44 protein-coding genes, 1 tRNA gene and 1 pseudogene are annotated in these 42,829 nt (G+C 67.9%); 13 read left to right on the forward strand and 33 right to left on the reverse strand.

Going from position 1 to position 42,829, the window contains the following annotated elements:
• Window positions 1-95: 95 nt before the first annotated feature.
• From VI480_RS05315 to VI480_RS05325, 3 genes are read right to left on the reverse strand one after another with little or no spacing between them, the layout of a single operon-like run.
• A complete protein-coding gene (locus VI480_RS05315) occupies window positions 96-551 on the reverse strand; it encodes a hypothetical protein (protein ID WP_323671783.1) in 456 nt (151 codons plus the stop codon).
• Window positions 548-1,645 carry a tRNA 2-thiouridine(34) synthase MnmA gene (mnmA, locus tag VI480_RS05320; protein WP_323671784.1) on the reverse strand — a complete coding sequence of 366 codons (1,098 nt, stop codon included), beginning with the start codon at window positions 1,643-1,645 and terminating at the stop codon, window positions 548-550. Before mnmA ends, VI480_RS05315 begins: the two co-directional genes overlap by 4 nt.
• A complete protein-coding gene (locus VI480_RS05325; RefSeq protein ID WP_323671785.1) occupies window positions 1,642-2,787 on the reverse strand; it encodes a cysteine desulfurase family protein in 1,146 nt (381 codons plus the stop codon). The genes mnmA and VI480_RS05325 overlap by 4 nt, the downstream gene beginning before the upstream one ends.
• A 182-nt stretch (window positions 2,788-2,969) precedes the next feature.
• Between VI480_RS05325 and VI480_RS05330 the strand changes: the two genes are divergently transcribed.
• Window positions 2,970-4,127 carry an SRPBCC family protein gene (locus VI480_RS05330; RefSeq protein ID WP_323671786.1) on the forward strand — a complete coding sequence of 386 codons (1,158 nt, stop codon included), beginning with the start codon at window positions 2,970-2,972 and terminating at the stop codon, window positions 4,125-4,127.
• 69 nt (window positions 4,128-4,196) lie between these two features.
• Here VI480_RS05330 and meaB read toward each other — a convergent pair whose 3' ends face one another.
• Both meaB and murA read right to left on the reverse strand, forming a co-directional pair.
• Window positions 4,197-5,162: a methylmalonyl Co-A mutase-associated GTPase MeaB gene (gene meaB, locus VI480_RS05335; RefSeq protein ID WP_323671787.1), complete on the reverse strand. Its 966-nt coding sequence runs from the start codon at window positions 5,160-5,162 to the stop codon at window positions 4,197-4,199.
• 42 nt (window positions 5,163-5,204) lie between these two features.
• Complete coding sequence (gene murA, locus VI480_RS05340) at window positions 5,205-6,485, reverse strand: UDP-N-acetylglucosamine 1-carboxyvinyltransferase (protein ID WP_323671788.1); 1,281 nt, start codon at window positions 6,483-6,485, stop codon at window positions 5,205-5,207.
• A 94-nt stretch (window positions 6,486-6,579) separates the two neighbouring features.
• Here murA and VI480_RS05345 point away from each other — a divergent pair, with 94 nt between their 5' ends.
• Window positions 6,580-8,166 carry an MFS transporter gene (locus tag VI480_RS05345; RefSeq protein WP_323671789.1) on the forward strand — a complete coding sequence of 529 codons (1,587 nt, stop codon included), beginning with the start codon at window positions 6,580-6,582 and terminating at the stop codon, window positions 8,164-8,166.
• 41 nt (window positions 8,167-8,207) lie between these two features.
• Window positions 8,208-8,786, forward strand: a complete 579-nt coding sequence (locus VI480_RS05350) for an alpha/beta family hydrolase (protein WP_323671790.1) — start codon at window positions 8,208-8,210, stop codon at window positions 8,784-8,786.
• Between the two features lie 25 nt (window positions 8,787-8,811).
• Here VI480_RS05350 and lhgO read toward each other — a convergent pair whose 3' ends face one another.
• Window positions 8,812-10,023: an L-2-hydroxyglutarate oxidase gene (gene lhgO, locus VI480_RS05355; protein ID WP_323671791.1), complete on the reverse strand. Its 1,212-nt coding sequence runs from the start codon at window positions 10,021-10,023 to the stop codon at window positions 8,812-8,814.
• 144 nt (window positions 10,024-10,167) lie between these two features.
• On the opposite strand from lhgO, the gene glpX reads away from it, so the two are divergent.
• Window positions 10,168-11,208, forward strand: a complete 1,041-nt coding sequence (gene glpX, locus VI480_RS05360; RefSeq protein WP_323671792.1) for a class II fructose-bisphosphatase — start codon at window positions 10,168-10,170, stop codon at window positions 11,206-11,208.
• 3 nt (window positions 11,209-11,211) lie between these two features.
• A complete protein-coding gene (locus VI480_RS05365; protein WP_323671793.1) occupies window positions 11,212-11,631 on the forward strand; it encodes a phosphoribosyl-AMP cyclohydrolase in 420 nt (139 codons plus the stop codon).
• 54 nt (window positions 11,632-11,685) lie between these two features.
• Here VI480_RS05365 and VI480_RS05370 read toward each other — a convergent pair whose 3' ends face one another.
• The 22 genes and pseudogenes from VI480_RS05370 to VI480_RS05475 all read right to left on the reverse strand — a co-directional run bounded on the left by VI480_RS05370 (window position 11,686) and on the right by VI480_RS05475 (window position 34,101).
• Entirely contained in the window at window positions 11,686-12,957 is a 1,272-nt protein-coding gene (locus VI480_RS05370) for a hypothetical protein (RefSeq protein WP_323671794.1), read from the reverse strand.
• A 138-nt stretch (window positions 12,958-13,095) separates the two neighbouring features.
• Complete coding sequence (gene atpC, locus VI480_RS05375; RefSeq protein WP_323671795.1) at window positions 13,096-13,479, reverse strand: ATP synthase F1 subunit epsilon; 384 nt, start codon at window positions 13,477-13,479, stop codon at window positions 13,096-13,098.
• 28 nt (window positions 13,480-13,507) lie between these two features.
• Window positions 13,508-14,734, reverse strand: a complete 1,227-nt coding sequence (locus VI480_RS05380) for a F0F1 ATP synthase subunit beta (protein WP_323671796.1) — start codon at window positions 14,732-14,734, stop codon at window positions 13,508-13,510.
• A gap of 46 nt (window positions 14,735-14,780) precedes the next feature.
• Window positions 14,781-15,749: a F0F1 ATP synthase subunit gamma gene (locus VI480_RS05385; protein ID WP_323671797.1), complete on the reverse strand. Its 969-nt coding sequence runs from the start codon at window positions 15,747-15,749 to the stop codon at window positions 14,781-14,783.
• A gap of 17 nt (window positions 15,750-15,766) precedes the next feature.
• A complete protein-coding gene (atpA, locus tag VI480_RS05390) occupies window positions 15,767-17,338 on the reverse strand; it encodes a F0F1 ATP synthase subunit alpha (protein WP_323671798.1) in 1,572 nt (523 codons plus the stop codon).
• A complete protein-coding gene (gene atpH / locus VI480_RS05395; RefSeq protein WP_323671799.1) occupies window positions 17,335-17,862 on the reverse strand; it encodes an ATP synthase F1 subunit delta in 528 nt (175 codons plus the stop codon). Before atpH ends, atpA begins: the two co-directional genes overlap by 4 nt.
• Before the next feature lie 102 nt (window positions 17,863-17,964).
• Window positions 17,965-18,498: a F0F1 ATP synthase subunit B gene (gene atpF / locus VI480_RS05400; RefSeq protein WP_323671800.1), complete on the reverse strand. Its 534-nt coding sequence runs from the start codon at window positions 18,496-18,498 to the stop codon at window positions 17,965-17,967.
• A 9-nt stretch (window positions 18,499-18,507) separates the two neighbouring features.
• A pseudogene (gene atpE, locus VI480_RS05405) lies at window positions 18,508-18,717 on the reverse strand (ATP synthase F0 subunit C); the annotation flags it as partial.
• A gap of 51 nt (window positions 18,718-18,768) precedes the next feature.
• Complete coding sequence (gene atpB, locus VI480_RS05410; RefSeq protein ID WP_323671801.1) at window positions 18,769-19,593, reverse strand: F0F1 ATP synthase subunit A; 825 nt, start codon at window positions 19,591-19,593, stop codon at window positions 18,769-18,771.
• On the reverse strand, window positions 19,590-19,913 hold the full coding sequence (locus VI480_RS05415) for a hypothetical protein (protein ID WP_323671802.1): 324 nt from the start codon (window positions 19,911-19,913) through the stop codon (window positions 19,590-19,592). Before VI480_RS05415 ends, atpB begins: the two co-directional genes overlap by 4 nt.
• Window positions 19,914-20,023: 110 nt before the next feature.
• Window positions 20,024-20,365 carry an AtpZ/AtpI family protein gene (locus VI480_RS05420; RefSeq protein ID WP_323671803.1) on the reverse strand — a complete coding sequence of 114 codons (342 nt, stop codon included), beginning with the start codon at window positions 20,363-20,365 and terminating at the stop codon, window positions 20,024-20,026.
• 18 nt (window positions 20,366-20,383) lie between these two features.
• Window positions 20,384-21,652, reverse strand: a complete 1,269-nt coding sequence (gene glyA, locus VI480_RS05425) for a serine hydroxymethyltransferase (RefSeq protein WP_323671804.1) — start codon at window positions 21,650-21,652, stop codon at window positions 20,384-20,386.
• Between the two features lie 73 nt (window positions 21,653-21,725).
• Window positions 21,726-22,199, reverse strand: a complete 474-nt coding sequence (gene rpiB / locus VI480_RS05430) for a ribose 5-phosphate isomerase B (RefSeq protein WP_323671805.1) — start codon at window positions 22,197-22,199, stop codon at window positions 21,726-21,728.
• 29 nt (window positions 22,200-22,228) lie between these two features.
• Window positions 22,229-23,827, reverse strand: a complete 1,599-nt coding sequence (prmC, locus tag VI480_RS05435; protein ID WP_323671806.1) for a peptide chain release factor N(5)-glutamine methyltransferase — start codon at window positions 23,825-23,827, stop codon at window positions 22,229-22,231.
• A 29-nt stretch (window positions 23,828-23,856) separates the two neighbouring features.
• Complete coding sequence (prfA, locus tag VI480_RS05440) at window positions 23,857-24,942, reverse strand: peptide chain release factor 1 (protein WP_416246643.1); 1,086 nt, start codon at window positions 24,940-24,942, stop codon at window positions 23,857-23,859.
• A 45-nt stretch (window positions 24,943-24,987) separates the two neighbouring features.
• Window positions 24,988-26,055 carry a hypothetical protein gene (locus tag VI480_RS05445; RefSeq protein ID WP_323671808.1) on the reverse strand — a complete coding sequence of 356 codons (1,068 nt, stop codon included), beginning with the start codon at window positions 26,053-26,055 and terminating at the stop codon, window positions 24,988-24,990.
• 93 nt (window positions 26,056-26,148) lie between these two features.
• Window positions 26,149-26,406, reverse strand: coding sequence for a type B 50S ribosomal protein L31 (locus VI480_RS05450; protein ID WP_323671809.1), 258 nt, complete (start codon window positions 26,404-26,406; stop codon window positions 26,149-26,151).
• Window positions 26,407-26,473: 67 nt separating this feature from the next.
• Window positions 26,474-27,898, reverse strand: a complete 1,425-nt coding sequence (locus VI480_RS05455) for a hypothetical protein (RefSeq protein WP_323671810.1) — start codon at window positions 27,896-27,898, stop codon at window positions 26,474-26,476.
• Between the two features lie 189 nt (window positions 27,899-28,087).
• The gene (gene thrC, locus VI480_RS05460) at window positions 28,088-29,485 is read right to left on the reverse strand and encodes a threonine synthase (RefSeq protein ID WP_323671811.1); all 1,398 of its coding nucleotides are present in this window, start codon (window positions 29,483-29,485) and stop codon (window positions 28,088-28,090) included.
• A 24-nt stretch (window positions 29,486-29,509) separates the two neighbouring features.
• On the reverse strand, window positions 29,510-30,853 hold the full coding sequence (locus tag VI480_RS05465) for a homoserine dehydrogenase (RefSeq protein ID WP_323671812.1): 1,344 nt from the start codon (window positions 30,851-30,853) through the stop codon (window positions 29,510-29,512).
• An 89-nt stretch (window positions 30,854-30,942) separates the two neighbouring features.
• Complete coding sequence (gene lysA / locus VI480_RS05470; protein ID WP_323671813.1) at window positions 30,943-32,340, reverse strand: diaminopimelate decarboxylase; 1,398 nt, start codon at window positions 32,338-32,340, stop codon at window positions 30,943-30,945.
• Between the two features lie 21 nt (window positions 32,341-32,361).
• Complete coding sequence (locus tag VI480_RS05475; RefSeq protein ID WP_323671814.1) at window positions 32,362-34,101, reverse strand: arginine--tRNA ligase; 1,740 nt, start codon at window positions 34,099-34,101, stop codon at window positions 32,362-32,364.
• Between the two features lie 155 nt (window positions 34,102-34,256).
• Between VI480_RS05475 and VI480_RS05480 the strand changes: the two genes are divergently transcribed.
• Window positions 34,257-34,328, forward strand: a tRNA-Arg gene (locus VI480_RS05480).
• Window positions 34,329-34,358: 30 nt separating this feature from the next.
• On the opposite strand, the gene VI480_RS05485 is transcribed toward VI480_RS05480, so the two are convergent.
• Complete coding sequence (locus VI480_RS05485; protein WP_323671815.1) at window positions 34,359-34,775, reverse strand: TIGR03668 family PPOX class F420-dependent oxidoreductase; 417 nt, start codon at window positions 34,773-34,775, stop codon at window positions 34,359-34,361.
• 118 nt (window positions 34,776-34,893) lie between these two features.
• On the opposite strand from VI480_RS05485, the gene VI480_RS05490 reads away from it, so the two are divergent.
• A complete protein-coding gene (locus VI480_RS05490) occupies window positions 34,894-36,078 on the forward strand; it encodes a Coenzyme F420 hydrogenase/dehydrogenase, beta subunit C-terminal domain (protein WP_323671816.1) in 1,185 nt (394 codons plus the stop codon).
• 3 nt (window positions 36,079-36,081) lie between these two features.
• Here VI480_RS05490 and VI480_RS05495 read toward each other — a convergent pair whose 3' ends face one another.
• Both VI480_RS05495 and VI480_RS05500 read right to left on the reverse strand, forming a co-directional pair.
• The gene (locus VI480_RS05495; RefSeq protein ID WP_323671817.1) at window positions 36,082-36,645 is read right to left on the reverse strand and encodes a hypothetical protein; all 564 of its coding nucleotides are present in this window, start codon (window positions 36,643-36,645) and stop codon (window positions 36,082-36,084) included.
• Between the two features lie 37 nt (window positions 36,646-36,682).
• A complete protein-coding gene (locus tag VI480_RS05500; RefSeq protein WP_323671818.1) occupies window positions 36,683-37,432 on the reverse strand; it encodes a uracil-DNA glycosylase in 750 nt (249 codons plus the stop codon).
• Between the two features lie 34 nt (window positions 37,433-37,466).
• Here VI480_RS05500 and VI480_RS05505 point away from each other — a divergent pair, with 34 nt between their 5' ends.
• The 3 genes from VI480_RS05505 to VI480_RS05515 are packed head-to-tail and all read left to right on the forward strand — an operon-like array spanning window position 37,467 to window position 39,443.
• Entirely contained in the window at window positions 37,467-38,105 is a 639-nt protein-coding gene (locus tag VI480_RS05505) for an MSMEG_4193 family putative phosphomutase (RefSeq protein ID WP_323671819.1), read from the forward strand.
• Window positions 38,102-38,611 (forward strand): DUF3090 family protein, encoded by a 510-nt coding sequence (locus tag VI480_RS05510; RefSeq protein WP_323671820.1) that lies wholly within the window; start codon window positions 38,102-38,104, stop codon window positions 38,609-38,611. The genes VI480_RS05505 and VI480_RS05510 overlap by 4 nt, the downstream gene beginning before the upstream one ends.
• 58 nt (window positions 38,612-38,669) lie before the next feature.
• A complete protein-coding gene (locus tag VI480_RS05515) occupies window positions 38,670-39,443 on the forward strand; it encodes an SCO1664 family protein (RefSeq protein ID WP_323671821.1) in 774 nt (257 codons plus the stop codon).
• A 30-nt stretch (window positions 39,444-39,473) separates the two neighbouring features.
• Here VI480_RS05515 and VI480_RS05520 read toward each other — a convergent pair whose 3' ends face one another.
• On the reverse strand, window positions 39,474-40,436 hold the full coding sequence (locus VI480_RS05520; RefSeq protein WP_323671822.1) for an electron transfer flavoprotein subunit alpha/FixB family protein: 963 nt from the start codon (window positions 40,434-40,436) through the stop codon (window positions 39,474-39,476).
• A 72-nt stretch (window positions 40,437-40,508) separates the two neighbouring features.
• A complete protein-coding gene (locus tag VI480_RS05525; protein ID WP_323671823.1) occupies window positions 40,509-41,288 on the reverse strand; it encodes an electron transfer flavoprotein subunit beta/FixA family protein in 780 nt (259 codons plus the stop codon).
• 117 nt (window positions 41,289-41,405) lie between these two features.
• On the opposite strand from VI480_RS05525, the gene VI480_RS05530 reads away from it, so the two are divergent.
• From VI480_RS05530 to VI480_RS05540, 3 genes are all read left to right on the forward strand, one after another.
• Window positions 41,406-42,344, forward strand: coding sequence for a diacylglycerol/lipid kinase family protein (locus tag VI480_RS05530; RefSeq protein ID WP_323671824.1), 939 nt, complete (start codon window positions 41,406-41,408; stop codon window positions 42,342-42,344).
• 43 nt (window positions 42,345-42,387) lie between these two features.
• Window positions 42,388-42,618 carry a DUF3107 domain-containing protein gene (locus VI480_RS05535; RefSeq protein WP_323671825.1) on the forward strand — a complete coding sequence of 77 codons (231 nt, stop codon included), beginning with the start codon at window positions 42,388-42,390 and terminating at the stop codon, window positions 42,616-42,618.
• A 7-nt stretch (window positions 42,619-42,625) separates the two neighbouring features.
• The coding region (locus tag VI480_RS05540) for a histidine kinase N-terminal domain-containing protein (protein WP_323671826.1) at window positions 42,626-42,829 on the forward strand (204 nt) is incomplete at its 3' end.

Raw genomic sequence — 42,829 nt, forward strand, 5'->3', positions numbered from 1 at the left:
AGATCGCCCTCGCTGTCACGCTCATCATCGTCATCAAACTCATCGACCACCGCGACCGCTGGCAACCCCAATGACCCACCTATCGGCGCTCGCTCTTAGAACGTGGTGAAGCACCATTCGTAGGTGAAGTCGGCCGCTTCGACGTCGATCGTGGGCGTGGCGACCAGACGGGCGCACGATCGCCCGGTGCGCAGTTTCTCGATGACTTTGCCGTCCCCCGGCGAGAAGAAGTGCTCGCCAAGCTGGATGGTGCCTGCGTCGAGCTGACCGGCGGGAATCGTGGTGCCGTTGATAGCCAGCGTCAGCGTCCAGCCGGGCTCAAGCCGGGCACCGACTGGGCTCTGGTGCGGCACCTGGGCACCGGGCACCGGCGTGACTGCCTGCAGGCCGCTCGGGTAGGCCGGTGCGGGCTCGCCGCCGCGGGTCAGCCACACCGCCAAGACGACGAGTGCAGCAGCAACGAGCGCACCGAGCGTGATCGCCGTGGAGACGCCCTTGCGCAGCGCCCAGGGCACATGCGGCTGGCCGTCAGCGGACTCGTCGCGGCTCATGCGAGATGTCCGGCGGCGGTCGCGCCGCCGAGCACCTCGTCACCTATGTAGAACACGACCGCCTGGCCGGCAGCGACGCGGCGCCGGGGCTCCGCCCACCGCAAGTGGCCCTCGGCATCGAGGCGCGCCGGCAAAGCCGGACCGTGGGCGCTCGTCTGAGCCAGAACATCGCCATGGATGGCAGCGCCGGCCCAGCGATGATCGACCAGCCGGACGCCTGGTGCCGCCAGCTCGGAGGCCCCGCCCACCGTGACACGGCGAGCGGCAGTGTCCACGTCAACCGCATAGCGCCGCTGCGGTGCGCCGCCGAGGTCAAGACCCCTGCGCTGGCCGACAGTCACGAGCTCCACCGCAGGAGCGGTGCCAACGCGTTGACCCGCCGCATCGACCAGCTCCGCCGGATGCAGGTCGATGCGCTCGGCCAAAAAGCGCTCCCTGCCGGCAGCCTCGGTAATGAAGCAGACATCCTGGCTCTCGGGCTTGTGAGCAGTTCGCAGACCGAGCTCTGCAGCGAGCGCTCGCAACCCGTCTTTGCGGTAGTCGCCGACCGGGAACCACAGGTCCGCCAAGTCGGCCTCGGACAGCATGTACAGCACGTACGACTGGTCTTTCGCGCTGTCGGCGCCACGCTGCAGCCGTCGCCTGCCGCCCTGGGTGCTGATGCGAACGTGATGGCCCGTGACCAGACGCTCGAAGCCTAGGCGGCGGGCACGGTCCAAGAGCATGTCGAACTTGACGTGCCGGTTGCAGGCAATGCACGGGTTGGGCGTACGGCCCCGCCGGTGTGCGTCGACGTACGGCTCGACGACATCGCGCTCGAACTCGGCCGCATAGTTGAAGACGAAATGGTCGATGCCGAGCTGCTGGCACACCCGGCGGGCATCGTCCACGTCGGAGACGGCGCAGCAGCCCTGGTCCTGCGGGCCGCCCCACAGCTTCAGGGTGACGCCGACCACGTCGTGCCCAGCGCGCAAGCACAGGGCCGCAGCGACCGAGCTGTCGACACCGCCCGACATCGCAACGAGCACCCTGCTCCCTGCAGCGGCACTGTGCAGATCGGAGCTGCCCGCAGCTCCGTGCCGCTCGGGAGTCATCGCAGCTGCTCCACGCAGTTGGGGATGGCGTCGATGGCTCGGTCGATCTCCCAGGGTTCGGTACACCAGCCGAGCGACAGGCGGAGCGAGCCGGCTGCGGTCTGCCGCTCGACTCCCATGGCGGCAAGAACATGGCTCGGCTCCATGGCACCCGACGCGCACGAGGCCGCCGCGGAGGCCATCACATCGAAGCGGTCGAGCAACACCAGCAGCGCCTCGGTCTCGATGCCGTCGATAAGCAGCTGGCAGATACCCGCGGCTCGCCGAGACCGCGCGACCGTCTCGGTGCACCCATCAATCGCCGCCAGCAGGCCATCGGCCAGCCGGTCCGCCAGTTCCCTGATCCGGCAGATGTCCTCGTCGCGCGTCTCGTTCAACTCGCCGAGCGCGGCACCGAGCGCGGCGATGCCCGCAGTGTTGTGCGTGCCGCTGCGCCGATCGGCCTCTTGGCCGCCTCCGAGCTGCTGCGCCGACAGCGTCACGCCGGGCCGGATGGCCAGCACGCCCACGCCCTTGGGCCCGCCGAACTTGTGGCCGCTCAACGACAGCAGATCTGCCGAGCGCGCCGCTGCAGCGATGTCGACCCAGTTGACTCCTTGCACCGCGTCAGTGTGCAACAGCGCCTCGGGGGCATGGCGCCCGATCACGTCGGCCACGGCATCAAGATCGGCAATGACGCCCGACTCGTTGTTGACCAGCATCACCGACACCAACCCCACGGGCGGGCCCGCATCGGGGGCCAACTGTGCGGCCAGGTGGTCGAGGTCGACATCGCCGCCGGCGTCGACCTGCACGTAGCGGCCGCCCACCGCTTCGACGGGGTGGAGCACCGCGTGGTGTTCGGTCGCCGGGCACAGCGCCGTCGTGCCTGTTGCGGAAGTCACGCCGTGCACAGCGAGATTGTCTGCTTCAGTCCCGCCGCTGGTGAACACGACGCCGTGCGGGTCGAATCCGAGCGCCTCGGCGACGACCTCGCGGGCATCGTCAATGGCTGCGCGCGACTTGCGGGCCATGCGGTGCGCTCCCGAAGGATTGGCGAACTGCTGCTCCAAGTACGGCGTCATGACCTCGATGGCGCACCGACGCATCGGCGTCGACGCAGCGCAGTCGAGGTACGCAGGGCGATTCCGATCAGCAGTCACACGCTGAGGTTACGAGCACAGCCCGAGGCGTCCTGCCGGGCGCTTCACGCAGTCGACAAGGCAGAATCCGCTGCTGCACCGGGCGCGGTGTGACAACGGCCGCAGGCGGTGCCACACTTGCCGGTCGCTGGAAACGAACGTCGGCGTGACGAAGCGCGCCAGCGATCCGAGACGCGATTCGCGTGCAGGCAGACATCGACAGGGCAATCACGGGCATGGGTATCGAGGTCTCCATCGACATTCCGGCAGCGCCGCAGGAAGTCTGGGATTACGTCGCAGATCTCGCGAGCAATGTCGAGTGGATGGCCGACGCTCAGTCGATCGACTTCACGTCTGCCCGGACTGAGGGCGTCGGCACAACGTTCGAGTGCGTCACCAAGATCGGACCGCTGAAGACCACGGACAAACTCGAGGTCACCGAGTGGGACCCGCCGAACACGCTCGGCATCACCCATCGGGGCGCGGTGACGGGCACTGGCCGTTTCGCGCTCCAGCCCATCGAAGACGGCACTCGCTTCACTTGGAGCGAAGATCTGACACTGCCGTGGTACTTCGGCTCGCGGGCCGGCCAGCAACCCGCCTCCCTGGTGCTTGAACGCGTCTGGCGCAAGAACCTGCGGAACCTGCGCGCGCGGATGCTCGAACGCCAGCAGGGGCCGACCGGCCATGAGCCGGGACCGCTGCTGGGGATGGGCCGCGACTCAGAGATGCGCGCCTACGGCCCGCACATCATTCGCATGAGCCTGCGCGGCCGGGATCTGAGTCACGAGGCCGCAGCAATGCGCCACGTGCGGGCCCACGGATTTCCTGCTCCGGAGGTCATCGAGCAGCCCGACAATCACTCGGTGGTGATGGCGCGTCTGACCGGCCCGACGATGCTCGACGAGCTCGCGGCCAAGCCGTGGCTCCTGACACGCCACGTCAAGGGTCTGGCGCGGCTGCACCGGCTGCTCGGCGACGTGCCTGCTCCAGGCAACTGGGCCAAGGTTTCGGGCGGCAGCTCGGTGGTGCATCTCGACCTGCAGCCTGACAACGTCAAGCTCACCCCCGACGGCCCCGTCGTCATCGATTGGTCGAACGCAGCAGCCGGCGACGCGGCCTTCGACGCTGCGTCCACCTATGTGCGGCTGCGCACCGCTGCGCCCGACAACCACGCTGCGGCCCGGGCAGTCATCAACGCTTTTCGTACCCGTTTTGCCCGTGCATTTCTCAAGGAGTTCGGTGCCGACGCGATCCTCTCGCACTTACGCGCGGCAGCCGACCTGCGGCTCCTCGACCGCAACCTGCATCCCAACGAGCGCGAGGCGGTTTTCGCGCTCGCCCGCGGCGAACTCGACTGACGAGTTCGCCTGAGTCGTCCTGACTTGCCGGAGTCAGGAAACCAGCTGCCGCAATCGGTCGACTGCGTATCAGCGGTCGTGGTCGAGGAGCATCTCGGCGGCTGCGTAGGGATCGAGCTCTCGGCGGGCCAGTTGCTGGCGCAGGCGCTTCGCAGCAGGCCCCTCGGCGAGGGTTGCCACGCGTTCGGCAATAGTGGCCCGCAGGACCTCATCAAGCTCGGTCTGCACCCTGGCCGCGCGGCGAGACTCAAGCTCACCCGAGACTGTGCAGTGGTCGCGGTGCGCACAGACGGCATCCCACAACTCCGCGGCGCCCTCGCCGGTGGTGCCCACCGAGGTCAGGATCGGGGGGTCCCAATCGCCGGGTGCAGACAGATCCAGCATCTGGCGGATGTCCCGGCACGTTTCCGATGTGCCCGGCCGATCGGCCTTGTTCACCACGAAGATGTCGGCGATCTCCATGAGACCGGCCTTGTTGGCCTGCACCGAGTCGCCCCAACCGGGGTTCACCACGACGACGGTGGTATCTGCCGCGCCCACGATCTCCGTCTCGATCTGGCCGACGCCGACCGTCTCGATCAGTACCCAAGGCCAACCCAGTGCGTCGAGCACCCGTACGGCCAGCGGTGTCGCCAATGTCAGGCCGCCGAGGTGGCCCCGGGTTGCCATCGACCGGATGTAGACGTCTTCGTCGAAGGTGTGGTCGGACATGCGCACGCGGTCGCCCAGGATTGCGCCGCCGCTGAACGGCGACGACGGGTCAATCGCCAGAACTGCCAGCCGCTCGCCCCGCTCGCGTGCCACGCCGACGACGGCTGAGTTGAGCGTCGACTTGCCGGCCCCGGGCGCACCGGTGATGCCAACCGTGTGCGCGCTGCCTGATTGGGCGAACGTGACTGCGCCCAGCGCGCGCGCCTGCGAGCCGCCGCGTTCGACCAACGACATCACCCGTGCCAGGGCGCGGCGCTGTCCGCTGCGCGCAGCTTCGAGGAGCCCCGCCACATCGGCCGTGAGCGAATCGTCGTGTGGTGTCATCGGCGCGCCGACGGTAGCGACATGCGCCGAGGGCGGCACATTTCAGCGACGCGTGATGCTGGCACCGAGACCGGCGAGTTTGCCGGCCAAGTCCTCATAACCACGGTCGATATGGACCGCGCCGGCAACCTCTGTCTCGCCCGTAGCGGCGAGGCCCGCCACCACCAGCGCTGCGCCGGCGCGGATGTCGTGCGCGCGCACCGGTGCTCCCGACAGCCGCTCCACCCCGCGCACAACGGCGTGGTGACCCTCAGTCCGGATGTCGGCACCCATCCGCCGCAGCTCGTCGATGTAGCGGAACCGACCCGTGAAGATGTTCTCGGTGACGATTCCCACGCCGGAAGCCGTCGTGAGCATCGACACGAGGAACGGCTTGTAGTCGGTCGCGAGACCCGGGAACGGCAAGGTGGAGATGTCGGCTGACGCCAGCCGCTGGGTCACGGTTGCCCGCAGTCCCGCTTCCTCGACCACGATGTGCATGCCCATCTCGGTGAGCTTGCGAATGAGCATTGCCATGTGCCCGGCCACCGCGTGACGCAGGAACACCGACCCGCCGCACATGCCGACCGCTGCGAGGAACGTGGCTGCTTCGATGCGGTCAGGAATCACCCGGTAACCGTCGCCGGATGGGGCAGGTGCCAATCGTTCTACCCCGTCGACCGTCAGACGATCCCCTGACCAGCCGACCCGCGCACCCATCTGGTTGAGGAACTCGATGAGATCGCCGATCTCGGGTTCTCGTGCCGGATTCACGATGCGTGTGCGGCCCTTGGCTCGCACTGCGGCCATCAGCACATTCTCGGTCGCCCCGACAGAGGGGTACTCGAGCACAACCTCCGCCCCCCTCAGCACTTCTGCGGTTGCCGAGATGTCGCCGTGCGCGGTGCTGAACGTCGCCCCCAGGCTCTCGAGCGCCTGCAAGTGCATGTCGATCGGTCGCGGTCCAAAGTCGTCGCCGCCCGGCAGGGCAACGCGGGCTGTTCCGAATCGTCCCAGCAGTGGGCCGAGCACGACGATCGACGCACGCATGCGCTCCACCAGGTGATACGGCGCCTCGGTGTTCAGCTCGGCGGGCACGTCGATCACCAGCCGGTGATCGGCACGCGTCACGGTCACGCCCATGGCCTCGAGCAGCTCGCACATGAGCGCTACGTCGGAGATATCGGGAACGTTGGCCAGGACGTGCTGCCCCTCTGCCAGCAGGCACGCCGCCATCAGCTTGAGCACGCTGTTCTTGGCGCCGCCGATGCTGACGTCGCCGTCGAGCGCGCGGCTGTGCTGCATAACAAACGTGTCGCGCTCGCCGCTGGTGGCAAAATCCACCGACATAGCGATACCACCATTGACGGCAGGATCGTGACGCGCAGCACCCTCGCGATGCAGATACGGGACCGATGCGTGTGCTAGGCCCGCCGCCGTGACCCGTCTCGTGCGCACACTCGTGGCCGATGCCGACGAGGTGGACGCCTTGCTGCGCCCCCGCAACGACATCGTGGCCGAGACGCCGGCCACCATGCTTGACGGCAGCCACCGCTTTGAGCTGGCGGAGGGGCCGTTCACCAGCTACTCGCGCCTGGTCGAGGTTTCGCCAGCCTCGGAACAGCGGACGGACCGGATGCAGAGCACGACGGCCGACGTCACAAATCGCTACGAGGTCACCGAGACGGTCGAGTGGCGCCTGGCGGTGCCGTGGTTCGGCCCGCTCTTCAACGTCGCGGTCCGGCGCGCGATGCGCACAGGACGCACCGGCGACGGCACCCAGCCCGTCTGGGCTCCTCCCCGGCGGTTCACCCCACGCGCGGCGACCGTCATGGCCATGCTGGCGGCGGCAGCCATGCTGAGCGGCTACCTGGCGAATGCACCCTCAGAGCTGCACACCTACGCCGCCGACGAATTCGGCGCCGATCAGGCCGCCCAAGGCGTGCTGGGCGCCGTCGTGCGTATCGGGACGCTGCTCGCGATCGGCGTGTCCGTGCTGGCCGACCGGCACGGTCGTCGACGCGTCGTAGCGGGCGCCATCGGCGTGGGCATCACTGCGGCCGCGCTCGCAGCGCTGGCGCCGAACGTGGTGTGGCTGGGCGCATTCCTGCTGATCGGACGCACGGCGAATGCGGCGCTCGGGGCCACGGTTGTCGTGATGGCGCTGGAAGAGATTCCCGCCGGCTGCAGGGCGTGGTGCCTGTCGGTGCTGGCCATGTCGGCTGCGCTCGGCGCGGGCGTGGTGGTGTGGCTGCAACCGGTCTCAGATCTTGCCCCATGGGCCTGGCGCATGCTGTTTGCATTCCCGCTCGTCGCGCTGGCGGCCGCCCGCCCGCTGCTGCGGCGGCTGCCGGAGAGCCGGAGGTTTGAGCGGCGGGGCCGGGATGTGACACTGCGCGGTTACTGGCGGCCGATTGCGCTGCTGGGTGCCATCTACCTGGCATTCGGCTTGTTCCTGGGCCCGATCGACTGGTTCCGCAACGAGTACCTGCGCGACGAACACGGTTTCAGCGCGGCCCTGGTGTCGCTGTTCGTGCTGGGTACTGCGACGCCCGCCGGCCTCGCCGTCTATGCCGCAGGCAGACTTGCCGACTCCCGTGGGCGCCGCATCATCCTCGCCGTCGCTTCAGTGCTCGGGCTTGGCTCTCTGGTGGCACTGTTCAATGTGTCCGGCGCCACGCTGTGGCTCGCGGGCCTCGTCGGAGCAATGCTGTCGGCCGGATTGTTGCCGGCGCTCGGCGTGTACCGCGGCGAGCTGTTCCCGACTGCCCTGCGAGCGCGCGCCGCAACCATCACGGGTGCCATGGGCGTCGTCGGCGCTGCCATCGGCGTGCTCGTCGCGGGCGCGCTGCGCACCGCTTGGGGCAGCTTCGGCGATGTGATCGCGCTGCTGTGGGTGGGGCCGCTGGTGGCCGCCGCCGCCGCCGTGCTGTGGCTGACCGAGCGCAGCGGGCAGGAACTCGAAGAGCTGCACCCCGCCGATGCCGCAGCAGATCCCGAGGGCCCAAGGCCGCATGACTTCTGAACGAGGCCGGCGAGACTGCGCCCGGTCATGATGGGGTTGCGATGCGCGCTGCCGAAGCACTCCTGCTGACGCCAGGCGCCGGGGGCGGCGCCGATCATCCCGCGCTCATCGACATCGAAGACGCGCTGTCTGGCCGCCTGCCGGTGCGCCGGCACGACTTTGCGTACCGGCGAGCCGGGAGGCGGGCACCGCCGCGCGCCCCCAGCGTCGCCGCCGAATTGGTGGGCGATCTGCCCCAGATTGCCGCCGAGTTGGGCGTGTCGCCGGATGGCCTGGTGATTGGCGGCCGGTCGTTCGGCGGCCGTGTCTGCTCGATGGCCGTGGCCGACGGTGCCCGCGCCGCGGGGCTCGTGCTGCTCAGCTACCCGCTGCACCCGCCCGAACGGCCCGAGCGCCTCCGCACCGAGCACTTCGCGCTGATCAGGGTGCCTTGCCTGTTCGTCTCGGGCACGCGTGACCCGTTCGCCACTCCCGACGAGCTGGGCGAGCACACCCGGGCCATCCAGGGTCCGGTCGCGCTCCGTTTCATCGACGGTGCCCGGCACGATCCCAACTCGGTCGCCGCGCGTCGGGCGGTCGTCGAACACGTCGGCAACTGGCTCGACACGCTCGGAAGCTGAGCACGGCGGCGAGCAGCGATTCGATTCAGCCGTCGATCCGATCGACGATCATCTTGGCGATCTCCAGGCTCGAGGTGGCCGCAGGACTCGGGGCGTTCAGCACGTGGGTACTGCGGCTGGCAACCGTGATGGCGAAATCGTCCTCGAGCTCGCCGGCGGGATCCATGGCCTGGGCACGCACGCCGGCGGGCGACGGCACGAGATCGTCGGCTTCGATGTCGGGCACGAGCCGCTGCAGCGCCCGGGTGAACGCTGCCTTGTTCAGCGAGCGCCACACCTCGCCGGCTCCGGTGCGCCAGTAGCGCCGGGCGAGTCTCCACAGGCCGCGGTTGGTGATGTGCTCACGCAGCTGCGCCCTGCTGATGTCGCCCCAGCCGTAGCCCTCGCGAGCCAGTGCAAGCACCGCGTTGGGGCCGGCGTGGATCGTGCCGTCGATCATGCGGGTCAGGTGCACCCCGAGGAACGGGAAGCTGGGATCGGGCACCGGGTAGATCAGGTTGTTGACGAGGTGCGAGCGCTCCGGCACCAACTCGTAGTACTCGCCGCGGAACGGGACGATCCGGTAACCACCCGCCGCACCGGCGAGCTCCGCCACCTGGTCGCACCGCAGCCCCGCACAGTTCACGAGCCACGTCGCTTCCAGGTCGCCGGAGGTCGTGGTGATCCGGACACGATCCGCGTCCGGCGCGAGCGCGACAACCGCGGCACCCGTCCGCATCTCGCCTCCGGCAGCGGTGATCTCGTCGATCAGCGCGCGGCACACCGCGCTGTAATCGACAATCCCGGTGCTGGGGACAAACAGCGCCTCCACGCCGGCGCAATAGGGCTCGAGCTCAGCGAGGCGGCGGGAGTCGATCAGTTCCGCGGGCACGCCATTGCTGGCGGCACGCTCAGCGAGCGCTGCCAGCCGCTCCTGCTCGGAGCTGTCCACCGCCACGATGACCTTGCCGCACACCTCGTGCGCAATGCCCCGCTTCCGGCAGAACTCGACCATCGAGCTGCGCCCGGCAACCGCCAGCGAGGCCTTGGCCGATCCCGGCCGGTAGTACACGCCTGAGTGCAGCACACCAGAGTTGCGACCGGTCTGGTGCAGCGCCGGCCGCTCCTCGGCCTCACAGATCACCACCCGGCGGCCCGGATGGTCGGCCAGGTACCTGTGCGCCGTGGCCAAGCCGATGATGCCCGCCCCCACGACAGCCAGATCAGCGCATGCTGCCGAGGTCGAGGCGCTGGTCACCAAGGCGAAGCTATCGCCAGAGGCGAAGCCGTGGCCCGAGCGGCCCGTGAGCCCAATCGCATGAGCATGGGGAACAAGAGCGGGATGTACAGGACGCCTAATCAGAAGGCTCATCTCTCCGTGCATCCTCTAGGGTCGGCGGCAATGAATGACAATCGCAGGTTCCGCAGCGATCGAGGTCGCGTCGGCGGTCCGGATCTCAGCCGTCAGGCGCCCGATCGCAACCTGGCACTCGAACTTGTGCGCACCACCGAGGCAGCGGCCATGGCTGCATCACGCTGGATGGGCCGCGGCGACAAAGACGGCGCTGACGGCGCCGCGGTGGACGCCATGCGGGTCGTGCTGTCCACCGTGCCCATGGACGGCATCGTCGTGATCGGCGAGGGCGAGAAGGACGAAGCGCCGATGCTGTTCAACGGCGAGCTGATCGGCGACGGCACCGGGGCGCTGACCGATGTTGCGGTGGACCCGATCGACGGCACCACGCTGACCTCGCTGGGCAGGGGCAATGCCATAGCGGTGATCACCGTCTCGCCGCGCGGCACCATGCTGGATCCCGGCCCGTGCGTCTACATGGAGAAGATCGCTGTCGGCCCCGATGCCAAAGGCGTGGTGGATCTGAACCGGTCGCCCGCAGAGAATCTGCGAGCTATCGCGGAGGCCACCGGCCAGGGTTTGCGCGACCTCACCGCTGTGGTGCTCGACCGCGACCGCCACTCCGAGCTGATCGGGGAGATCCGCGAAACCGGCGCTCGCATCAGGCTCATTCCCGACGGCGATGTGGCCGGTGCCATCTCCGCAGCAGCGAGCGACTCGACTGACGTCTTGTTCGGCATCGGCGGCACCCCCGAAGGCATCATCTCGGCAGCGGCGCTGAAGTGCCTCGGCGGCGAGCTGCAGGGCCGCCTGTGGCCCCGCAACGACCATGAGCGCCAAGCGGCGGTCGCCGCCGGCTACGACCTCGACCGCGTGCTGCACATCGACGATCTCGTCCAGTCCGACGATGTCTTCTTTGCTGCCACCGGCATCACAGACGGCGAGTTGCTGCACGGCGTGAAGTTCACAGCGCATCGCGCCACCACCGACTCCCTCGTGATGCGTTCCCGCAGCGGCACCGTGCGCCACATCAAGGCCACACACGACATCGACAAGCTCAGCGCCTACGCCGCGGTGGACTTCACCTGAGCCATGGCTGAAGACAACGAGCTCGAAGAGGGCACAGTCGCCCGCATCGACTTCGGCAAGGTGGCCCAGATCGGCCGTGACGGCCACCAAGTCGTGCCCGTGGTGCTGCAGGACGCCGACAGCGAGGACGTGCTGTTCATCGGCTACGCCAACGAGGAAGCGCTGCGGCTCACGTTCGAGCGACGCAGCGCTGTGCTCTATTCCACATCCCGCAACGAGATCTGGCACAAGGGCGCCACCTCGGGCGACACGCTCTCGCTTGTCGAGGTGCGTGTGAACTGCGAACAGAACTCGCTGCTGTACCGGGTGCGGCGCGACGGAGGCGGCGCTTGCCACACCCGCGACGCCGACGGCAACTCCCGGCCGGGCTGCTACTACCGCGCCGTCGACAGCCCCACCGAGCTGCGCCACCTGGGCGGCTGAGCCAACTCCGCAGTTGGCGTCTGCCGGGCCAGTGCGGCGACCGGCTCGGCGCCGCTATTCGTCGAAGTTCTCGGGCATCAGCACGAACTCGGGGTACGCCTCGATGCCGAGCTCGCCCGAGTCCTGCCCGAGCTGCTCCACCGTCTTCGAGACTCGCAGACCCAGCACGAGGTCCAGAACCTTCCAGACGATCAACGATGCGATGAACACAAAGGCACCGACGGAGACGATGCCGAGCAGCTGAATGTGGAGCTGAGCGCCCGCCGCGATCGCGGTTGCCAGCGTGCCCCAGATGCCGCAGACAAGGTGGGCCGGGATGGCGCCGACCACGTCGTCCACCTTGATCAGCTCGAGACCCTTGATGGCGGCGGTGCAGATCACGCCGCCGATGGCACCGATGATGATGGCCCACCAGTGCTCGGTGATGTCTGGCCCCGCAGTGATGGACACCAGTCCGCCGAGGGCGCCGTTGAGCCCCGCGAACAGGTCGATGCGGCCGAGCAAGCTGCGCGAGACCGCCAGGGCTGCAACCACTCCGGCCGCTGCGGCCAGATTGGTGTTGACCAGCACGTTGCTCATCGCGACTGCGTCGACCACGCTCCCCAAGGCAAGCTGCGATCCGCCGTTGAAACCGAACCAGCCGAGCCACAGGATGAAGACGCCCAGCGTCACGATCAGCACGTTCGACGGCGGCGTCGGTCTCACCGAGCCGTCCTTGCGGAATTTGCCAAGCCTCGGACCCACCACCAGCACTCCGGCCAGGGCCGCCCAGCCGCCGGTGCTGTGCACGATCGTCGAGCCCGCAAAATCCTGGAAGCCCTGCTTGAAGAGCCAGCCTTCACCCCAGGTCCACGCCCCCACGATCGGGTAGATGATGGCCGTCAGGATCAGCGTGAAGGCGAAGAACGACCACATCTTGATGCGCTCGGCGATGGCTCCCGACACGACAGACGCAGCAGTCGCCACAAACACCATCTGGAAGAACCAGTCCGACATGAACGAGTAGTCCTGCGCAGCAACGACAGCCTCGGGGCCTGCATCGCCGCTGATCAACGCCAACTCGTCGGCGCTCGGCCCATAGAAGAACGTGAACGATCCCCACAGATCGCCGACGTCGACGTACATGAGGTTGTAGCCGAGGAGATAGAACGCAAGACCGGCAATCGAGTAGATGCCGATGTTCTTCAGGCAGATCATCGACGCGTTCTTGGTGCGTACGGCGCCAGCTTCGAGCATGGTGAAGCCGGCGGCCATCCACATGATCAGCGCGCCCCACACCAGGAACATGAAGGTGTTGAGGATGAACTGGCCTGAGGGCTCGATCATGAGAAGTCCTTTCCGGGCTGCGACAGGACGCTCACATGTTTGCAGGCACCACGCCGGCGCCACGACATTCGTGGGCCGAGCGGTCAAGCCGCGATCAACGGCGACGCCTATTGGCTGGGGCGGGTGCGGCGACCGCGCTCAGGCGGCGCTGGCAACTGCGATGCGTGTCTCGGCCCAGGCCACGGCTGCCTTGGCGTCGTCATCATCAGCGTCGGCCGCGACTGCAGCCCGGGCAGCTTCGAGGTCCGCCTGTGCAGCAGCGACGTCGATCTCATCGGCTGAGTAGGCAGCATCGCTGAGGATGGTCACGACGTTGTTGCTGACTTCAACGAAGCCGCGGTTGAGCGCCAGGGTCACGATGCCGTCGGACGCCCAGAGCTGGGTCTGCCCGATGTCGAGTGCGCCGATGAAGGCTGCATGGTGGTCCAGAAAGGCGATGTCGCCGTCCACCGTGCGCGTCACCACCTGGCTGCACTCGCCGCTGAACAGCACGGCTTCGGGTGAGACAAGCTCGACCTGCATCAGACCAGCCTCGGGCCGCCTGCGCCGCTCAGGCCCCGGCCTGCGCCAGGTCGCGGGCCTTGGCCATCGCCGACTCGGCGTTGCCGACATTGAGGAACGCCTGCTCGGGCAGGTCGTCGAGATCGCCGTTGCACAGCATCTCGAACGACTCGATGGTCTCCGATACCGGCACGAAGATGCCGGGCAGGCCCGTGAAGACCTCGGCGACGAAGAACGGCTGGCTCAGGAAGCGCTGGATCTTGCGCGCCCGGTCAACGGTGATGCGGTCTTCCTCGGACAGCTCGTCGAGGCCCAGGATGGCGATGATGTCTTGCAGCTCTTTGTAGCGCTGCAGGATCTCCTGGGTGCGCCGCGCCACGTTGTAGTGCCGGTCACCCACCACCTCAGGGCTGAGGATGGTGGAGGTGGACGCGAGCGGGTCCACGGCCGGGTAGATGCCCAGCGAGGCGATCTGCCGGCTCAGCTCGGTGGTCGCGTCGAGGTGCGTGAAGGTCGTGAACGGCGCCGGATCGGTGTAGTCGTCGGCTGGCACGTACACGGCCTGCAGCGACGTAATGGAGTGACCCGACGTCGAGGTGATGCGCTCCTGCTTCTCGAGCACGCCGGATTCCTCCATCTCGAGATAGAGGTCGGTGCCCTCGCGGGTGCGCTCCCCCACCCCGGCGAACACCGACACGCCGCCGTGCTGGGAGGCGACACGGTTGATCATCTCGGTGATGAGCACCGTCTTGCCCACGCCGGCACCGCCGAACAGGCCGATCTTGCCGCCCTCCACGTAGGGCTCGAGCAGGTCGATCACCTTGATGCCCGACTCGAACATCGTGGCCTTCGGCTCGAGCGTGTCGAAGGCGGGCGCCGGACGGTGGATCTCCCAGCGGTCGGCGATGCCCTCGGTGTCGCTGGTGATCTCAGCGCCATCCAGCGGCTGACCGAGCACGTTGAAGATGTGCCCCAGCACCCCGTCGCCCACAGGCACAGTGATGCCCTGGCCGGTGTTGACGACGGTCATGCCGCGGGTCAGGCCGTCGGTGGCCTTCATCGACACGATCCGCACGCGGTTGTCGCCGATCTGCTGGGCCACCTCGCCGGTGATGGTGACCGGCTGGCCCTCCAGCTCCACGTGCATCTCCACGGCGGTGTTGATCTCGGGGATCGCACCGGGCGGGAACTCCGCGTCGACAACCGGCCCGGCAATGGCCACCACGCGGCCATCGGCGTGCTCGGCGCTGCCGTCGGTGGTTCGGGTTTCGGTCATCGTCATTGCTGTCACTCCTCGCGCAGAGCGGAGACTGGTTGGATTGCTAACGGCCGCGGAACAGGTCCGCTGTACGGGCTTCGATGGTGTCTGAGAGCAGATCGACTTCGCCGCCGGCGGTCTGGGCGAGCGCCTCTGCACCGCCGACGATCTCCATGATCTCGGTGGTGATGGCGTCCTGGCGGGCGCGGTTCATGACGCGCGTCAGGTTGGTCTTGAGCTCCTCGGCGTTGTCGGTGGCCGCCTTCATGGCGCGCTGGCGGGCCGCGTGCTCTGACGCCGAGGCTTCGAGCAGCGCCGAGTAGAGCCGCGCCTCCGCGTAACGCGGCAGCAGCCGCTCGAGAATCGCGGCGGGTTCGGGCTCGAACTCGTAGCCGCCTTCGGGACCGCCGGCTGAGCCCGCGGTGTCATCAGCGTCGTCGAACTCGCCGGCGTCGAGCGGCATGAACGGCACGATGGCGACCGACTGATTGCCCATGGAGTGGAACTGGGTGTAGGCCAGCATGACCCGCTGGCAGCCGTTCTCGAACAGCTCAGTCGCCGCCACGGCAACCTGCTGGGCGTCCGCGTAGCTGGGCTGGTCGCTGAAGCCCTCGAAACCCGCTGCGATGCGGAAGTTGCGGAAGCGGAAGTACCCCAGTGCCTTGCGCCCAGACAGCACCAGCTCGTAGTCGCGGCCTTCCGCTGCGTCGGCGGCGATGGCCCGTTCGGTGGCTCGCAAGACGTTGTTGTTGTAGCCACCGCACAGGCCGCGGTCAGCGGCAATGACAACGTAAGCGACCTTGGAGACCTCAGCGGGCTCGCGCAGGAGCGGGTGGTCTGCTTCGCCACCAGCGGATGCCAAGTTGGCGATGACGGCCGTCACCTTGTCGCTGTAGGGCCGCGCGGCGCGAACGCGTGCCTGCGCACGGACGATTCGTGATGCCGCGATCAGCTCCATGGCGCGCGTGATCTTCTTGGTGGCATCGATCGATCTGATACGACGCCGAAGAATGCGCTCCTGACCGCTTGCCATCGGTGCTCAGACCCCGCTCAGTCCTCGCTCGCAGCGTCGTCGTCGCCCGAGCCCGTGGCGTCGCCACCGTCCGCGTCGGCGGATGTGGCGAACTGGGCCGTGAAGGCCTCAACGGCAGCCTGCAGCGCTGTCCCGTCGACGTCGCCACTCGATCGGATGTCGGACATCAATGCGCTGTGCCGTGTACCCATGTAGGCGAGCAGCTCGTCCTCGTACCGGTTGACGTCGTCGACGGGAATGCCGTCGACATAGCCGTTGGTGCCCGCATAGATGACGACGACTTGCTCTTCGACGGGCATCGGCGAATTGAGCCCCTGCTTGAGCAGCTCCACGAGGCGGTAGCCGCGGCCAAGCTGCGCCGCTGACACGGCGTCGAGCTCAGAGCCGAACGTGGCGAATGCCTCGAGGTCGCGGAACTGGGCGAGGTCGATCTTGAGCGTGCCGGCCACGCTCTTCATCGCCTTGGTCTGTGCGGCAGATCCCACTCGAGACACCGAGATGCCCACGTCCACTGCAGGCCGAACGCCGGACTTGAACAGGTCGTCCTGGAGGTAGATCTGGCCGTCGGTGATCGAGATGACGTTGGTCGGGATGTAGGCCGAGACGTCGCCCGCCTTGGTCTCGATGATCGGCAGCGCCGTCAGCGATCCTGCGCCGTTGACATCGGACAGCTTGGCGGCACGCTCGAGCAGCCGGCTGTGAAGGTAGAAGACGTCGCCCGGGTAGGCCTCGCGGCCCGGCGGCCGCCGCAGCAACAGCGACATCTGGCGGTAGGCCTCGGCCTGCTTGGACAGGTCGTCATAGACGATGAGGGCGTGGTCGCCCGTCTCCATCCAGTGCTGGCCCATGGCGCATCCGGCATAGGGCGCCAGGTACTTGAACGGGGCAGGGTCAGACGCAGGCGCCGAGACCACCACCGTGTATTCCATCGCGCCCCGCTCGCGCAGCGTGTTGACTACCTGCGCCACCGTCGAGCCCTTCTGCCCGATGGCGACGTAGATGCACTTCACACCTAGGCCTGCCTGATTCAAAATGGTGTCGACCGCGACCGAGGTCTTGCCGGTCTTGCGGTCGCCGATGATCAGTTCCCGCTGTCCTCGGCCAACCGGGGTCATCGAGTCGATGGCCTTGATGCCGGTCTGCAGCGGCTCGTGCACCGGCTTGCGGCCCATCACACCGGGCGCCTGGATCTCCATGCGCCGCTCGACGGCACCGGCGATCTCGCCTTGGCCGTCGATCGGCTCCCCCAGCGCGTTGACCACACGCCCGAGCACCGCATCGCCCACGGGGACCGACAGGATGCGGCCCGTGGCCCGGACCGCCTGACCCTCCTCGATGTGCTCGACGCTGCCGAGCACGACGGCGCCGATCGAATCCTCGTCGAGGTTCAGTGCCAGGCCCACATCCCCGCTCTGGAACTCGAGAATCTCGTTCACCGAGCAGCCGGGCAGGCCCGAGACACGGGCGATGCCGTCGCCGACTTCGAGAATGCGTCCGACGGTGCCGGATTCGATCGAAGGATCGAATCCTTCGAGATTCCGGCGGATCGCGGAGGTGATGTCGGCTGTGTTGATGGAAAGATCGGTCACGACAGGCGCTCCTTCATCTGGTCGAGCCGGGTGCGAACCGAACCGTCGAAGACTGTGTCGCCGATCTGGGCGGTCAGTCCTCCGATGATCTCGGTGTCCACTACGACATGGACGGTCACGTTGCGGCCGCTGGCACGGCTCAGCGCTTCGGCCACCCGGGCAATTTGCTCATCGGTCAGCGCGACAGCCGAGCGGACTTCGGCCACAGCCTCGCCTCGCGTCGCCGCGGCCAGTTCCAACGCTTCGGCCGCAATGGCCTCGAGGTCGCCGCCCCGGCCGGCGCCCACCAGCATCGCCACCACATTCAGCGTGACTGGTGAGGCCATCGAAGCCAGCAGGTCTTCCACGATGCCGACGCGACGTGACGCTGGCACCGTGCGGTCCGACAGCACGCGGCGCAACTCTTCATTGCCCGCTGCAGCCCGTCCAACCGACGCCAGCTCGGAGGTGACGCGGTCGAGCACGTCTTCGGCCTGGGCGATAGCGACCACAGCGCCGGCGTAGCCCTCGGTTCGCTCGCTCATCGGTCGATCCTGATCATCAGTTCAACTCCTGTGGGGTCCGCCGCCTGCCGCTGCAGCCAGCGCGGTGCTGCGGGCGACGGCGGGAACCTTCGGCGGGATGGTTCAGTTCCCCACCCGCTCGATGTAGTCCTCGATCAACTGGGCATGCGCCGCTTCATCGATGCTGGCCATCACTACCTGCTCGGCGGCGCCTACCGCGATCGAAGTGATGTCGGCCCGCACCTCGGCCATGGCACGTTCGCGAGCGGCCTCGATATCCGCCTCGGCCTGCGCACGTCGCTCGGCGATCTCGGGTTCGATGGCCGCGAGCCGCTCCTGGCGGACCTCCTCGGCCTGCGCGCGCGCTTCCTCGATGATGCGTGCCGCTTCCGCGTTGGCCTCGGCCAGGCGAGCGTCATAGGACGCACGCAGCTCCTCGGCCTCGGTCTTGGCGGTCGCAGCGTCGTCGAGGTCGCCCTGGATGCGCTCGGTGCGCGCCTCCATCGCCCGCCTGATCGGTGGCAGCGCCAGCTTCCACATCACGAACAAGAGAATGAAGAACGCGATCGAACCCCAGATCACCTCGAACCATGCGGGGATGATCGGATTGGACGACTCGCCCTCGGATGCTGCGAGCAGGCCGGATAGTGCGTTCACTGCCGCCTCCTAGGTGAAGTTGAGCAGGATGAACACCACGAAACCGATGAGGGCCAAGGCCTCGGTGAACGCGATGCCCAGGAACATGGTCGTGCGGACCATGCCTGCTGATTCTGGCTGGCGAGCCATTGCGGTGATGGCGTTGCCGACGACGAGGCCGATGCCGACGCCCGGGCCGATGGCCGCGAGGCCATAGCCGAGGCCGGCGCCGAGCGCCTTGAGGCCGTCCGGTGGTCGATGGGGACGGGATGAACTGGATTGGGGGTGGGCCTAGTGCTCGGGGTGCAGCGAGCCGCCGATATAGACGGCGGTGAGGATGGTGAAGATGAACGCCTGCAGGAATGCCACCAAGATCTCGAATCCTGTGAGACCTATCAGCATCAGGAACGGGGCCGGCGTGATGATGACCAGCCACGTGGGCGTGTCGTCGGTGATCGCCAGCCAGAACACGGTGTGAGACAGCACAGCGAACGTCACCAGCAACAGGTGGCCGGCAAGCATGTTGGCGAAGAGTCGCACCGCCAGCGAGAACGGCCGCACGACGATTGTGGATATGAACTCGATGGGCAAGACAATGATCAGCAACGCCTTGGGCACGCCGGGTGGAATGCAGACGTTCTTCAGGTAGCCGAAGAACCCGTGGTGCTTGATGCCAATCGTGTTGTAGATCACCCACACCAGCAGTGCGAGCACGACGGGCATCGCCATGCGAGCGTTGCCCGGGAAGTGAATGAGCGGCACAACCTCGGTGATGTTCGAGAAAAGGATGAAGAAGAACATCGTGAGCAAGAACGGCAGGTATCGCAAACCGTCCGGTCCGATGGTCTGCATGATGATGTTCTCTCGGATGAACTGCACCGAGGTCTCTGCCACCGTCTGGATGCCGCGGGGGGCAGTGATGACTTCCGCCTGTGCGTAACGACGCTTGGCCATCACGAACATCGCCACTGTCGCCACCAAGGCGAACAGGTAGATGATGCCGACCTTGTTGAGCGCGTACCACTCGTTCGTGCCCGTCGCTGGGTCGTGCCCGAAGAGGCCCGGCCACTCCAAGAGGTGCCCGATGTCAGGGAAGGTCAGCGCTAGCAGGTTCACTTCTGCTCCTTGCCGGGACGTGGGAGATCGAGGCCTGGGGCTGCGAGCCGCAGGGAAACATAGCGGATCTCCCACACAAGCAGACCGAGATGGCTCGCGACGATGGTGATCGCGATGGGCACAGGCTCGAAGAACTCGAGCTGAGCGACGGCGAGAACGATGCCGGCGAGCACCGCGAGCCGCGCGATGAAGCCGCCCAGGGTGGCCCCCATGAGCGCGACCGGCGAGGTACGCGCACCCCATGCCATCAGCGCCGCAGCCGCCGCGAGATTGCCGATGACCAGCGCATAGCCGAGTGCTGCCGACAGCGCCCCGCCCATTCCCCAAATGAATCCGCTGGCGACAACCCAGGCGGGGAACACCCACAGACTCCGCCGCGCCATGTCGAACGCGAGGTCGCGCTCAGGAGAGCGTTCGTCGCGGTCGGAGCTCACGCGGATGAGTCGGCGTCGGCATCCAACGACACACCGGTCGGCAGCGATGCCGGCTCGTCGAAGCCAGTGGCGCGGTCGATGCCGCGCTGCTCGGAAGGACGGTTCGAGGCCATCTCCTGCTCATGAACCTGCATGCGCTCGCGGTAGCGGTACCACTCGACAATGAACTTCACGATGAACGCAACCGTGCCGAAGCTCAGCACGAACCAAGGTGCGGTGCCCAACCAGTAGTCCAGCCCGAGCCCCGCCACTACGAATATGCCTAGGGTCAACGCAATCTCGATGGCCTTGGCCAGACCGTCTTCGCTGCCGTCGCTGCCGGCGGGGCCTCGTGCCATGCGCACAGGCTACGAGCGTCAGTTGTCGTAAGGCGGGTGAGCGGCGCAGAGCTCGGCGACCTCGGCGCGCACTTGGGCAATGACGGTCTCGTCTTCAGGAGTACGCAGCACTCGTGCGGTGAATTCGGCGATCTTCGACATCTCGTCCGGCCCCATTCCCTGAGTGGTGACCGACGGCGTGCCCATGCGCAGGCCGCTGGTGACGAACGGCGAGCGGGGATCATCGGGGATGGCGTTGCGGTTCAGCGTGATGCCGGCGGCGTCGAGTGCCTCTTGTGCCACTTTGCCCGTCAGATCAGCGTCGAAGGTGCGCAGGTCGATCAGCAGCAGGTGGTTGTCAGTGCCGCCCGACACCAGCCGGAAGCCGTGCGTGCCGAGCGAGTCCGCTAACGCAGCCGCGTTCTCGACGATGCGCGCCTGGTAGGCGGCGAACTCATGGCGTGCCGCTTCGGCGAACCCCACCGCCTTGGCCGCAACCGCATGATCGAGCGGTCCGCCCTGGCTGCCGGGGAACACGGCTGAGTCGATGCGCTTGGCGTAGTCCTGGGTGCACAGGATGGTCCCGCCGCGTGGACCGCGCATGGTCTTGTGCGTGGTGAACGTGACAATGTCGGCGAACGGGACCGGGTTCGGGTGCACGCCGCCCACGATGAGTCCGGCGATGTGCGCTGCGTCGAACATGAACACTGCGCCGATCTCGTCGCAGATCTCGCGGAACGGCGCCGGGTCGATGCGGCGCGGATACGCCGTGGCGCCTGCCACGATCAGCTTGGGACGGTGCTCACGGGCCAGCTCGGCCATGGCCTCGTAGTCGATGCGCTCGTCGCTGCGCGTCAGGCCGTAGCTGACGAAGTTGTAGAGCTTGCCGCTCGCATTCACCGGGGACCCGTGCGTGAGGTGACCGCCGTGGTCCAGGCTCATGCCCATCACCGTGTCGCCGATGTCGAGCAGTGCGAGGTACACCGCAGCGTTGGCCTGCGATCCCGAGTGGGGCTGCACGTTGGCGTGCTCGGCGCCGAACACCGCCTTCACCCGGTCGATGGCGAGCTGCTCGGCGGTGTCGGCATTGGCATTGCCGCCGTAGTAGCGACGGCGCGGATAGCCCTCGCTGTACTTGTTGGTGAGCACGCTGCCGGTCGCGGCCATGACGGCGGGCGAGGCGAAGTTCTCCGAAGCGATGAGCTGGATGGTCGTCATCTGGCGTTCGAGCTCGGCGGCCAGCACTGCGTCGATCTCGGGATCGCCGAGCGGTGCCCAGCTCGCTGCTGTGGGGTGCGTTCGGGTCATCAGGCTGTGCCTCCTTGCGGTGCCCGTTGGGTGTGTGGGGTGCCTCAGTGCCCCCTCGATCGCCGAAGCGATTTCAGTGCCGGCCGAGCGCGTCGATCTTGTCCACCCGTCGCTGATGGCGTCCGCCCTCGAACGACGCTGTGAGGTACGCGTCGAGTGCGGCCACGGCCTCACGGTGATCGACGAGGCGGGCGCCGAGACAGATCACGTTGGCGTCGTTGTGCTCGCGGGCCAGCCGGGCCGAAGTCTCGTCGTGCACCGTCGCCGCACGGATGCCGGCCACCTTGCCCGCGGCCATCGCGATGCCGATGCCGCTGCCGCACACAGCCACGCCCAGGTCTGCGGTGCGGCTCGCCACTGCCTTGCCGACGGCTTCCCCGAAATCGGGGTAGTCGACCGATTCGGGGCCGCTCGTGCCCAGATCGACAACGTCGTAGCCGCCGTCGCGGAGGTGCTGTGCCAAGCGATCTTTCAGTTCCCAGCCGGCATGGTCTGCCGCGAGCGCGATGACGGCTTCGTTCGGGGTGGAGGAATTGCCCTGGGCCACAGCGTCAGTCTCGCAGCGGTCGCCGCCGCTCAGGTGCCAGATTCAGCGAAAAAATCGGGAAATCCGAGCGAGTCGGCCGCAATCGCTCCCTCGCGCAGCACGACGGGCTGGTCGCCGGTCACATCCACCACCGTCGATGCGACGCCTCCGGGCGCGGTTCCCGCGATCACGGCTCCGGCGACAGGCGGCACCGCGAGGCTCGCTGCGGCGTCGTCAGCTCTGGCCGGGGTCTCGACGCCGTGGCGGTTGGCACTGGTGCCGGTGACCGGTCCTGTCTCATCGATAAGCCAGCGCAGCCAGCCCACCGCCGGCGCCCGCACACCCAAGGTCTCGCGGCCGTGAAGTGGATCCGGCCCGCCCCTGCGCCTGGCTACCAGTGTCAGCCCTCCGGGCCAGTGGCGCTCGGCGAGCGCCCGCGCTCGCGGCGAGAACTCCACCAGTTCGTCAGCCTGGGAGATTCCTGACACCAGGATCGGCATGGGCTCGCTGCGGGGACGATCCTTGGCCTCGCACACACGGGCCACCGCATCGGCGTCCGCGTAGCGGGCCATGATCCCGCACAGCGTGTCGGTGGGCGCCACCACGAAGTGTCCTTCGTGCAGCCGTTCAATGGCCTGACCGATGGCGACGTTGTCGGGCTCAGATCGTGGGCGGGTCGCCACGAGAACCCGGTCACGGCCGGCAAGGTCGGGTTCGATGCGCACGTTTGCGTAGCCACGGGCCTCGGCCAGAGCAACGGCTGCGTTTCCCTGTTCTGAACCGATCTCCAGCACGAGGAGGCCGCCGGGCGCGAGCCAGCCGCGGGCCTCACGCACAATCGTGCGCAGCGCGCCGAGCCCGTCGGCCCCCGCATACAGGGCTTCGTGCGGCTCCCAGTCGCGTACCTCGGCGGGCAAGGCATCGCCGTCGGCGACATAGGGCGGGTTTGCCACAATCACATCGAGTCGCCCATGCAGTCCCGTCACGGCAGCGGCGATGTTCTGCTCGGCGGATTCGCCCTCACCCTCCGAGACAGCGCTTGTCTCGCGGGACTCCTGCGGGGTGGTCAGTTGGACGGCCGCGAGCGCGTCGAGCCAGTTACCGTGATGCAGCGAGACCCGGGTCGCCGCGTTTCCCAGACCGGCCAGGTTGGCTGCGGCCAGCGCCAGCGCGTCGGCCGAATTGTCGGTGGCGAACACCCGGGCTTGGGGAACCTCGTGCGCAATCGACAAGGCGATGGCGCCGCAGCCGGTGCCGAGATCGGCAACGCTCAGTCCGGCGGGATGACGGTGTCGGGCTGTGCCGTGGAGCCAGTCGATCGCGATGCCCGCAACCACCTCCGTCTCGGGACGAGGGATGAGCGCTCTCCGATCAGTCGCCAGGTCGAGTTCGCGAAATGCCCAGCTGCCGAGTACGTACTGCAGCGGCTCGCCCGCCACCCGACGGGCGGCCATGGCGTCGGCGTGCGCCACCATCCGCACGGTCATCGGCGTCTGCGGTGCCAGCGCAGTCTCGGCCGCGCTGGTTCCGCTGGCCTCCGCCGCGATGCGGCGCGCGCTCACTTCGGGCTCGGGCACGCCGGCTGCGGCGAACTGCTCGCGCAGCCCCCGGTACAGATCGCCCAGCGTCAGTCCATCCTTGCTGGCCATGATCGAGCCTGCTGCCGGATCCGGTCGGCTCACCCGCCGCCGTCGGCAACCGCAGCGGCGAGCTGCTCGGCGCGTTCCGCACTCGCGAGGGCGTCGATGATCTCGTCCAACTCGCCGGCGAGCACCCGATCGAGCTTGTAGATCGTGAGCCCGACACGATGGTCGGTGACGCGGTTCTCCTTGAAGTTGTAGGTGCGGATCTTCTCGGATCGGCCGCCGCCGCGGACCTGGTCCCGCTTGTGGGCCGCGACCTCGGCGGCGTGCGCTTCCTGCTGCAGCTGCAGGAGCCGGGCGCGCAGCACCCGCATGGCCTTGGCACGGTTCTGCAGCTGGCTCTTCTCGTCCTGCATCGACACCACGACCCCGGTGGGCTTGTGGGTGATCCGCACCGCGGAGTCAGTCGTGTTCACCGACTGGCCGCCCGGCCCCGACGAGCGGAACGTGTCGATGACCAGATCGTTGGGATCGATCTCGATGTCGACCTCCTCGGCTTCGGGGAGCACGCTGACGGTCGCGGATGACGTGTGGACGCGGCCTTGGGACTCAGTGACCGGCACGCGCTGCACCCGGTGCGGTCCCCCTTCATGCTTCAGCGACCGCCACACGTCACGGCCGCGTACAGCAAAGGCCACATTGGTGAACCCGCCCATGTCGCTGTCCTGGCTGCCAAGCAGCTCCAGCGACCAGCCGGATTGCGCCGACGCATACGCCCGGTACATCTCGAAGAGATCGCGTGCCCAGATGTTGGCTTCCTCGCCGCCCTCGGCACCTTGGATCTCCACGATGACATCGCGCTCGTCGTTGGGATCCTGCGGCAGCAGCAGCACCTTGAGTCGCTCGTCGAGCTCTGCTGCCCGCGCGATGGCCGCGTCGAGCATCTCGGCGGCATCGACCGCGTCGTCGCCGTCGCTTGCATCGAAGAGGTCCTTGGCGGCCGTCGCATCAGCTTGGGCTTGGCCGGCTTCGTGAGCCACGTCGATGATCTCGCCGATGCGCGCGAGCCGCCGACCGAGCTCCGCGAACTGGGCGCGGTCGCCCGAAGCGGCGCCCTCGCCGAGCTTCCGTTCGAGTTCGGCTCGTTCGGCTTCCAGCGCGTCAAGCCGCAGGGATTCCAAGGCGCCCGACACGCGTTCAGGCTAACTGGGGGGTTTCGGGCCGGATCAGGCGCCCGCGGTGGACAGCGTGCGCCATTCGTCGTCGATCTCGACGATCCGGGCAGGACTGTCCAGCCTTGCAGCTATGGCCCTGATGACGTCATGTGCGTCGCGTCGGGGCAGCGCAATGGTCAATTCGGCGTCGGGATCGAGGAACAGCCGCGCGTCTGCTGCGAAGGGCACTACGTCGAGGTCGATGCCGACGCAGACCACCACGATCAGACGGCGGCCGTCGGGTGTCAGGCCGTACGCCACCGCCGGGGCCGGGTCCTTCGGACCGCCTCGGGGCACTGGCGACGAGGCGGCACGCAAGCGGCCCGCGGCGACAAGTTCTGGCTGGCGGATGAGCAGCGAGCGCAGCCAGCGAGCCGCACCCATCCGGTTGAGCGGATGCGGTGATGCGCCTGGCGAGCGGTGTGTACGCACCACTTCGGCCACGCGGCGGATGGCTTCAGGCGTCGGCTCATCGGCGTGCAGCAGGGAGAACGCCTCGCGATCGTGGGCGCCCACGCCTACCTCGATCTGCCACCTGTCGGAGGCACCGTCGGCATCGCCTTCGTCGCTGTGTCCCGCTTCCGCGCCGACAGGCGCTGCTGCGACGATGCGGGCTACCTCGAGACCCTCCACCTCGCCGGTGATCACGCCGTGCTCCACGACCACCTCGACTCCGGCACTGCCCAGCAGCGCAACCAATTCGGGCACACGCGGCGGCGCGGGTTCGACCGGGCGCGGCGCCGGTTCTGCGGCCGTCGCGCTCGCGCCTTCGATGCCCCAGACCGTGGGCGTCGGCTTGAAGCAGGCCGCACGTCGAGCGAGCACACCGCTGTGATCGTCGGCAAAGACGTGCACGTCATCGCAACCGGTGCGCTCGGCCAGCGCCAATGCTCCGCCCAGCGCCCGCTCGGCTCGCTCCTGGGCAAGACACACCACTGCGGGGCGAGGCTCGGCGGCAACGGCCAGTGCGCCGTCATCTGTACCCGAGACGTCGGTGAGATCCGCGCCGAGTGCCGAACTCGCCAAGGCTCGCAGCTTCGCGGCGTGGAGTGCTCGGATGCGATCAGCGTCAAGCGTCATAGCGGATGCCGAAGATCACGAGTTGCCGCGTGGCGGCGCTTGCTCGCGCAGGATGCTCGCCGCGCCCTGGGGCCACGCCGTGCCCCGACGTTGTCAGCTCCGCCGCTTGCGCTGGCCGTAGCGGCGCTCGAAGCGTTCCACCCGACCCGCCGTGTCCACGATCTTCATCTGGCCGGTGAAGAAGGGATGGCTGGCGCTGGACAGCTCAACGTTGGCCAACGGGTACGTGTTGCCGTCTGTCCATTCGATCGTGTCGCTTGTCTCGATCGTGGACTGCGTCAGGAAGGCAAAGTCGGCGCTGGCATCCCGGAAGACCACGGGCCGGTAGTTCGGATGGATGTCGCTCTTCATCGTGATTCCTGATTCGAAGGCTCGGGGCTCATCAGCCTAAGGATTCTTGGCCGTTACGACGAGTCGGTCAGCGGTGGTCGCCGAGGCTGAAGCTGCGGTCGCCGTCGAGGGAAACCTCGCCGGCGTCCAGTTCCGCGACGCCGGGCAGACCCTCGCCGAGCGCGATCTCCAGGTTCGCTGCCTCTCGCAACCGTGCCGCCACGAGGTCGTCGACCTGGTTGCCCGTCGAGGTACGCGTTGTCGCCACCATCGTGATGGAACCCGCGTCTTCCAGGTTGCGCGCACCGCCGAAGAATCTCAGCGTCGAGGTGATGGCCGCACCCACAGCGTCGGCTGGTTGGTGCCGACCGTTCCCACCGGCCGCGTATGCACGTGCAAGCCGGGTCAGGCCGTCGAAGAGTATGACCACGTCGGCGCCGGCCTCTGCCATGCGCTTCGTGCGCTCCAGCGTGAGCTCGGCCACCGCGAGGTGCTCCTCGGGAGGACGATCGAATGTCGATGCCAATACCTCGCCGGACGTCTCGAGCCGGCGCGTCATTTCGGTGACGTCTTCGGGCCGCTCCGCAATGAGCAGGACAATCAGGTGAATGTCGGGATGCTGATCGCCGACCGCAGCGGCCATGGACGCGATCAGCGGAGATGCCGACCGCGTCCCGCTCGCGGTCAGCAAGCCGCGAGAGCCGAGCCCGATCAACGAGAGACGGTCGATGGCTGCGAGGGCACCAGCGCTCTGCTCGCCGCCGAGCGGCAAGGCGTCGGTGGGCAGCACCGGCGTGAGGTCGTCGAACAGCGGTCGTTCAGGTTGCTCGGGCGGCGGCTCGCCATTGAGTGTGTCGAGGCGCAACAGCGCAGGGTTGCGCTCGCTGCGGGCGGCCGGTCGGCTGACACCGGTGATCCGGTCGCCGCGGCGCAGGTCGTACTGGCGCACCTGGCGGGCTGCTACGTAGACGTCGTCGGCCGACGGCAGCGGGCCGTTCGTACGCAGGAAGCCGTAGCCCTCGTCGCGCAAGTCGAGCAGGCCGTCGCAGTGCACGGTCTCGCCGACGATCTGCGTGTCGTCGCGCCCTCGACCGCGCCGGCGGCTCCGTCGGTTGCCTTCCTCGGCTACCGGAGCGTCGGGCGCGGCTGTCCCGGTGTCGGCTGCTTCGCCAGCTTCCCCCTCCGCTTCGGCGGCACTTTCGGTTGACGCACCCGGGTCGCTCGCCGCGGCCGGCTGTTCTGCTGGGACATCGGCACCGGTTGCAAGGGTGGCATCGGCTGGCGGTGTTGGTGTACGCGTGCGCTTGGTGACCGCCGGAGCGTCCGACGCGGCGTCGGCTTCAGCGGAGCCGTCGCTCGCTTCCTTGCCGGTGCCCACCTCGCCCTCCGGAGCCAAGATCGCGCCGATGATGGTGTTCTTGCGGGCGCGGGGCGCTACCTCGACGCCGAGCGCTGCGGCGATCTGCAGCAGTTCATCTCGCTCCTTGGATTCCAGCAAGGCACGATTTGGCATGTCTGACATGGCTACCTCGCAAGCTCCCGCCTGCTCTCACCGCTCCCAACGGGTGAGCGAAGTGAGTCTGTGTTTCCTGTGACAGGCCTTGTCGCCCGACCCAGCGATCCGGTCCCGCGACGCCCGAGCGAACCCTGCACTAGGGAACCGTCGATCAGCGCCGACGCTACCGCCACCCAACCGACGCCACTACTGCACGGCAGACCTGACGAAATCGCGGAGGGTGGCGAGGTCGTTCGGGAGCGCCGTGACGTGCTCGTCCCGGTTTGCGAGGCTCGCCAGCGGCGGGGCGAGCTCGGGTTGGCGACCGGTTGCCTCGAGTACTGCTTCACCGAACTTGGCGGGGTGCGCGGTGGACATCACGGCGACCGGTGTGGTCCAGCCGCCAGCAGGAGCATCTCGGCGCGCGACGGTCAGTGCTACCGCCGTGTGGGGATCGATGAGCCGCTCGTCGATCTCGTTCACTGCTGCGATGGTGGCCGAGACCTCGTCCTCGCTCGCCGAGCCGGCGTCGAAGCCTGCACGCAGGCCTGCCAGCGCCTCAGGCGCCAGTGCGAGCGAGTTCTCGGCCCGAAAGCGGGCCATGTCGGCAGCCAGCGCAGCACCTCGCCGGTCCCCCAGCTCGAACAGCAGCCGCTCGAAGTTGCTCGACACCTGGATGTCCATCGCCGGGCTGGTGGAGGGACGGACCTCGGACATGGCCATCTCGCCGGTGCGGTAGGTACGAGCCAGGATGTCGTTGTGGTTGGTGGCAACCACCAGCCGGTCGATGGGCACGCCCATGCGCCGGGCTACATCGCCTGCGAGCACGTTGCCGAAGTTGCCGGTCGGCACACAGAACGAGACGGCCTGCTCGGGAGCGCCCAGTCTGACAGCGGTCGTCACGTAGTAGACGGTCTGCGCCGCAACGCGCGCCCAGTTGATGCTGTTCACCGCACCCAGCCGCATCCGCTCGCGAAACGGCCGATCGGCGAACAGCGCCTTCACCAAGTCCTGGCAGTCGTCGAACGTGCCGTCGACGGCCACGTTGTGGATGTTCGGGCTATCTACCGTGGTCATCTGACGTCGCTGGATCTCGGTGACCCGGCCAGCGGGGTGCAGCATCACCAGTTCGATGCCCGCCCGGTCCCGGCATGCTTCGATCGCGGCAGACCCGGTGTCTCCCGAGGTGGCTCCCACGACAGTCATGAAGCTGCCGCGCCGGGCCAGCTCGTGCTCGAACAGCCTGCCCAGCAGTTGCAGAGCCACGTCCTTGAACGACAGCGTCGGCCCCCAGAACAGCTCCACTAAGTGCTCACCACCTGTCAGCGCGCTGAGCGGAACGACATCGGAGTGGGTGAACGTCGAGTAGGCGTCCTGGGTGAGCGGCGCCAGGTCGTCGACGCTCAGCGACGGCGCCACGAACGGGGCCAGCACCCGGGTTGCCACCTCGTGGTACTCGAGCCCGGCGAAGTCCCGCAGATCGCTCACGCTGAGCGCGGGGAACTCACGAGGCACATACAGCCCGCCGTCGGCGGCCAAGCCTTCGAGCAGCACATCGCCGAAGTCCAAGACCGGGGCGTCGCCCCGGGTGCTCAGGTAGTGCATGGTGCCGTCGGCCGGTCCCGGCGACTACTCGCCGATCACCCGGATCGCGTTGCCGATGCGCCGTACTGCGTCGAGCTCGCGCACGTCCCGCAGCGTGGAGGCCACGTCGGCTTCGCGGGCGCGATGCGTGATGAATTCCAGATGAGCGATGTCGTCGGCCGCCCCGGCCCGGGTGGTCTGCTCGACCGAGCGGATCGACACACCGTGCTCGCCGAACACGCCCGCCACCGCGGCCAGTACGCCTGGCTTGTCGGTTACATCGAATTGAAGGTGGTAGGCGGTGTAGGTCTCGTCAATTGGCCGCAGCCGCGCTGCGCTCAACGGGCCGAACCCGTCGCACACTCCCCGGCGGAGATTCTGTGACACGGTGATGAGGTCGCCCAGCATTGCGCTGGCAGTCGGGAAACCGCCTGCACCGCGCCCGTACAGCATCAGGTCCTCGACAGCCTCACCCTCCAGGAACACTGCGTTGAAGGCATCGCGCACCGAGGCCAACGGGTGGTCGATGGGCACCATCGCCGGGTGCACTCGTACGGCAATCTCGCCGTTCTGACGCTCGGCCACGGCGAGCAGCTTGATGACGTGGCCCATCCGGGCGGCTGCCGCAATGTCGCCCTTGCCGATGCCGCTGATGCCCTCCTGGTGAACATCGCCAGCCACCACTTTGGCGCCGAAGGCCGTCATGGCCAGGATCGCCGCCTTGGCACCCGCGTCGAACCCCTCCACGTCAGCGGTCGGATCGGCTTCGGCATAGCCCAGTCGCTGTGCCTCGCCCAGCACGTCGGCGTAGTCGGCCCCGTCCTCGGTCATGCGGGTGAGGATGTAGTTCGTCGTGCCGTTCACAATGCCCATCACCCGGGTGATGCGTTCGCCGATGAGCGAGTTGCGCAGCACGCCGATGAGCGGGATGCCGCCTGCCACAGCCGCCTCGAACGCCAGGTCGACGCCCTCGGCGGCAGCCAGTGCGAACAGCTCCTCCCCGACGTTGGCGATGAGTTCCTTGTTGGCAGTCACGACCGGCTTGCCCGCACCGAGCGCAGCTGCAACCAAGTGTCGGGCCGGCTCGGTGCCGCCCATCGCTTCCACGACGACGTCTACGTCGTCGGCCACGACAAGCGACTCGCTGTCGCGGGTCAGCACACCCGACGGCAGCTCTACCGTTCGCTCAGCACTGAGATTGCGGACGGCGACCCGGGTGACTTCGAAGTCCAATCCGGTGCGGCTTGCCAGATGCGCTGCGTCGCGCCGCAGGATCGCAACGAGCGCGGCACCGACGTTTCCACAGCCCAGGATGCCGACGCGCAGCGGCCGCGGCTCACCCGTATGAGCGGCAAAGGAGGGCGCAGGCTCGGCAACAGCTTCAGGCACGGCCGAAACGGTACCGCCAGCACGCCCGCACACCCGCAGCGTTTTCGGCGACGCTCAGCCGGACGACGTCGTGCAGAGACCGGCGGTTCTCAGAGAACGTCGAGGGTGAGCATGTCGTCGATGGTCTCGCGGCGGATCACCAGACGAGCCTCGCCGTCGGCCACGAACACCACAGCCGGGCGACCGATGCGGTTGTAGGGCGCGCCCATCGAGTAGCCGTAGGCGCCGGTCACCGGTGTGGCGACAAGGTCGCCAGCGGCCAGCCCTGCAGGCACCGGGGCAGACCGGACGATCACATCACCCGATTCGCAGTGCTTGCCCACCAGACGCACCCGATCGGGACGGGGCTCGCCGGCACGGGCCGGCATGAACGCCGTGTAGTCGCTGCCGTAGAGCATCGGGCGCGGGTTGTCGCCGTAGCCGCCGTCGACGGCGACATAAGTCCGCACGCCCGGCACCGCCTTGATGCTGCCCACCGTGTAGAGCGTCACCGCAGCCGCAGCCGCGATGGCACGTCCGGGCTCGGCCACCAGACGGGCTTCGAAACCGTAGAGCTTGCTGAGCGACCGCCAGCGCTCACGCAGCGTCGCGCCCCACTCGGTGATGGTGGGCGCCTGCTCTGATTCGACGTACGCAATGCCGAGTCCGCCGCCGATCGACAGCTCTTCGAGGCGGCCGGCGGCCGGGCCAGCATCACCGAATAACGGTGCTGCGAACTCGGCGACGACATCGAGCGCGCGGGCCAGACTCTCCACGCGGAACACCTGGCTGCCGATATGACAGTGGATGCCCGCGAGCTCGATCGACGACATCTCGGCTGCACGTTCAACGGCTGCAATCGCGACGCCTTGGCCGATACCGAAACCGAATTTGGAGTCGGCTTGTCCGGTCGAGATGTACTCGTGCGTCTCGGCCCGGACACCCGGAGTGACTCGCAGCAGAACCCGCGGCACTGCCCCATCGGCACGGTGCAGCTCGTCGAGACAGTCCAGCTCGGCAAAAGAGTCCACCACGATCCGGCCCACGCCTGCTTCGCGCGCCATCGCCAGCTCAGCGATCGACTTGTTGTTGCCGTGCAGCACGACGCGCTGCGCCACATCACCGTCAGCCGCGGCGTCATTGGCGTCGAATGCTCGCAAAACCGTCTGCAGCTCGCCCCCGCTGGCAACGTCGATGTCCATGCCCTCCGACATCGCAAGCCGGGCCATCGCCGCACACAGGAACGCCTTGGCGGCATAGGCCGCTCCCCCGCCAAAGGCCGAGATGGCTTCCCGGCAGCGAGCGCGCAGGTGTGCCTCGTCATAGACGAACAGCGGTGTGCCGAATTCGGCAGCGAGGTCGACGAGGTCGCAGCCACCAATGTGCAGGTGACCCTGCGCCAACACCTCGGCCGTATCGGGGAGCAGGCGCAACGGGATCGGTCCACTGGGATCGTCTCCGGGTGCTCCGCCCCCAGCTGCTGCAGCGCTGTGCGGTTCAGTAGTCATCGCTGGACCGTCGCTTCCCGCTCACATCGCCTCGGGCGCGTCCACGCCGAGCAGGTCGAGGCCGATCGCCAAGCCGATGCGCGTGCCCTCGGTCAGGCACAGCCGGGCGTCACGCACCTCTGGCGGATTGTCGCTGTGCAGGATCGGGCAGTCGTGGTAGAAGCCGTGGAAGGCGGCGGCAAGATCGCGCACCCATGTCGTCACCTTGTGAGGCGCCCGCTCGCGCAGCGCTATCTCGACCACCGACGGCAGCACTTCGAGCGCGCGCAGCAGCGCCACTTCCCGCTCACCGACCAGCGGTCCCAGATCGGTGCCCGCGGGCGGCACGGGTTCGACCCCAGTCGATTCGGCGCGCCTGGCCACCGAGGCGATCCGGGCGTGCGCGTACTGCACGTAGAAGACGGGATTCTCTGCCGCCTGGGCCGACAGCAGGTCGATATCGATGGTCTGGCGCGAGTCGATCGACTGCAGCAGGAAGGCGAAGCGCGCCACGTCGGGGCCCACCGCGTCGATGAGCTCGCGCACCTCGACCATGGTGCCAGTGCGCTTGGACAGTTCGATGACTTGGCCATCGCGCATCAGCGTGACGTTCTGGCCGACGATGGCCTCATAGGACTCCGCCGGATGCCCCAGCATCTGCATGGCTGCGGCGATGCGCGGCACATAGCCATGGTGGTCAGCGCCCAGCACGTCGATAACGAGGTCGACGGTCTCATTGTCCGGGTCGTGCCGGCGGGTGTCGCCAATGGCACCGCGGCGTTGCAGCGCTCGGAGCCGGCGAAGATCGAACTTGGCATCGTGGTAGGCGATGTCGGGAACGAAGTAGGTCGGCTCGCCGTCGCTGCGGTAGAGCACACGGTCTTTGTCGTCGCCGAAGTCGCTGGTCCGCAGCCACTCGGCGCCGTCCTCGGTGTAGGTCCATCCACCCTGACGCAGTCCAGCGATTGCGTTGTCCATGGCACCAGACGCCACGAGCTTGTTCTCGCTTTGCCAGTGGTCGAAGCCGACATTCATCGCTTCAAGCGCCTCGCTGACATCACGCAAGGCGCGGTCGCGTCCCCAGGACGCCGCGTAAGCCGAGCCGCCGAGTGCCTCGAGCGCCGCCGTGAGATCGTCCGCACCCGACGACGCGCCAGCGCTCAACTCCGACGCCAGCTCGGTCGCCCACTCGGCGACGTACTCGCCGTGATAGCCGTCGTCGGGCACAGGACGGTCGTCGAGCCGGGCTGCCAGGGAACGCCCGAAGAGCTCCATCTGCGTGCCGCGGTCGTTGACGTAGTACTCGGTGTGGGTCTCGTAGCCACACCGACGGAACAAGCGGGCCAAGCTGTCGCCGAACGCCCCCCAGCGGCCGCCGCCCGCGTGCAGCGGTCCGGTGGGATTGGCCGACACGAATTCGAGGTTTACGGTCTGTCCGGCACCGGCGTCGTGGCGGGCGTAGGAGCCGGCACCGAGGCGCAGCACCGCTCCGAGTACTTCGTGCAGCCACGACGGTGCCAAGTGGAAGTTCACAAACCCCGGTCCGGCCACCTCGGTCCGTTCGAGATGCGGCAAGCCGGTGCCGTCGAGCTCGGCAGCGAGTCGCTGCGCCAGGTCGCGAGGCGCCATCACTGCGCCCTTCGCATGCACCAATGCGGCATTTGTCGACCAGTCGCCGTGATCGGCGCGAGCCGGTCGTTCGAGGCCGATGCGCGACGGGTCAGCGTCGACGCCAAGGCGCGTCAACGCCTCCGAGATTGCGCCAGCCAGCACTGCTTCCATCACTACGGCTCCATCACCGAGGCGAACCTATCCCTGCCGGGTGCCGAACCTCGTGACAATTGTGCGCAGGCGCTCCGAGACCGGGGTCGTGCCGCTCGTTGGTCGGTAGCTTGACCGGGCATCGGGTCCGGGAATCGAATCCAGCCGGACCGCCAGCCCTCGTAGCTCAGGGGATAGAGCAGTGGCCTCCGGAGCCATGTGCGCAGGTTCGAATCCTGCCGAGGGCGCTGCGCCGGCACCATGCCGGCGGTGGGCGCTCAAGCCGTGGCGGACCAACCTGTCAATTCGGTGCGCTGGATGACGATGGCGGCGCCGACGGGCGGCTCCGCGGCGTACTGCGGGTAGCGCTTGCACAACAACTCGATCGCATGCCGATGCTGCGCACCCTCGGTGTGCACCGCGGCGCGCCCTCGCAGGCGCACCCACCACAAGCGCTCCCAGTCGGTGTCGTCGTAGTGCTCGATCAGCATCGTGACCTCAGGGAAGCGTCGAACGTTGTCGAGCCGCTTGAGGTCCATGGTCGTCTTGGGCTTGTGGTCGACCGCTGTCACCACCACGTCGTCCTCGAACGCGTAGGTGCATGGCACCAGGTCGACGCGCCCGTCGGACCGGATCGTCGCGAGGGTTGCCACCCGTCCCTGCTCGAGCAGCTCCAGCAGTTCAGCCTCTGTCACGGCGCGCCACCCTAGAGCCCTGAACAGCGGTTTCAGCGCTCCGCGGGCCTAGGCCGATCGTGTCGCCCTGCGAGGTCGTCGCTGTTCGTTCTCAAGACGCCTGCCGTAGTCTGGCGACATGGCAATGACCGGGGAAACGACCGAGGCCCCTCCCGCATCCAACGGGACGCCGCAGCGCTGGACCTTCCAGTGGAAGGAACTGTACGACGAGGTCATCACCACCGGGCTGTGCACCGGATGCGCCGGCTGCGTGATCTCCTGCCCGCACGACGTCATCGGCTACGAGCACGTGCAAGGCGGGTTCACCCCGTTTCACCTCGAAGAGGAGCTCGGTCTCGAAGACTGCGGCCATGGCCAGAAGGGCTGCACGAGCTGCACCCGTGCCTGCCCTCGCTTCCGCACGTGGGAAGACGAGGCCGACGACTTCATGTTCGGCCGCCACCGCACCGCCGACGAGCCGTCGGGTGTATTCAAGGACATCATCCTGACCAGGGCGTCCGACGACTTCGTCCACGAGATCGGCCAGGACGGCGGGCTCGTGTCGGCAATCCTCATCTGGGCGCTCGACCATGGCTACATCGACGCCGCGCTGACGTCGTACGTCGGCGAGGGCGAGGGCAACCAGTGGACGGCCTCGCCGGGCGTGGCGTTCAACCGCGACGACGTATTGCGGGGCGCGGGCAGTCGCTACACGTACTCGGCCAACACGCTCGCCTACGACGAGGCAATGGAGGCCGGCGCGCAGAAGATCGCGCTGGTCGGCATGAGCTGCCAGAGCTCGATCGTGCCGGTCGCCAAGTCGCGCAAGGTCGGCAAGGTCGGCAACCGCTTCGTGCTGAACATCGGCCTGCTGTGCTCGAAGTCGTTCGACGAGGCGATCTTCGAGGAGCTGTTCGAGCAGAAGTACGGGCTCGACCGCCACCGGATCCGCAAGACCAACATCAAGGGCGTCTTCCAGATCTGGACCCACGACGGCGGCTACTACGAGATCAACCTCAAGGAATGCCACGCCTGGACCCGCGAAGGCTGCAACCACTGCCCCGATTTCGCCGCCGAGCACGCCGACATCTCCACCGGCGGCATCGGCAAGTACAGCGACTGGACCCTCACGATCGTCCGCACCGACATCGGCCGCGAGATCATCATGAAGATGCTCGCCGACGGCTCACTGATCGGGCGTCCAGGCGACGAGGACCCGGGTGCCATCGCGCTCATGCACAAGCTCAGCGAGAAGTCGCGTGTCCGCTGGCCGAAATTCGCGTGGGACAAGCCCGCCCTGCTGCCCGAGCCCACCAAGAAATAGGGGCTACAGGCAGAGGTTCAGGAAGTCGACGATGCCCGGCTGGATCTCGTTGCTTGCGAGGAAATCGTTCAGCCGGTGGGCCGGGACGACTTCCTGGGCGCGGGCCAGCGAGCAGGCGCACAGGCTTCTCATCCGATCTGAACCGGCCGAGCACGCGTCCAGGTACGTCTGCCGTTGAGCATCGGACCATTCGGGCGGCGGCCCGGCCTCACGGCAGTCCACCAATGCTCCCGCGAGTTCTGGAGAGAACTCCAGCGCACCTGACATGCGGTCCTCGAATACCTCGAGATCGATAACTGTCAGGCTGCCTTCGATGCGGTCAGCCGCACAGTGGCAGGGCCCGACAAGGCCTGTGTCGGCCGCGCACGCATCCATGAAGGCGGTGAGCGGCTCGATCGCGAGCAACCCCGGTGCGCCAGTGCCGGGCACGGTCGGCGGAGCGAGCGTGCCCGGGTTCCCGAGCCCCGCGTCAGCGCCAGCGGAGCCGGAGCCAGTGCCCGCGGGCTCCACCTCGACCACTGTGGCTGAGCACGCGAATATGCCCGCCGATGCCAGTAGGGCAGCCACCAGTCGTGCGCCCCGCCGGAGGTGGGGCCGCCTTAATTCAGGCAGGCGCGAGGTTCGCCAGCCGGCGCGCATCGCGGAGCACCGTATCGGCCATGTCGGCGGTGAGACGGCCAGTGAAGGTGTTCTGCTGACTGGGATGGAACGAGCAGATGATGCGGGAGATGCCAGCAAGCGGCAGCAGCTCGGCTGACCCAGGGCCTGCGGGCACCTCAGCGATGACACCGTGGCCGAAGCGGGGACGCGGTCGCACCCCGCCGATCGTGCACAGTACGCCGTACGCGAATGCGCCCAAGGCGACTGCGACGCGAGCATTGACCAGCAGCGCCAGCTCGCGCTCGAGGAATGGCCGGCAGGCGTCGCGCTCAGTGGGAGTGGGCTTGTTGGCCGGCGGCGCGCAGCGAACCGCTGCGGTGATGTACGCGTCGCGCAGCGCGAGCCCGTCGCCGGCGCGCACGGAAGTCGGCTGGTTGGCGAAGCCGCAACGATGCAGGGCTGCGTAGAGGAAGTCGCCCGACCGGTCGCCGGTGAACATCCGGCCCGTGCGGTTCGCGCCGTGCGCAGCCGGCGCCAAACCGACGAGCACGACCGCTGCCGCCGGGTCGCCGAAGCCGGGCACGCCGCGGCCCCAGTAGTCCTCGTCGGCGAAGGCCGCCCGTTTGTCGGCGGCGGTCTGCTCGCGCCACGTCACGAGCCGGTCGCAGCGCCTGCATGCTGCGACCTCGTCGTTCAGCGAGTGCAAGGCCGCGATGCTCGCGGCATCGCCGGGCGGGCTCGGTGGGGCGCTCACCCTGCGAGTGTGCCAGGCAAGTAGCTTCGACCCGGTGCCGAACCGAACTCGACCCACACTGCTGTTGTTCGTCCGGCACGGGCTCACGCCGACCACCGGCGTCGAGCTGTACGGCCGGCGACCCGGCGTGCACCTGTCGGAGGCCGGAACGCAACAGGCGCAGCGTGCTGCAGAGCGAATCGCCGCAGGAGGGCGCCGGGTGGCGGCTGTCTATGCCAGCCCGCTGGAGCGTGCCCAGGAGACTGCCGCGCCGATAGCCGCTGCTCTCGGACGCCGCGTGCGCACCCATGACGGCCTCAACGAAGCAGACATGGGCCGCTGGACGGGCCGCAAGCTCAATCAGCTGCGCAAGCTGGCGGCATGGTCGCAGGTGCAGCGTTATCCCAGCGGCTTTCGCTTCCCCGACGGCGAGACATTCCGTGAGATGCAAACGCGCATAGCGGCGACGGCGAGCGATCTGGCGGCCCGCCATCGCGGCGCGACCGTTGTCGCCGTCAGCCACGCCGACCCCATTCGGGCGCTGGTGGCAGATGCCATGGGCACCCATCTGGATCTCTTCCAGCGGATCGTCGTGTCGCCGTGCTCGGTGACTGCGATCCTGTACACCGCTGACGGCCCCGTCGTGCTGGCCACCAACAGCACATCCGACCTCGCAGCATTGGCTCCGGCATGAGTGACGATTTCGACCTCCGCAATCCCGACACGTTCGTGGCGGGCACCGTCGGGCCGCCCGGCCAGCGGATCTTCTTCCTGCAGGCAACCGAGGCCGGCCATGTCGTCTCGCTCAAGCTGGAGAAGGGGCAGGTCTGGGCGCTGGCGAACCTGCTCAGCGAGCTGCTTGAGGGCGAGAGCTACGAAGGGCCCGCGGCGGCCTTCGGCGAGTTGGTCGAACCCGTGACCGCCGCATGGACCGTCGGTCGCCTCGCCACCGGCATGGACACCGAGGGCAAGGTCATCGTCGTGGTCGCCGACGAGATCGATGACGATGACGACGACCCCGAAGCCGACACGGACGCTGCGGGAGAAATATCGCCCGAGGACGACGAGCGCACCGGCGGTCGAGCACGTATCCACCTCGACTACGCGACGGCACTCGGATTCGCTCAGCAAGCACTGCTGCTCGTCGAAGAAGGCCGCGACTTCGGCATGCGCAACGGGCACCGTCCGCCCAAGACATGAACATTGCGGTTCGTGATCGGCCTCATTCGCACTGTCTCTCCGTGAACGAGGGCGGCGCGTGAACGCACCCTCCCCACACCACCTGATGCCGACCGACGAGGAAGGCGAGCAGCTGAAGCTGCCGGTGATCCGGGATGCGCCTGTGGCAGACGTGCTCGAGGTGCTGCAGGAGGGCGATATCTCGATCCTGGGACGGATGCCGTACAGCAGCAACGCCACCTTCCTGGTGCGGATCGACCACGCCGCCACACCCACGGCCGCTATCTACAAACCCGAGCGGGGAGAACGACCGCTGTGGGACTTTCCGTCCGGCCTGTACCGGCGCGAGATCGCTGCGTTCGAGCTGTCGGAGGCTCTGGGATGGCACGTCATCCCGCCCACGGTCGAGCGGGACGGTCCTTACGGGGTGGGGTCGGTTCAGCTGTTCATCGATGCCAACTTCGAAGAGCACTACTTCACGCTGGTTGCCGAGGATCGGCACCATGGCGACCTGCGGCGGATCTGCGCGTTCGATCTCATCGCCAACAACACCGACCGCAAGTCGGGTCACTGCTTGGCGTCGCGCTGGGGGCCGATCTACGGCATCGACCAAGGCCTGTGCTTCGCCAGCGACTTCAAGCTGAGGACGGTCATCTGGGACTTCGGCGGAGAACCGTTCGACGAAGAGTTAGGCACCGCCATCGGTTCGGCTGCCGATCCGCCTGCCGAACTGACGCATTGGCTGCGGCCTGACGAGCTCAGTGCCCTGGCCGAACGCGCCGAATGGCTCACCGACTTCGGCAAGTTCCCCGACGACGACGGCGGCCGCCGCTGGCCCTGGCCGCTGGTCTAGCCAGCGGCAGCGCGACAACCGCGGGTATGGCTAGCGCGACTTGAGGGCTTCGATCAGCGCCGGCATCACCTTGTGGACATCGCCCACGATGCCCAGGTCTGCCACACCGAAGATCGGCGCTTCGGGGTCCTTGTTGATGGCCACGATGTTCTTGGAGCCCTTCATGCCCACCAAGTGCTGGGTGGCGCCGGAGATGCCGCAGGCGATGTAGACGTTGGGCTTCACCACCTTGCCGGTCTGGCCCACCTGCTTGGCATAGGGAACCCAGCCGGCATCCACGATGGCGCGCGAGGCGCCAGACGCCGCTCCCAGCAGGCCTGCCAGCTCGTCGACCATCGAGTACGCCTCGGGCTGGCCCAGCCCTCGACCGCCCGACACCACCACAGCGGCGTCATCGAGCTGCGGGCCCGAGCGCTCCTCGGCATGGCGCCCAGTGACCGTCGCACGCCCCGCCTCCCCGGCGTCGACTGCTGCCACACTCTCGACCGCAGCAGCCCCGCCGCCGCTGGGCTCGGCCTCGAAGCTCTTCGGGCGGAACATTGCGAGCGCCGGTGCCGGTGCCCGGTACGCGGTGAAGATGTTCTGCGTGCCGCCGAAAATGGGCTCCTCGGTGACGAGGGCCCCGTCGACAATCTCGGCCCCCACGTTGTTGGTGGACACGGGTCGGTCCGCCAGCACCGCCAAGCGGGCGGCGGTGTCGCGCCCGTCGGTGGTCTGACCGAAGAACACAGCATCGGGCGAGGTGGCTTCGATGTGCCCGGCCAGCGCCGCGGCAGCGTGAACGCCGACCAGCCCGTCGCCGAGTCCGTCCAGTGCGTACACGGTCGACACGCCGTGCGCGCCCAGTTCGGCAGCCATGGCTTCGCCGTGGGCCGGCGCGAATGCGGTGACCGTGTCGGCCAGCGTGCGGGCCTTGGTGGCCAGTTCCAGCGTGAGGCCGGAGGCACCGTCGGCGTCGCCTTCAGCGAAGAGCAGAATCTGTGCAAGCGTCATTGCGGGTGGTTCCAGTCGGTTTCGTGGGTGAGTGGATCAGAGAGCTGAGTCAGCCGGCAGCTGGCGGGAGGGTCAGATGACCTTGAGCTCGGTCAGGAACTCGACGATGTTGGCGTGAGCATCGCCCTCGTCGGTGATGATCTCGCCGGCCTCGCGCTCGGGCGCATCGGTCACCTCGACCGTCTCCTGGCGTGCCCCGGCCACACCGACTGCGGCCGCATCGATGCCGAGGGCTGCGAGGTCCTTCCCCTCGACCGGCTTCTTCTTGGCCGCCATGATCCCCTTGAACGAGGGGTAGCGAGGCTCGACCACGCCTGCGGTCACCGAGACGACGGCCGGCAGGGCGCACTCCACCTGGTCGTAACCGGCCTCGGTCTGCCGCTGGACGCTGGCGACGCCGTCGGAGATTTCGATCTGCTTCGCGAACGTGATCGACGGCAGCCCCATCACGCCGGCAATCATCTCGGGAACGGTGCCGGTGTATCCGTCGCTGGACTCGACGCCCGCGAGCACGAGGTCGGCTTCCAACTCGGCGATCGCGGCACCCAGCACCTTGGCAGTGCCGAGCGCGTCGCTGCCGGCGAGCGCATCGTCGCTGATGAGCACCGCATCGTCGGCGCCCATGGCGAGCGCTGTCCGCAGACCGCTCGTCTCCGAACGCGGTGCCATCGACACCAGCGACACCTGGCCGCCGCCGGCCGCCTCGGCGAGCTGCAGCGCCATCTCGACGCCGTAGGAGTCGGATTCGTCCAGGATCAGCTTGTCGTCCCGGTTCAGCGTCCCGGTCTCGGGAACCAGCTCGCCCGGGATAGCCGGGTCTGGGATCTGCTTGACGCACACAACGACCTTCATGGCCGGGCAGTCTGCCGACTCACAGCTTCGATGCCACACCCGTTGTCTGATGGCGCTCGCAAGCTCCAGCTTTGTCTCGTGGCGCTCGCAGGCTCGCTTCGGGGCGAGACTTGCGCGGTGCGTGTCTTGCTGCTGGTCAACGATTCCGCATCGTCGACCACGGCCCGCACGCGCGTGCTCATCCACACGGCGCTCTCGGAGCGGCACGACACCGAGGTGGCCTTCACCAATCGGCGGGGGCACGCGGCTCGCCTGGCACGCGGGGCGGCGACGACCGGCACCGACGCGGTTGTCGTGCTCGGCGGCGACGGCACGCTCAACGAAGCCGCCAACGGGGTCGCCGGCACCGACTGCGTGCTCGCCGCATTGCCGGGCGGCTCCACCAATGTGTTCGCACGGACGATCGGCACGCCCGACGATCCGCTGGCGGCGACCCAAGCCGTCCTTGAGGCATTCGAGATCGGCAGCATCACCTCAGCGGGGCTCGGACGCACCTCGGGCCGTTACTTCCTGTTCCACTGCGGCATGGGGCTCGATGCTGCAATCGTCGAGCAGGTCGAGAGGCACCCGACGCTCAAGCGGTATCTCGGCCACCCGCTGTTCCTCCTCGCGGGCATCGACACGCTGCTGCGCCGCTACAACCGGCAGACAGGAGCGCTGAGCGTCCGCACAACGGCTCCGGCCGCGGCGACCATCGACGGCTGCTTCGTCGTGGTGGCGGCGAACACCGACCCATACACCTTCCTCGGCAGCCGTCCGGTTCGCATCGCCCCCGCAGCAACGCTGCACACCGGACTGTCGGTGGTCGGGCTGCGGTCGCTCCGATTCGCCGACGCGCTAAACGTGCTCTCCGCTGTCTTCCGCGCAAATGGCCGCCTGAGCGACACCGATCCGAGTGTCGTGCAGCGCATCGACGACGTACGCGACGTCACCGTGACGGGGATGCACCCGTTCGGTCACCAGCTCGACGGCGACCACCTCGGTGCCGTCAACGAGCTCCAGCTCGAGTGGGTACCCGACGTGCTGCGCCTGGCCATTCCCGCTGTGTCTGAGTGACACGGCAATCGGTTGCCGCAAACCCCACAGGTAGCCTGCGGCCATGGACATCCGGATCGGCATCACGCACGGCGGTCGGGAGCTCAGCGTCGAGATCGATGATGAGGCTGCTGAAGACGCGGCGGCATCGCTCGAAGGCGCGCTCAGCGGCGATGAGACGGTGCTCTGGCTGAACGATCGCAGTGGGCGCCGCGTCGGCGTGCCCATCGACAAGCTCGCCTACCTGGAGCTGGGTCCGGCTGGCGATCGGCGCATCGGCTTCGCAGCCGACTGAGACTCGAATGCGGGCGTCTGCCGAACGGCCGCTGCCCGCAGACAACGTGCGCGACACCGCCCGCGACGACCCGCGCGAGCACCTGCGCCGCTTGCTCGCATGGTGGTCGCTGCTGGCCGACCTGTCGTTCTCGGACCTGCTGCTGTTCGTGCCCGGACAGGTGACCGCACTCGACGAACTACCCGACGAAGTCGCCGATACTGACTCAACC

The organism is Candidatus Poriferisodalis multihospitum (assembly GCF_028283155.1).
Lineage (GTDB): Bacteria > Actinomycetota > Acidimicrobiia > Acidimicrobiales > Poriferisodalaceae > Poriferisodalis > Poriferisodalis multihospitum.

Excerpts from the sequence above, each read along its gene's own strand:
- VI480_RS05315 (WP_323671783.1), bottom strand. The coding sequence starts at position 551 with ATGAGCCGCGACGAGTCCGCTGACGGCCAGCCGCATGTGCCCTGGGCG.
- mnmA (WP_323671784.1), bottom strand. The coding sequence starts at position 1,645 with ATGACTCCCGAGCGGCACGGAGCTGCGGGCAGCTCCGATCTGCACAGT.
- meaB (WP_323671787.1), bottom strand. The coding sequence starts at position 5,162 with ATGACACCACACGACGATTCGCTCACGGCCGATGTGGCGGGGCTCCTC.
- VI480_RS05350 (WP_323671790.1), top strand. The coding sequence starts at position 8,208 with ATGCGCGCTGCCGAAGCACTCCTGCTGACGCCAGGCGCCGGGGGCGGC.
- glpX (WP_323671792.1), top strand. The coding sequence starts at position 10,168 with ATGAATGACAATCGCAGGTTCCGCAGCGATCGAGGTCGCGTCGGCGGT.
- VI480_RS05365 (WP_323671793.1), top strand. The coding sequence starts at position 11,212 with ATGGCTGAAGACAACGAGCTCGAAGAGGGCACAGTCGCCCGCATCGAC.
- VI480_RS05370 (WP_323671794.1), bottom strand. The coding sequence starts at position 12,957 with ATGATCGAGCCCTCAGGCCAGTTCATCCTCAACACCTTCATGTTCCTG.
- atpC (WP_323671795.1), bottom strand. The coding sequence starts at position 13,479 with ATGCAGGTCGAGCTTGTCTCACCCGAAGCCGTGCTGTTCAGCGGCGAG.
- VI480_RS05380 (WP_323671796.1), bottom strand. The coding sequence starts at position 14,734 with ATGACCGAAACCCGAACCACCGACGGCAGCGCCGAGCACGCCGATGGC.
- VI480_RS05385 (WP_323671797.1), bottom strand. The coding sequence starts at position 15,749 with ATGGCAAGCGGTCAGGAGCGCATTCTTCGGCGTCGTATCAGATCGATC.
- atpH (WP_323671799.1), bottom strand. The coding sequence starts at position 17,862 with ATGAGCGAGCGAACCGAGGGCTACGCCGGCGCTGTGGTCGCTATCGCC.
- VI480_RS05415 (WP_323671802.1), bottom strand. The coding sequence starts at position 19,913 with ATGGGCGGGGCGCTGTCGGCAGCACTCGGCTATGCGCTGGTCATCGGC.
- VI480_RS05420 (WP_323671803.1), bottom strand. The coding sequence starts at position 20,365 with ATGGCACGAGGCCCCGCCGGCAGCGACGGCAGCGAAGACGGTCTGGCC.
- glyA (WP_323671804.1), bottom strand. The coding sequence starts at position 21,652 with ATGACCCGAACGCACCCCACAGCAGCGAGCTGGGCACCGCTCGGCGAT.
- prmC (WP_323671806.1), bottom strand. The coding sequence starts at position 23,827 with ATGGCCAGCAAGGATGGACTGACGCTGGGCGATCTGTACCGGGGGCTG.
- VI480_RS05445 (WP_323671808.1), bottom strand. The coding sequence starts at position 26,055 with ATGACGCTTGACGCTGATCGCATCCGAGCACTCCACGCCGCGAAGCTG.
- VI480_RS05450 (WP_323671809.1), bottom strand. The coding sequence starts at position 26,406 with ATGAAGAGCGACATCCATCCGAACTACCGGCCCGTGGTCTTCCGGGAT.
- VI480_RS05455 (WP_323671810.1), bottom strand. The coding sequence starts at position 27,898 with ATGCCAAATCGTGCCTTGCTGGAATCCAAGGAGCGAGATGAACTGCTG.
- thrC (WP_323671811.1), bottom strand. The coding sequence starts at position 29,485 with ATGCACTACCTGAGCACCCGGGGCGACGCCCCGGTCTTGGACTTCGGC.
- lysA (WP_323671813.1), bottom strand. The coding sequence starts at position 32,340 with ATGACTACTGAACCGCACAGCGCTGCAGCAGCTGGGGGCGGAGCACCC.
- VI480_RS05475 (WP_323671814.1), bottom strand. The coding sequence starts at position 34,101 with ATGGAAGCAGTGCTGGCTGGCGCAATCTCGGAGGCGTTGACGCGCCTT.
- VI480_RS05490 (WP_323671816.1), top strand. The coding sequence starts at position 34,894 with ATGGCAATGACCGGGGAAACGACCGAGGCCCCTCCCGCATCCAACGGG.
- VI480_RS05510 (WP_323671820.1), top strand. The coding sequence starts at position 38,102 with ATGAGTGACGATTTCGACCTCCGCAATCCCGACACGTTCGTGGCGGGC.
- VI480_RS05520 (WP_323671822.1), bottom strand. The coding sequence starts at position 40,436 with ATGACGCTTGCACAGATTCTGCTCTTCGCTGAAGGCGACGCCGACGGT.
- VI480_RS05525 (WP_323671823.1), bottom strand. The coding sequence starts at position 41,288 with ATGAAGGTCGTTGTGTGCGTCAAGCAGATCCCAGACCCGGCTATCCCG.
- VI480_RS05535 (WP_323671825.1), top strand. The coding sequence starts at position 42,388 with ATGGACATCCGGATCGGCATCACGCACGGCGGTCGGGAGCTCAGCGTC.